At 68.5% G+C, this 56311-nt stretch carries 48 protein-coding genes, 3 rRNA genes, 3 pseudogenes and 1 riboswitch (2 of these 55 cut by a window edge); of the genes and pseudogenes, 21 read left to right on the top strand and 33 right to left on the bottom strand.

Annotated features, from left to right (window positions below; translation table 11 throughout):
• On the top strand, window positions 1-37 hold the 3' end of the coding sequence (locus tag OG395_RS41705) for a pyridoxamine 5'-phosphate oxidase family protein (RefSeq protein WP_327247539.1). The gene continues 434 nt to the left of window position 1, outside the view; only the last 37 of its 471 coding nucleotides appear in the window; the start codon falls outside the window, past its left edge; it ends in the stop codon at window positions 35-37.
• A 24-nt stretch (window positions 38-61) separates the two neighbouring features.
• On the opposite strand, the gene OG395_RS41700 is transcribed toward OG395_RS41705, so the two are convergent.
• A complete protein-coding gene (locus OG395_RS41700) occupies window positions 62-991 on the bottom strand; it encodes a LysR family transcriptional regulator (protein ID WP_327247538.1) in 930 nt (309 codons plus the stop codon).
• Between the two features lie 74 nt (window positions 992-1065).
• Between OG395_RS41700 and OG395_RS41695 the strand changes: the two genes are divergently transcribed.
• Complete coding sequence (locus OG395_RS41695; RefSeq protein WP_327247537.1) at window positions 1066-2073, top strand: DMT family transporter; 1008 nt, start codon at window positions 1066-1068, stop codon at window positions 2071-2073.
• Here OG395_RS41695 and OG395_RS41690 read toward each other — a convergent pair.
• Window positions 2064-3395, bottom strand: a complete 1332-nt coding sequence (locus OG395_RS41690; RefSeq protein WP_327247536.1) for an aminotransferase class I/II-fold pyridoxal phosphate-dependent enzyme — start codon at window positions 3393-3395, stop codon at window positions 2064-2066. The two genes, OG395_RS41695 and OG395_RS41690, sit on opposite strands and share 10 nt — an antisense overlap.
• Window positions 3396-3430: 35 nt before the next feature.
• Here OG395_RS41690 and OG395_RS41685 point away from each other — a divergent pair, with 35 nt between their 5' ends.
• Window positions 3431-4126 (top strand): pyridoxamine 5'-phosphate oxidase family protein, encoded by a 696-nt coding sequence (locus OG395_RS41685; RefSeq protein ID WP_327247535.1) that lies wholly within the window; start codon window positions 3431-3433, stop codon window positions 4124-4126.
• A 46-nt stretch (window positions 4127-4172) separates the two neighbouring features.
• Here the strand turns inward: OG395_RS41685 and OG395_RS41680 are convergent, their stop codons facing one another.
• Together OG395_RS41680 and OG395_RS41675 are read right to left on the bottom strand one after the other, a co-directional pair.
• Window positions 4173-5129 carry a DMT family transporter gene (locus OG395_RS41680; RefSeq protein WP_327247534.1) on the bottom strand — a complete coding sequence of 319 codons (957 nt, stop codon included), beginning with the start codon at window positions 5127-5129 and terminating at the stop codon, window positions 4173-4175.
• 158 nt (window positions 5130-5287) lie between these two features.
• On the bottom strand, window positions 5288-6295 hold the full coding sequence (locus OG395_RS41675; RefSeq protein WP_327247533.1) for an EamA family transporter: 1008 nt from the start codon (window positions 6293-6295) through the stop codon (window positions 5288-5290).
• A gap of 9 nt (window positions 6296-6304) precedes the next feature.
• Between OG395_RS41675 and OG395_RS41670 the strand changes: the two are divergent.
• Window positions 6305-6520 (top strand): annotated as a pseudogene (locus tag OG395_RS41670) (hypothetical protein); the annotation flags it as partial.
• 59 nt (window positions 6521-6579) lie between these two features.
• On the opposite strand, the gene OG395_RS41665 reads toward OG395_RS41670, so the two are convergent.
• Window positions 6580-7131: a Clp protease N-terminal domain-containing protein gene (locus OG395_RS41665; RefSeq protein ID WP_327247532.1), complete on the bottom strand. Its 552-nt coding sequence runs from the start codon at window positions 7129-7131 to the stop codon at window positions 6580-6582.
• 245 nt (window positions 7132-7376) lie between these two features.
• Between OG395_RS41665 and OG395_RS41660 the strand changes: the two are divergent.
• Window positions 7377-7570, top strand: a pseudogene (locus OG395_RS41660) (hypothetical protein).
• Between the two features lie 78 nt (window positions 7571-7648).
• Window positions 7649-8080: a type II toxin-antitoxin system Rv0910 family toxin gene (locus OG395_RS41655; protein ID WP_327247531.1), complete on the top strand. Its 432-nt coding sequence runs from the start codon at window positions 7649-7651 to the stop codon at window positions 8078-8080.
• Window positions 8081-8159: 79 nt separating this feature from the next.
• Here OG395_RS41655 and OG395_RS41650 read toward each other — a convergent pair whose 3' ends face one another.
• Window positions 8160-8768: a PadR family transcriptional regulator gene (locus OG395_RS41650; protein ID WP_327247530.1), complete on the bottom strand. Its 609-nt coding sequence runs from the start codon at window positions 8766-8768 to the stop codon at window positions 8160-8162.
• Between the two features lie 130 nt (window positions 8769-8898).
• On the opposite strand from OG395_RS41650, the gene OG395_RS41645 reads away from it, so the two are divergent.
• Together OG395_RS41645 and OG395_RS41640 are read left to right on the top strand one after the other, a co-directional pair.
• A complete protein-coding gene (locus tag OG395_RS41645; RefSeq protein WP_327247529.1) occupies window positions 8899-9702 on the top strand; it encodes a class I SAM-dependent methyltransferase in 804 nt (267 codons plus the stop codon).
• Window positions 9703-9788: 86 nt separating this feature from the next.
• Entirely contained in the window at window positions 9789-10610 is an 822-nt protein-coding gene (locus tag OG395_RS41640; protein ID WP_327247528.1) for a PhzF family phenazine biosynthesis protein, read from the top strand.
• A 64-nt stretch (window positions 10611-10674) separates the two neighbouring features.
• Here OG395_RS41640 and OG395_RS41635 read toward each other — a convergent pair whose 3' ends face one another.
• Both OG395_RS41635 and OG395_RS41630 read right to left on the bottom strand, forming a co-directional pair.
• Complete coding sequence (locus OG395_RS41635; protein ID WP_442818647.1) at window positions 10675-11397, bottom strand: CPBP family intramembrane glutamic endopeptidase; 723 nt, start codon at window positions 11395-11397, stop codon at window positions 10675-10677.
• 267 nt (window positions 11398-11664) lie between these two features.
• Complete coding sequence (locus OG395_RS41630) at window positions 11665-11889, bottom strand: hypothetical protein (RefSeq protein WP_327247526.1); 225 nt, start codon at window positions 11887-11889, stop codon at window positions 11665-11667.
• A gap of 35 nt (window positions 11890-11924) precedes the next feature.
• Between OG395_RS41630 and OG395_RS58540 the strand changes: the two are divergent.
• Window positions 11925-12149, top strand: a pseudogene (locus tag OG395_RS58540) (hypothetical protein); the annotation flags it as partial.
• 64 nt (window positions 12150-12213) lie between these two features.
• Here the strand turns inward: OG395_RS58540 and OG395_RS41625 are convergent.
• Entirely contained in the window at window positions 12214-13719 is a 1506-nt protein-coding gene (locus tag OG395_RS41625; protein WP_327247525.1) for a glutamate-cysteine ligase family protein, read from the bottom strand.
• Window positions 13720-14202: 483 nt separating this feature from the next.
• On the opposite strand from OG395_RS41625, the gene OG395_RS41620 reads away from it, so the two are divergent.
• Window positions 14203-14796 carry a hypothetical protein gene (locus tag OG395_RS41620; RefSeq protein ID WP_327247524.1) on the top strand — a complete coding sequence of 198 codons (594 nt, stop codon included), beginning with the start codon at window positions 14203-14205 and terminating at the stop codon, window positions 14794-14796.
• 341 nt (window positions 14797-15137) lie between these two features.
• Complete coding sequence (locus OG395_RS41615; RefSeq protein WP_323135913.1) at window positions 15138-15344, top strand: DUF5999 family protein; 207 nt, start codon at window positions 15138-15140, stop codon at window positions 15342-15344.
• Between the two features lie 87 nt (window positions 15345-15431).
• Here OG395_RS41615 and gcvP read toward each other — a convergent pair whose 3' ends face one another.
• Window positions 15432-18317, bottom strand: a complete 2886-nt coding sequence (gene gcvP / locus OG395_RS41610; protein ID WP_327247523.1) for an aminomethyl-transferring glycine dehydrogenase — start codon at window positions 18315-18317, stop codon at window positions 15432-15434.
• 194 nt (window positions 18318-18511) lie between these two features.
• Window positions 18512-18609: riboswitch (glycine riboswitch) on the bottom strand.
• A 101-nt stretch (window positions 18610-18710) separates the two neighbouring features.
• On the opposite strand from gcvP, the gene OG395_RS41605 reads away from it, so the two are divergent.
• Complete coding sequence (locus tag OG395_RS41605) at window positions 18711-19091, top strand: PRC-barrel domain-containing protein (RefSeq protein WP_266988158.1); 381 nt, start codon at window positions 18711-18713, stop codon at window positions 19089-19091.
• Here OG395_RS41605 and OG395_RS41600 read toward each other — a convergent pair.
• The 13 genes from OG395_RS41600 to OG395_RS41540 all read right to left on the bottom strand — a co-directional run bounded on the left by OG395_RS41600 (window position 19016) and on the right by OG395_RS41540 (window position 34212).
• Window positions 19016-20470: a DNA polymerase IV gene (locus OG395_RS41600; protein WP_327247522.1), complete on the bottom strand. Its 1455-nt coding sequence runs from the start codon at window positions 20468-20470 to the stop codon at window positions 19016-19018. The genes OG395_RS41605 and OG395_RS41600 overlap by 76 nt on opposite strands.
• A 56-nt stretch (window positions 20471-20526) precedes the next feature.
• Window positions 20527-21144 carry a MerR family transcriptional regulator gene (locus OG395_RS41595; protein ID WP_327247521.1) on the bottom strand — a complete coding sequence of 206 codons (618 nt, stop codon included), beginning with the start codon at window positions 21142-21144 and terminating at the stop codon, window positions 20527-20529.
• 168 nt (window positions 21145-21312) lie between these two features.
• Window positions 21313-21786, bottom strand: coding sequence for a bifunctional nuclease family protein (locus OG395_RS41590; RefSeq protein WP_037690563.1), 474 nt, complete (start codon window positions 21784-21786; stop codon window positions 21313-21315).
• Window positions 21787-21840: 54 nt separating this feature from the next.
• The gene (gene ftsR, locus OG395_RS41585; RefSeq protein WP_327247520.1) at window positions 21841-22584 is read right to left on the bottom strand and encodes a transcriptional regulator FtsR; all 744 of its coding nucleotides are present in this window, start codon (window positions 22582-22584) and stop codon (window positions 21841-21843) included.
• Between the two features lie 17 nt (window positions 22585-22601).
• Entirely contained in the window at window positions 22602-23375 is a 774-nt protein-coding gene (locus OG395_RS41580; protein ID WP_327247519.1) for an FHA domain-containing protein, read from the bottom strand.
• 190 nt (window positions 23376-23565) lie between these two features.
• Window positions 23566-24354 (bottom strand): DUF881 domain-containing protein, encoded by a 789-nt coding sequence (locus tag OG395_RS41575; RefSeq protein WP_327247518.1) that lies wholly within the window; start codon window positions 24352-24354, stop codon window positions 23566-23568.
• 5 nt (window positions 24355-24359) lie between these two features.
• Window positions 24360-24692 carry a small basic family protein gene (locus OG395_RS41570; RefSeq protein ID WP_023543062.1) on the bottom strand — a complete coding sequence of 111 codons (333 nt, stop codon included), beginning with the start codon at window positions 24690-24692 and terminating at the stop codon, window positions 24360-24362.
• A complete protein-coding gene (locus OG395_RS41565) occupies window positions 24689-25609 on the bottom strand; it encodes a DUF881 domain-containing protein (protein ID WP_327247517.1) in 921 nt (306 codons plus the stop codon). Before OG395_RS41565 ends, OG395_RS41570 begins: the two co-directional genes overlap by 4 nt.
• Window positions 25610-25707: 98 nt before the next feature.
• Complete coding sequence (locus OG395_RS41560) at window positions 25708-28203, bottom strand: mannose-1-phosphate guanyltransferase (RefSeq protein WP_327247516.1); 2496 nt, start codon at window positions 28201-28203, stop codon at window positions 25708-25710.
• Between the two features lie 114 nt (window positions 28204-28317).
• The gene (locus OG395_RS41555; protein WP_327247515.1) at window positions 28318-28926 is read right to left on the bottom strand and encodes a CDP-alcohol phosphatidyltransferase family protein; all 609 of its coding nucleotides are present in this window, start codon (window positions 28924-28926) and stop codon (window positions 28318-28320) included.
• 142 nt (window positions 28927-29068) lie between these two features.
• Window positions 29069-29185 (bottom strand): 5S ribosomal RNA (gene rrf / locus OG395_RS41550).
• 79 nt (window positions 29186-29264) lie between these two features.
• Window positions 29265-32389 (bottom strand): 23S ribosomal RNA (locus OG395_RS41545).
• 297 nt (window positions 32390-32686) lie between these two features.
• Window positions 32687-34212, bottom strand: a 16S ribosomal RNA gene (locus OG395_RS41540).
• The 16S, 23S and 5S rRNA genes sit together here, the layout of an rRNA operon.
• Before the next feature lie 701 nt (window positions 34213-34913).
• On the opposite strand from OG395_RS41540, the gene OG395_RS41535 reads away from it, so the two are divergent.
• Complete coding sequence (locus OG395_RS41535) at window positions 34914-35363, top strand: PTS sugar transporter subunit IIA (RefSeq protein WP_327247514.1); 450 nt, start codon at window positions 34914-34916, stop codon at window positions 35361-35363.
• A gap of 75 nt (window positions 35364-35438) precedes the next feature.
• Window positions 35439-37109, top strand: coding sequence for a phosphoenolpyruvate--protein phosphotransferase (ptsP, locus tag OG395_RS41530; protein ID WP_327247513.1), 1671 nt, complete (start codon window positions 35439-35441; stop codon window positions 37107-37109).
• Window positions 37110-37171: 62 nt separating this feature from the next.
• On the opposite strand, the gene OG395_RS41525 is transcribed toward ptsP, so the two are convergent.
• Together OG395_RS41525 and OG395_RS41520 are read right to left on the bottom strand one after the other, a co-directional pair.
• Window positions 37172-38071 carry a hypothetical protein gene (locus OG395_RS41525; protein ID WP_327247512.1) on the bottom strand — a complete coding sequence of 300 codons (900 nt, stop codon included), beginning with the start codon at window positions 38069-38071 and terminating at the stop codon, window positions 37172-37174.
• A 67-nt stretch (window positions 38072-38138) separates the two neighbouring features.
• Window positions 38139-40115: an acetoacetate--CoA ligase gene (locus OG395_RS41520; protein ID WP_327247511.1), complete on the bottom strand. Its 1977-nt coding sequence runs from the start codon at window positions 40113-40115 to the stop codon at window positions 38139-38141.
• Between the two features lie 181 nt (window positions 40116-40296).
• Between OG395_RS41520 and OG395_RS41515 the strand changes: the two genes are divergently transcribed.
• Window positions 40297-42651, top strand: a complete 2355-nt coding sequence (locus OG395_RS41515; protein WP_327247510.1) for a glycoside hydrolase family 31 protein — start codon at window positions 40297-40299, stop codon at window positions 42649-42651.
• Window positions 42652-42656: 5 nt separating this feature from the next.
• Here OG395_RS41515 and OG395_RS41510 read toward each other — a convergent pair whose 3' ends face one another.
• Window positions 42657-43112 carry an NUDIX domain-containing protein gene (locus OG395_RS41510; protein ID WP_327249625.1) on the bottom strand — a complete coding sequence of 152 codons (456 nt, stop codon included), beginning with the start codon at window positions 43110-43112 and terminating at the stop codon, window positions 42657-42659.
• A 166-nt stretch (window positions 43113-43278) separates the two neighbouring features.
• On the opposite strand from OG395_RS41510, the gene OG395_RS41505 reads away from it, so the two are divergent.
• The 4 genes from OG395_RS41505 to OG395_RS41490 all read left to right on the top strand — a co-directional run bounded on the left by OG395_RS41505 (window position 43279) and on the right by OG395_RS41490 (window position 46150).
• Entirely contained in the window at window positions 43279-44085 is an 807-nt protein-coding gene (locus OG395_RS41505; protein WP_327247509.1) for a M15 family metallopeptidase, read from the top strand.
• A 125-nt stretch (window positions 44086-44210) separates the two neighbouring features.
• Entirely contained in the window at window positions 44211-44558 is a 348-nt protein-coding gene (locus tag OG395_RS41500) for a DUF962 domain-containing protein (RefSeq protein ID WP_327247508.1), read from the top strand.
• A gap of 49 nt (window positions 44559-44607) precedes the next feature.
• Window positions 44608-45012 carry a Zn-ribbon domain-containing OB-fold protein gene (locus OG395_RS41495; protein WP_327247507.1) on the top strand — a complete coding sequence of 135 codons (405 nt, stop codon included), beginning with the start codon at window positions 44608-44610 and terminating at the stop codon, window positions 45010-45012.
• Between the two features lie 376 nt (window positions 45013-45388).
• Window positions 45389-46150 carry an MIP/aquaporin family protein gene (locus tag OG395_RS41490; protein WP_327247506.1) on the top strand — a complete coding sequence of 254 codons (762 nt, stop codon included), beginning with the start codon at window positions 45389-45391 and terminating at the stop codon, window positions 46148-46150.
• Here the strand turns inward: OG395_RS41490 and OG395_RS41485 are convergent.
• Window positions 46147-47238, bottom strand: a complete 1092-nt coding sequence (locus OG395_RS41485) for an IS630 family transposase (protein ID WP_442818514.1) — start codon at window positions 47236-47238, stop codon at window positions 46147-46149. The two genes, OG395_RS41490 and OG395_RS41485, sit on opposite strands and share 4 nt — an antisense overlap.
• Window positions 47239-47583: 345 nt before the next feature.
• On the opposite strand from OG395_RS41485, the gene glpK reads away from it, so the two are divergent.
• Window positions 47584-49101, top strand: a complete 1518-nt coding sequence (gene glpK, locus OG395_RS41480) for a glycerol kinase GlpK (RefSeq protein ID WP_327247505.1) — start codon at window positions 47584-47586, stop codon at window positions 49099-49101.
• A gap of 155 nt (window positions 49102-49256) precedes the next feature.
• On the opposite strand, the gene OG395_RS41475 is transcribed toward glpK, so the two are convergent.
• The 5 genes from OG395_RS41475 to OG395_RS41455 all read right to left on the bottom strand — a co-directional run bounded on the left by OG395_RS41475 (window position 49257) and on the right by OG395_RS41455 (window position 54227).
• Window positions 49257-49862, bottom strand: a complete 606-nt coding sequence (locus OG395_RS41475; protein WP_327247504.1) for a GTP-binding protein — start codon at window positions 49860-49862, stop codon at window positions 49257-49259.
• Window positions 49843-50280, bottom strand: coding sequence for a DUF742 domain-containing protein (locus OG395_RS41470; RefSeq protein ID WP_327247503.1), 438 nt, complete (start codon window positions 50278-50280; stop codon window positions 49843-49845). The genes OG395_RS41475 and OG395_RS41470 overlap by 20 nt, the downstream gene beginning before the upstream one ends.
• Window positions 50281-50289: 9 nt before the next feature.
• Complete coding sequence (locus tag OG395_RS41465) at window positions 50290-50733, bottom strand: roadblock/LC7 domain-containing protein (RefSeq protein ID WP_327247502.1); 444 nt, start codon at window positions 50731-50733, stop codon at window positions 50290-50292.
• On the bottom strand, window positions 50730-53651 hold the full coding sequence (locus OG395_RS41460; protein ID WP_327247501.1) for a sensor histidine kinase: 2922 nt from the start codon (window positions 53649-53651) through the stop codon (window positions 50730-50732). The genes OG395_RS41465 and OG395_RS41460 overlap by 4 nt, the downstream gene beginning before the upstream one ends.
• A 267-nt stretch (window positions 53652-53918) precedes the next feature.
• The gene (locus tag OG395_RS41455; protein ID WP_327249774.1) at window positions 53919-54227 is read right to left on the bottom strand and encodes a hypothetical protein; all 309 of its coding nucleotides are present in this window, start codon (window positions 54225-54227) and stop codon (window positions 53919-53921) included.
• Between OG395_RS41455 and OG395_RS41450 the strand changes: the two genes are divergently transcribed.
• Entirely contained in the window at window positions 54166-54510 is a 345-nt protein-coding gene (locus OG395_RS41450; protein ID WP_442818646.1) for a hypothetical protein, read from the top strand. The two genes, OG395_RS41455 and OG395_RS41450, sit on opposite strands and share 62 nt — an antisense overlap.
• Before the next feature lie 33 nt (window positions 54511-54543).
• Here the strand turns inward: OG395_RS41450 and OG395_RS41445 are convergent, their stop codons facing one another.
• Window positions 54544-56311, bottom strand: the 3' portion of a protein-coding gene (locus tag OG395_RS41445) for a hypothetical protein (RefSeq protein WP_327247500.1). It continues 3125 nt past the right edge of the window; the window shows 1768 of its 4893 coding nt (coding positions 3126-4893); the start codon falls outside the window, past its right edge — the gene reads right to left on this strand; its stop codon occupies window positions 54544-54546.

Genomic DNA, 56311 nt, shown 5'->3' with positions numbered 1-56311 from the left:
CTCCTGGGACTTCCGGAAACTGGCAAACCCGGCCTGATTCCACCGCCCCACCGTCACGAGGTCAGGCCGCACCGTCCCCGTTCAACGGAGCGTCGAACTCCCGGCCCGCCGCATGCAGAGCCGCAACCGCTGCCCTGATCGACGGGCGACGGTCCGCGTCCGCCCGCCACACGGCGTGGACGTGCCGCCTCATCTTCTGCCGCACGGGCACGAGCCGCACCCCGTCCGGCACCGCCCCCCGCCCCAGCCGGGGCGCCACGCAGACGCCCACGCCGGCGGCGATCAGCGCGAGCTGGGTGTGGTGTTCGCCCGCGAGATGAGCGATGCGCGGCTCGATGCCCTTGGAGCGCAGCGTGAACATCAGCCAGTCGTGACAGAACTCGCCCTCCGGCCAGGAGATCCAGTCGTCGTCGGCGAAGTCCTCCAGATCCACTTCCGTCCGGTCCGCGAGCGGGTGACCGGCCGGCATCGCGATGTCCGGTGCGTCGTCGAGCAGTTCGGCCATGGCCAGACCGCCGGGGACCGGCAGCCTCTTGTTGCTCCAGTCGAGCACCACCGCCAGATCGATATCGCCCCGCATCACGGCACGGATGCCGACTTCCGGCTCCAACTCGGCGGTGCGCACCTTCAGTTCGGGGTGGTCCGCGCGCAGCGCGGCAAGCGTCGCCGGGAACAGTCCGCGCGCGGCTGTGGGAAACGCACCGAGCCGGACCTCGCCCACCACCTCTCCGCGCTGGGCCTCGATGTCTGACTGGGCGAGCTCGACCTGGGACAGGATCCTCGCGGCATGATCGGCGAGCAGCCGGCCCGCGTCGGTGAGCCGGACCCCGCGGCCGTTCCTGGCGAGAAGTTGCTGCCCCACTTCGCGCTCCAGTTTGGCGAGCTGCTGGGAGACTGCCGACGTGGTGACGTGCAGGCCCTCGGCCGCACCGCTCACCGAACCGAAGCGGGCGAGGGCGTCCAGGGTGCGCAGACGCTCCAGGTTCAACATGTAAGCAATGCTACGCGAAGGCTCCCAGAAAGTCTCACTTGTCCTACGCGGTTGAAGTTGTCATCGTTGTCCTCATGACCGCCCCCACCGCGACCGCCGCCCCCACCCGGGCGACCGGTGTCCCCGCTCCCTCCTCCGCATGCCGCCCCGCACTGGACTGGCGGATCCGCTTCGCGGCGCTCTCGCTCATCTGGGGCTTCAGCTTTCTCCTGATCAAGGTGGGCACCGAGGGGTACGCCCCGTTCCAGGTGACGCTCGGCCGGCTGCTGTCGGGGACGGCGGTACTGGCCGTCGCCATGGTGGTGCGCCGTGAGCGGCTGCCGCGCACCGCCCGCACCTGGGGCCATCTCGCCGTTGCCGCGTTCTTCCTCAACGCGCTGCCGTTCTCGCTCTTCGCCTACTCCGAACTGACCATCCCGTCGACGCTGGCCGGCATCTGCAACGCCACCTCGCCGCTGTGGGGCATGGCACTGTCCCTCGTCGCACTGTCCGAGGACCGGCCGACCCGTCGCCGCGTGGCGGGACTCGGCCTCGGCTTCCTCGGTGTGCTGACGGTGCTGGGCGCCTGGCAGGGCTTCTCCGGGCTGGACTTCAGCGGCACGGCGATGGCGCTCCTCGCCTCCCTCAGCTACCCGGTCGGCTGGATCTACGTCCGCAGGACCCTGGCGGGCAGCGGGTCGTCCACCCTCGCCCTGACCGGCAGCCAGCTCTTCCTCGGCACCGTGCAGATCGCCCTGGTCACCCCTCTGTTCACGTCGGCACCGGACGGCTTCCCGCTGCTGCCGACGCTCGCCGTCGTCGCGCTGGGGGCGCTCGGTACGGGCCTTGCGGTGCTGATGCAGTACGGCCTGGTCCAGGAGGTCGGACCGACGACCGCACAGATGGTCACGTACTTCATTCCGGTCATCGCCACCGCGGCCGGGGTCGCCCTGCTCGGCGAACAGCTGACCTGGAACACCCCGGTCGGCGCCCTGATCGTCCTGGCGGGCGCCGCGCTGACCCAGAGCAGAGCCCGTAAGCCCAAGCCCGGACCGCTCGCCCCGTCCCGCCCGACCACCGAACGCCACCCGGCTCAGCCGTAATTCAACGGGCGGAGCGGTCCGGCCGCTGCCGCCACCGCATCCGCCAGCGGCTCGATGTCGGCCGCGGTGAGCGGTGACACGGTGAGCCGGACCCCCTGGGGTGCGGCGACCCGGAACCGCGCCCCGGGCGCCACCGCCCAGCCCGCGCCCAGCAGCCTGGCGACGGTCCCGGTCTCGTCGCTCACCGGCACCCACACATTCATACCGCTGCGGCCGTGCGCCTCGACACCGCGCTCGTTCAGCGCCCGGACGAGCGCGTCCCGCCGCTCCCCGTACGACCGGGCGACCGCGCCGGTGTCGACGGCGCCCGAGGTCAGCAGGTGCGCCACCGCCCGCTGCAGCAGCCTGCTGACCCAGCCGGGCCCCAGCCCCTGGCGCCCCAGGACCCGGTCGACCGTGACCGGGTCCCCGGTCAGCACGGCAACCCGCAGATCGGGCCCGTACGCCTTGGCGACCGACCGCACGAACGCCCACCGGTCCGTAACACCCGCCAGCGGGTGCAGCGGCAGATCGACGATGGCGTGCCCGTGATCGTCCTCGATCAGCAGCACTCCGCGGTGACCGGCGAGAACGCGGCGCAAGTCCGCGGCGCGCGCCGCCCCGACAGCGGCACCTGTCGGGTTCTGTGCACGGTCGGTCACCACGAGCGCACGGGCACCGGCGCCCAGCGCCCCTTCGACGGCGTCGGGCAGTGGCCCCTCGTCGTCCACGGGGATCGGCACGGGACGCAGACCCAGCGCCGGTACGAGATCGAGCAGGGAACCCCAGCCGGGGTCCTCGACGGCGACCGCGTCACCGGGCTTGAGATGGGCGACCAGCACCCGCTCGATCGCGTCCAGGGATCCGGAGGTGACGGCCACGGGCCCGGCCGGCACCCCGTCCGCGTCGAGGGCGGCGCGCGCCAGAGCGGCGAACTCCGGGTCCACCGGCACTTCTCCGTACATCCCCGGCCGCTCCGCATACGCCCGCGTGGCCGCCGCGAACGCCTCGTCCAGTGGTGGCAGCAACGCCGGATCAGGGTTCCCCTCTCCCAGATCACGCGCCCCGGGCGGCGCCTCGACCCGGAGCGAGCCACGCGCCGTACTGGCGGGGCGCGGACGCACCCGGCTCCCCCGGCGACCGGCCGTCTCGATCACCCCGCGCTCGCGAAGGGTGCGGTAGGCGGCCGCGACCGTATTCGGATTGACCTCCAGCCGGGCCGCCAACTCCCGCATGGGCGGCAGCACTTGCCCGGGCGCGAGCTCGCCCGACCCGACCGCTCGCTCGACACTCGCGGCAATCTCCGATGCACGCCGCCCGACGATCCGATACTCTTCTAGCACAAACACGATTATGCACTAGTGCAATGGAGTTGGCCATGCCGGACACCGCACCGCCGCAGACCACGGGCCCGGAGGCAGCAGCCCCGTACGAACCGACCGAGCGGACCGTCCCGACCCGCTCCCGGGAGCGGGCCTCGTACGACCGGGAGCTGGTCCACTCGATACTCGACGAGGCCTACCTCTGCCATCTCGGCTTCGTCCGCGACGGCGCACCGGTCGTCCTGCCCACACTCTTCGGCCGGATCGGTGAGCGGCTGTACGTACACGGCTCCACCGGCTCGCGGCCGCTTAGGCAGGCCGGCGAGACGGATCCCGGCCTGCCCGTCTGCCTCACGGTGACGCATGTCGACGGGCTGGTGCTGGCCCGCTCCGCCTTCCACCACTCGATCAACTACCGCTCCGCGGTGGTGCACGGCATCGCCCGCACGGTGACCGATCCGGAGGAGCGGCGTACCGCGCTCGACGCGATCGTCGACCACGTCGTCCCGGGCCGGACCGCGGACTCCCGCCCGGCGAACGCCAAGGAGCTCGCCGCGACGGCCGTGATCCGACTGGACCTCGACGAGGTCTCCGCGAAGGTGCGCACCGGCGGCCCGAACGACGATCCGGACGATCTCGCGCTGCCGCACTGGGCGGGCGTGGTTCCGCTGGCCCGCGGCTACCGTGCGCCCCAGCCGTCGGACGACCTCGATCCGGCCATCGCCGTGCCCGACTATCTGACCGTTCTCTGATGCCCCCGGGGGGCGGCCACCCCCCGGTGGCCGCCCCCCGGCGCAGTCAGGCGGTAACGGCCGCCCGGCGGCGGGTGCTCGCCGCACTGCGCGTCTCGGCGACCGCGAGCCCCGCCACCGCCGTGAGGAGCAGCAGCGTGCCGACCACCGTGGCCGCGGTGAGCTGCTCCCCGAGCACGACGACGGCGATGACCGCGGCGCTCACCGGTTCCAGCAGCATGATCACGGACACCGTAGCGGCCCGCACCACCGCGGCGCCCGCGAAGTAGAGCGCGTAGGCGAGCGCGGTGGGGACGGCCGCCACGTACACCAGCAGCCACACCACCTGGGCGGCGTCCGCGGTGTGCGGCACAAGCCCTTCCGCAGCCGCCATCGGCAGCAGCCCGAGCGCCCCGATCCCGAAGGCCCACGCGCTGGTGGCGAGCGGGTCCGAGCCGCCGCCGTCGCGACCGAGCCACCGGGTCAGCAGGGTGATGGCGGCGTATCCGGAGGCGGAGAGCAGCGCCAGCGCGACCCCGGCAGGACGCACCGCGGCGCCCTCGCCACCGAGCACCAGCACAGCGAGCCCCGCGAGCGCACCCAGCACCGCGGCAAGCCCTCCGCCACCGAGCCGCTCCCCCATGGTCAGCCGCGCGCCGACGGCGATGAGCACGGGCCCGGCCCCGAGCGTGACGACGGTCCCGACCGCGAGACCTGTCGCCTCGACGGCCGCGAAGTACGCGCTCTGGAACACGGTGAGGCCGACGCCGGTCCCGAGGATGCGCAGCAGGCGGCGCCGCCGCGACTCGGCGGGGACGGCTGCGCGTCGCGGCCGCAGCACGAGCGCGGCGAGCAGCAGCACGAGACCGCCGACGCAGCGCCAGAACGAGAGGGCGAGAGGACCGAGATCGCTGACCCGGAAGATCAGCGAGGCAGCAGCCCCTGCGGTCCCCCAGGCCACCCCGGCGACGATCAGATAGAACAGGCTCCGCCCGACGGGCAGGCGGGAAGCAGGATTCGACACGTGCACTTCTCCTGAGGAAGACAGATGGTGGTCGCTCGGCTCGGCACGCGGGCAGCGACGATCCGCTCGGGGACTTCCCGAGCCCGGTCTTCGTCAGGAGTGGCGGCCCGCGCTAGGCGGCAGGCGGCGGAAGCACGGTGAGATGCATGATCGGCACCTTACGTGGCGGCGCCGCGGGCGGACAACTCACCCTCGACGGCATCCCGGCCGCCACCCCCGCCCAGCCCCGACGCGACGGGCCCGGAGGGGGCCTTGGGGGTCGACGACTGGGCGATGAACGCACCGATCAGCACCATGGCGCCGCCGATGAGCTGCGGCACTGCGAGATGTTCCCCGAGCAGCACCCAGGCGAGCACGGTGGCGATGACCGCCTCCAGACAGGCGACGACACCCGCCACCGCCGGAGACAGCAGCCGCACCGAGATCACGCCAGTGACATAGGCGATCACGGTGGCGAGCAGCACGATCCAGCCGAGCAGCAACCAGGCGGGAACCTCCGTGCCGTTCATGCCGGTGCTGCCGCCGAGGACCGACCAGTCCATCCCCCAGGGCCGCGCCACCACCGTGAGGACGGCCGCACCGATCAGCAGTCCGTACGCGATGACGCCGACCGGATGCGGAGGCTCCACGCCCGCCGTGTCCCCGCTCCCCGGGTCGGAGAGGACGAAGTAGCCGACCTGGCAGCAGGCGGCACCGAGGGCAAGCAGCAGCCCGACGGCATCGAAGCTCAGCCCGGACCACACCTCGACCACGCAGGCAAGACCGCCGACCGCGAGAACGACGCCGACCGCGGCGGCCCGGGTGACGGGACGGCGCTGCACGAACCGGACCCAGCCGAGGACGAGCGCGGGCGCCAGATATTCGACGAGCAGCGCGACACCGACGGGGATGCGGGAGATCGCGGCGAAATAGCAGGCCTGGACGCCCGCGACGGCGAGCAGCCCGAAGCCCAGGAGCAGCACGGGACGGCTGCGTACGAGATCCCGGTGGCGCCACGCCACGGGAAGCATGACGAGGGCGGCGCCCGTCACCCGTAGCCACACCACATGGAGCGGGTCGAGCCCTGCCTCGATCAGCGGCTTGGCCGCCACCCCGGAACCACCGAATGCGAACGCCGAGGCCAGGGCTAGTCCCAGGCCGGCGCTTCTCCCCTGAGACGCGTGCATCGGCACATCATGACAGCTGCCGTCATGAGCGTCACCCCGGTGACCACTGTCGCACGTAACACTCCGATACCACCTTGGCCCCTGACCACCGTGACCGCCCCTCGCACCTCGCGCGCCGGCCGCCGCCGAGCCACCGAGACGCGCATCCTCACCGGCGCCCGGGAGCTGTTCGCGGAGAGACGCTTCGAGTGCACGACCATCCGGGCCGTGGCGGCTGCGGCGGGCGTCGACCCGGCTCTGGCCATGCGTCCGCCGCACCGAGGCGCCCGCGCGACGAAAAGCCGTCAGTCCCCGCCCGGCACATCGATAATCCGACCGGCGAGCTGCACCGCATCGACACCCGCCCGCTCCAGCACCTCGACAGCCCTGCACTCCGGGTCGGCGGCCAGTGCCGCGAGCAGATCGAGTCCGCCGGCCCGCACGTCCCCGCGCAGCTCCGCGCGCGCCCTGGCACCGGCCATCGCCGACAGAGCCGAGGGCGACCAGCCCTCCACCCCCGCGTCCCCTGCCTCGGCAACCACCCCAGTGACCACCGGAATCGCGCCGGAGTCCTCCACGGTGCCCTGCCAGCGAAGCCCGTAACCGATGGAGCGCTGCACGAGGTAGCCGAGCACCTTCGCGAGCTGCGGTCCACCCTCGAAGGCAGTGCGGACCTCGGGATCCGACTCGATGAGGGAATGCAGCAGATGAGCCGTGTCGATCTGCCGGTCGCCGTCGCGCAGCGCGCGCCTGCGGGCACCCGTCACCACCGAGGCCAGCTCATCGGTGAGTCTGGCTCCGAGTTCAGCACGGTTCGGTGCGGGCTGCTGAGGAATCCGCGGCGTCCGGTTTTGCACACCTCTCACCCCATCAGTCCCGGGGCGCCCGAGCATCCCCGGAGGGGCCCATTTACGCATCCCACCGAAGTTGGGGACACCAGAGCGGTTTCTCCTCCTTACGGATGAGATCTCGCCATGCGCGGACCCGATTGCCGGAAACGGCGCGCGCCGCCTTGCCCTGCGCTACCCGCACAACCGCAAGCCGTCCCGCACGCGTCCCCACGCCACACCACGTGCAGGGCGGCCTGGAGAGAGCAACAGAGGTGAGCTGGTCGGTCGCCCTGCCGGCGATCGACGGACGTGAGTACGTCCACCGGGCCCTCGCTCCCCGTGCCCCCTGCCCGCCGACCTGTTCCGGGCGGCGTTCCACTGCCACGACGACGGCCCGCACCCCCGCACCCGCGACCGGTTCGACGCGGCGCCGATCTGGCGCACAGAACTGACCGATCAGATCTGACAGTTCATCAGTATTGAATGTTTTCGCCACTGCGGCTACGTTCCGCGACACCGTAACCCGACGAGAAGGGGTGGTCGCATGGCCGAAGTCAGTGCCGAAGCGCGTATCGAAGCGCCGGCCGAGAAGGTCTGGGCCCAGCTGACGGACTTCACCGCGTACGGCCAGTGGAACGCCACCCACACCAGCTTCCCCAAGGGCGGCCCGGCCACACTCGAACTCGCGGCCACCTACGAGGAGAACATGAAGCTCATGGGCTTTCCCGCCGAGGTGACCTGGACCGTGGCGGAGCTGGAGACCGCCCGGCTGCTGACCACCAGGGGCAAGGGGCCGATGGGCGTCAATCTGGCGATGCGCTACTCACTGACACCCGACGGCGACGCCACCACGGTCCGGATCGACGGAGAGTTCACCGGAGCCGCGGTCTCCCTGATGGCGGGCAAACTCAAGGACTCGGCGACCGCGGCACTCGTCGAGTCGCTGCGCAAACTGGGCGGCCTGGTCGCCGCCTGACCACCACCGGACGAACGAAGGGCCCCGCGACTCAGCCACAGGGCCCTTCGCACCACACTCGTCGGGACCACCCCGTGGGTCAGTGCTCGTCGGCAAGGATCAGATAGAGCTTCTTCCGCGCGTCATTGATCACCGACAGCGCCTTCTGGCGCTGATCGGCCGAGCCGGTCTTCCAGACCTGGCCGAACGCCTCCATCAGACCGAAGCCGGCTTGCCGGATCTCGTTGACGCTCTCCCAGTCGACCCCGCGCCCGGCCTCTTCCCAGGGCGCGTCGGGCCCGGATTCCGCCTCGGTGCGGCCGGTGTCGGTGAGCGTGAACAGCTTCTTGCCGCCCTCACTCGCGCTGACGATCAGCCCCTCGTCCTCCAGCAGTTGGAGGGTCGGGTAGACCGAGCCGGGGCTGGGCCGCCAGGCCCCGCCGCTGCGCTCGCCGATCTCCTGGATCATCTCGTACCCATGCATCGACCGGTCCTTCAGCAACGCCAGGATCGAAGCGCGTACGTCACCGCGCCGCGCCCTCCCCCGGCCGCCGCCGCGACCGCGCCCCCCGCCGAAGGGGCCACCACCGAACGGACCACCCCCGAACGGCGGACCGAACTGCCCGAATGCGGCACGGCGGCCCTCGAAGTCGCCCCGACCGTGATGACCGGGCCCGCAGTGCCCATGCTCGTGTCCATGTGAACGCATCGCTACGCTCCTTCCATCGTTGATCTGTCGCGATGCGTCAACGATATATCGGAACTGGTCTTACGACAATCGCTTTGGAAGCCTTGCTTGCATACTTGCCCCGAGACGCACAGGACGAAGGCGATGCGACATGACTGCACCCGGCCCGGACCACGGCTACCTGCTCGACAACCGGCAGTCCGAGGCGGGCATCCGCTTCGGCGCCCTCGCCGAACTCTTCGACCCGGTGACCTTCCGGCATGTCGACCGGCTCGGCATCACCACGGGCATGCGCTGCTGGGAGGTCGGAGCCGGCGGCCCCTCCGTTCCCGCCGGCCTGGCCGCGCGAGTCGGTCCGACCGGCGCGGTGGTCGCGACGGACATCGATGTGTCGTGGGCGCAGGGCGCCGCGGACGACGTCGTCGAGGTACTGCGCCACGATGTCGCCGTCGATCCCCCGCCTCCCGGTGGCTTCGACCTGGTCCATGCCCGGCTGGTCCTGGTGCACGTCACCGACCGTGCCGAGGCACTGCGCCGCATGATTCAGGCGCTGCGGCCCGGCGGTGCACTCCTCCTGGAGGACGCCGACCCCCGGTTGCAGCCGCTCCTGTGCCCGGACGAGTCGGGCCCCGAACAGCGCCTCGCCAATCGCCTCCGGTCAGGCTTCCGCGAACTCATGGCGGCCCGCGGCGCAGACCTCGCCTACGGCCGGACCCTGCCCCGGCTGCTGCGCGAGGCGGGACTGGACGATGTGCAGGCCGATGCGTACTTCCCGATCACCTCACCGGCGTGCACCGTCCTCGAGGCCGCCACCGTGCGCCAGATCCGCGACCGGCTCGTGACGTCGGGGCTCGCCACCGACGAGGAGATCGACCGGCACCTGGAGAACGTCGCCACCGGACGCCTCGATCTGGCCACCGCTCCGCTCGTCTCCGCGTGGGGACGCCGGCCGTAACGTCCCGGGGAGGCTCTCGGAATCCCGGGCCGGCGGCCTGGAATTGGCCTTGGTCCGCCGCTCTGCAGAACCTCTACGGTCGTCCCATGAGGATTCGCATCGTCGACGCGTTCACCGACCGCGCCTTCACCGGCAACCCCGCAGCCGTCCTGCTCCTGGACTCCGAAGCATTCCCCGAAGCCGACCGCCTCCAGGAGATCGCCCTGGAGATGAACCTTTCCGAGACCGCCTTCGCCCATCCCCTGCCGCCGGGCGGTACGGCCGACTGGGCGCTGCGCTGGTTCACCCCGGCCACCGAGGTCGACATGTGCGGGCACGCCACGCTCGCCACCGCCCACGTCCTGCACACCACGGGTACGGCGAGCGGCACGGTGCGCTTCGCGGCGCGCTGCGGGATCCTCTCGGCCACCGCCCACGCGGACGGCTCGCTCACGCTCGACTTCCCCACGGCCCCACTGACCCCCGCCACCGCCCCGTCCGGGCTGGCCGCCGCCCTGGGCGCCGAGCCCCTGTCCGTGCTGGACACCGGCGAACACATCGGCGACCTCCTCGTGGAACTGGCCGACGAGACCTCCGTACGCGAACTGACGCCGGATTTCGCCGCGCTGGCCTCATGCTCGCGGCGCGGCATCATCGCCACGGCCCCCGCCGAGGACCCGGCCCGCGGCTACGACTTCGTCTCCCGCGGCTTCTTCCCCCGGGTCGGCATCGACGAGGACCCGGTCACCGGCAGCGCCCACACGGCACTGGCCCCCTTCTGGTCCGCCCGGCTCGGCCGTGACGAACTGACCGGGCTGCAGGTCTCAGCGCGGACCGGCCTGGTCCACACCTCGCTGCGCGGCGACCGCACCCTGCTGACGGGCAACGCGGTGACGGTCCTCGACGGCGAACTGCTGACCGGGTTCTGACAGCCGGGAAGGGCGTACGGGCTGCCGCGCACGCGAGGGATCCGTACGCCCTTCTCCCGCCCTCTCACAAAGTGGGCAGCCACCCCACCTTTCCGGCCAGCAGCGCGTATCCGACGAAGGCTCCGATGTCGAGCAGCGCATGCGCCGCGACCAGGGGCCCGACGCGCCCCCAACGCCGGTACAGCAGCACGAAGACGACGCCCATCACCATGTTGCCGATGAACCCGCCGATCCCCTGATACAGGTGGTACGAGCCGCGCAGCACCGAACTCGCCACCAGGGCGGCCATGGGCGTCCACCCCAACTGCCCGAGTCTGCGCAGGAGATACCCGACGACGATCACTTCCTCCAGCACGGCGTTCTGAAGTGCGGAGAGGATCAGCACCGGGAACTTCCACCACACGTCGGGCAGCGACTCCGGAACCACCGTGAGATTGAAACCGGCGGCCCGCGCCACCAGATAGAAGGCCAGTCCGGCGCTGCCGATGCCCGCCGCGATCACCGTGCCGCGCCCCAGGTCCGACCCTGGTCGGGTCCGGTCGAAGCCGATGGCCCGGAGGCCCACGCCCTCCCTGATCAGCAGATGCGCCACCAGCGCCACGGGGACCAGGGCCGTGGCGATACCGAAGAGCTGCCAGGCGAGATCCAGCCATGGCCGCCCCGGGGCGTATGAACTGTTGAGCGTCGCGGCCTGATCCTTCAAACCCCCTGGTTTCGTCAGTGATCCGACAAAACTGATCAGGGCAGACACTCCGCTTGCGCCCAGCGAGAGAGCCAGCACCAGCATGGTTTCGGACCGCAGAATCCGCCGTGACACGGCCTCTTGGGGACAAGAATCAGCCACGCGCCCCTCCGTCACCTGTACACCTGCCTTCAGTTGTGCATTCGCATCTCATCCCGCCCCCCGTCCCGCCAGGGTCTCGAATGCAGGTACGAAAATCATGCGCGACCGGCCGGGGGACGACCACCAATGGTGATGGTGTGGTCCCCTTTTTCCTTGTTCATCCTCAAGGAGGGGCACCACCGACATGGGACGTCACAGCTTGCCCGACGACTACGCGACGGATGGCAGCGGGGACGGTGCTCCGCCGCGCCGCCGCCGCACCGTGGTCATCGCCACCATGCTCGTCCGCGCCGTGGCGGCAGGTACGACAGTCGCGGTGCAGGGTGGCGTGCTGTCGTTCTCGAAGTCGTGCGAGGACTCCGCGGTACGGCTCACGGTGATGGCCTCGCCCGACATCGCCCCCGCCGTGCGTGCCGCCGCCGACAAGGCACGCACGGACGAAACAAAGTCCGACGGGCATTGCCTCCACTTCCCGCAGCGGGCTGATCGCGGAGCTCAAGCGGATCACCGACCCCGAGCGCCCGGTACCGCTCCTCGCCATCGCGGTCGGCCCCGATGCCGACCGCGAAGAGGTGGAGGAGATAGCCAAGGTGACCGGTGGCGGCGGGTACCAGGTCAACGACCCTGCCGAGATCCAGGCGGTGATTCTGCAGGCGGTGATGACGGCCGGGCAGGCCGGCCGCGCAGCCCAGGAACAGCCCTGCCAGGGCCGGCACCGGCCGGGGACGGCAGAGGGCGCGCTGAGGCACACCCACCGGGCTACGACACAGGGAGACCCACCGGCCAGCTGTGCACCGGTTCGCCGGCGTGCATCAACTCGGCGTACCGGCGGGTGGTGGCCGCGAGCGCCGCGTCCCGGCCGAGCCCGGCGTCCAACCCCCGGTGGTACGTGTCCGCCTGCCAGGACGCCCCGTTCACCCGCCGTTTGCAGCGCTCCTCGATGACCCCGAGGTAGTGGTCGCGGTCCGCGGGCTCGATGTTCCAGGCGTCGAGTCCCGCCGCGGCGAGCGGCAGCAGTTCGTCCCGTACAAGAGTGACGGCCGCCACCCGCGTCAGCCCGCCCGACCGCCCCGGCCGGGGCCAGACCAGCTCGGCGTCGATGCCTCGGCGGCAGGCGGTGTCGAAGTTCTCGGCCGCCGCGGCGAACGGCAGCCTGGTCCACACCGGGCGGGACTCCTCGGCGAGCGCCCGCACCAGGCCGTAGTAGAGCGCGGCGTTGGCGATCACGTCGGTGACGGTCGGCCCGGCGGGCAGGACACGGTTCTCGACACGGAGATGGGGTACGCCGTCGGCCAGGCCGTACACCGGCCGGTTCCAGCGGTAGACCGTACCGTTGTGCAGCACGAGTTCCTGGAGCCCCGGCACCCCGCCCTCGTCGAGCACCCGCAGCGGGTCCTCCTCGTCGCAGATCGGGAGCAGCGGCGGGAAGTAGCGCAGATTCTCCTCGAAGAGCTCGTACGCCGAGCTGATCCATCGCTCGCCGAACCAGGTCCTCGGACGCACCCCCTGGTTCTGCAGTTCGGGCGGCCTGGTGTCGGTGGCCTGCTGGAAGAGCGGGGGCCGCGACTCCCGCCACAGCTCCCTGCCGAACAGAAAGGGCGAGTTGGCGCCGAGGGCGATCTGAACGGCGGCGACGGCCTGGGCGGCGTTCCACACGTCCGCGAAACGCGCCGGGGTGACCTGCAGATGCAGCTGGACCGACGTGCAGGCCGCTTCGGGTGTGATCGAGGTGGAGGTGCAGACCAATCGCTCCACGCCTTCGATATCGAGGGCGAAATCCTCGCCGCGCGCCGCCACTATCTGCTCGTTGAGCAGCGTGTAGCGGTCCACGTCCGAGAGGTTCGCCGCGACCAGGTCCGCGCGGCCGAGAGTCGGCAGCATTCCGATCATCATGATCCCGGCAGCGACCTCGCCCGCCTTCCGATGCGCATATCCGAGACCGGTCCTGAGCTCCTCGGCGAGCTGATCGAAAACACGACCGTCCAGGTGATGCGGAACTATGTTCACTTCCAGATTGAACATCCCCAGTTCGGTCTGGAAATCACGGCTCGCGATCCGCTCGAGCACCTCCGCATTCATCATCCGGGGCAGGCCGTCCGAACCCGCCAGATTGAGTTCGATCTCCATGCCCATGAGGTTGCGGGGGCGGTCGAACCTCTGCTCCGCCAGGAGCCTCCCCAGCCCCTCCAGGCACAGGTGAAGTTTCCTCCGGTACCTCTGCCGATCGGACAGGTCAAAGGCGCCCGCCACGACCTTCTCCCCCATCGAAGAGTCCCTCCGCAAGTGGGCAGCCCGCGGCCCAGGCCGCTCGCGTCACGATCGATAATGCCCAGGGGAGATGATCCATAACGCCCCCGTGGACAGCGCGGACCCATTAATCTGATGGCGGTCGTCCCGGGCACATTCCGACGGCATGTAGCACGGTGCAGTTTCCGCCGGCCGGCGGGTGGTGAAAACGCCGACGCGATTCGGCCTACCGCGGCTGCGGAAAAACACCAGGCGGGAGCTGCGCGGCTCACCCCGAATCAGCAGAATCTCCGCATAATAAAGTCTCGATACCGCCTTGTCGGCAATACCTGCGACGGCTAGTGGAAACACCGCGTGAACACGTGTCGTATAAACTCCGCGGACGAGGCAGAGAGTTGACGCACCGGCCCAGTCACCGGCCTCCTCTGGCCCCGCACGCCGACAGCGCCGTCTGCACCCGCCCACGCATCACCGTGTCTCCGAAGTGAGAGGCGACCCACTATGCCGCTGCATGTTCCCCCGGCTCCCGCGCCTGCCCTGCGCAGCGTCCTCACGGCACTCGGTTCACCCACCGCAGTCCTCGAGGCCCGCACCCCGGCTCTCCGGTCCGTCCAGGGACCTCTGAGCCCCGAACTCCCGCTCCCCGTCCATCTACTGGACCGGATCGGCCCGAGCGGGCTCGCGCCACGCACCCGGCTGACCGCGTGGCGCTTCCAGATCCGCAGCTCTGAGCGGGCCGTCGCCGCAGCCGACACCATGCTCACCCCGGACGGCTGGGCCTTCTCGCACTTCTTCGAGGGCCCCTACATCGCCTCGACCGAACTCGCCCTGCGCCAGACGGAGACGCTGACACCCCACTACCAGCCCCGCCTGCTGTCGATCCCGGAGCTCTACATGCTGACGCTGTGGCTGCACGAGGACGTCGAGGCCGACCCGTCCGGGGGCACCCTCGCCCCCACCGATCTTCTGGTACCGCTGGCTCCCGCCCCACCGGGTATCGCGGCACACCGCCCGCACCGGGTCTCCGATCTGCTCCCCGTGATGACCCTGCGCATCACGCCCGGCCCCGGCCCCCTGCTCGGTTCACCGGTCTGACCCCGTCCCGCCTCCGGCACGCCGTACTGTGCCCCGTCGCCGTTTCCGGTGGCGGGGCACAATGCTGCGGGACACGCGGGGCGGGACGGCGGGGGCGCCCCCGGTCCCATCCGGACTAGTCCGGTCCGGCCACCCCGAACCACCCGAAGGGACAGTGCAGTTGTGTTGAACCGTCCGGCCGGGTGATGCGTCATGAGAGTAGGAGCAGCGCTGCCGCGAAATCCCTGCGGATTGGCGCCCGTAGGGCAACACTGGAACCGGACCGATTGATACGGGGGGCGGCCATGAACACCTCATCAAGCCGCAGGACACTCACTACAACGCAGCGAAAGAACCCAGCCATGTGCCAGCACAAGCCACCCTGCCCGACCGCCGACTCAGCCGACCGGGAAGCCGCACGCCTGATGGCACACCACCCGGAACAGGGCTGGAGCCTGCTGTGCAACGGCGTCCTGCTCTTCGAGGACACCGGTGAGCTGCTCCCGGACGGGCAGATCATCGCTCCGCACCGGCCGCTGGACGCCGGCCGGGTGATGAAGGCCGCCTGACCGCGGCCCGTAAGAAACGGGGGCCGGCCCGGAGAAGATCTCCGAACCGGCCCCGACGCATGTCCGCGTCACACCCGAACAGGTGAGTCAGTTGTCGTACTCGTCCAGCGGCGGGCAGGAGCAGACGAGGTTGCGGTCACCGAACGCACCGTCGATCCGGCGCACCGGCGGCCAGTACTTGTCGGCGGCCGAGACGCCGGCCGGGAAAACGGCCGTCTCACGGCTGTACGCGTGCGTCCACTCCCCGCCGAGCATGGCGGCGGTGTGCGGGGCGTTGGTCAGCGGGTTGTCGTCCACGCTCCACTCGCCGGAGGCCACCTTCTCGACCTCCTCGCGGATGGCGATCATCGTGTCGCAGAACCGGTCGAGCTCGGCGAGGTTCTCGCTCTCGGTCGGCTCGATCATCAGCGTGCCCGCCACCGGGAACGACATGGTCGGCGAGTGGAAGCCGTAGTCGATCAGACGCTTGGCGATGTCATCGACACTGACCCCGGTCGCCTTGGAGATCGGCCGCAGATCGACGATGCACTCGTGCGCGACCAGACCGGCCGGGCCGGTGTACAGGATCGGGTAGTGCGGTTCCAGACGCTTGGCGATGTAGTTGGCCGCGAGTACGGCGACCTGCGTCGCGTGCTTGAGGCCCTCCCCGCCCATCAGGCGTACGTACGCCCAGGAGATCGGGAGAATACCGGCCGAGCCCCACGGCGCGGCCGAGATCGGGCCGACACCGGTCTCGGGGCCCGCGGCGGGCTGCAGCGGGTGGTTCGGCAGGTACGGCGCCAGGTGGGCGCGCACGCCGACCGGGCCGACACCGGGGCCACCGCCGCCGTGGGGGATGCAGAAGGTCTTGTGCAGGTTCAGGTGCGAGACGTCGCCGCCGAACCGGCCAGGCTTGGCGAGTCCGACCAGTGCGTTGAGGTTGGCGCCGTCGACGTACACCTGGCCGCCGGCGTCGTGCACCTCGGCACAGATGTCGGCGACGTGCTCCTCGAACACACCGTGCGTCGACGGGTACGTGATCATGAGCACGGCGAGTTCGTCGCGGTGCTTCTCGATCTTGGCGCGGAGGTCCTCGACGTCGACCTCACCGTCGTCGGCGGTCTTCACCACGACGACCTTCATGCCCGCCATCACGGCGCTCGCGGCGTTGGTGCCGTGCGCGGAGGACGGAATGAGGCAGACGGTCCGCTGCTCGTCGCCGTTGGCCCGGTGGTACGCACGCACGGCCAGCAGGCCCGCGAACTCGCCCTGCGAGCCCGCGTTCGGCTGGATGGAGACCGCGTCGTAGCCGGTGACCTCGGCGAGCCGCTCCTCCAGCTCACGGATCAGCGTGAGGTAACCCTCCGCCTGCTCGGCCGGCGCGAACGGGTGCAGCGCGCCGAACTCGGGCCAGGTGATCGACTCCATCTCGGTGGTCGCGTTCAGCTTCATGGTGCAGGAGCCGAGCGGGATCATGCCGCGGTCCAGCGCGTAGTCACGGTCGGCGAGCTTGCGCAGGTAGCGCAGCATCGCGGTCTCGGAGCGGTGCTGGTGGAAGACCGGGTGGGTGAGGATCGCGTCGGTACGCAGCAGGGATTCGGGCAGTGCGTCGGCGGCAGCGGCGTCCAGCGCCTCGATGTCACCGTCGGCGCCGAAGGCGGCCCAGACGGCGGCGAGCTGCGCACGCGTGGTGGTCTCGTCGCAGGCGAGGGAGACCCGGTCGGCATCGACAAGACGCAGGTTGACCCCGCGGTCGCGGGCGTCGGCCACGACATCCGCCGCCTTGCCGGGGACACGCACGGTGAGCGTGTCGAAGTAGACGCCGGTCTCGACGTCGGCCCCGGCCGCGCGCAGTCCCTCGGCCAGGATCGTGGCGTAGCGGTGAGTGCGCTGCGCGATCGTCCGCAAGCCGTCGGGACCGTGGTAGACCGCGTACATCCCGGCCATCACGGCGAGCAGCACCTGCGCGGTACAGATGTTGCTGGTGGCCTTCTCGCGACGGATGTGCTGCTCGCGGGTCTGCAGGGCGAGGCGGTACGCCTTGTTGCCGTCCACGTCGACGGAGACACCGACGAGGCGGCCGGGCAGGCTGCGGGCGAACTTCTCGCGTACGGCCATGAAGCCGGCGTGCGGTCCGCCGAAGCCCATCGGCACACCGAAGCGCTGCGTGGTGCCGACGGCGATGTCCGCGCCGAGGTCGCCGGGCGAGGTCAGCAAGGTCAGGGCGAGCAGGTCGGCGGCAACGGTGACGATCGCGCCGAGCTCGTGGGCCTGCTCGATGACGGGCTTGATGTCGCGGACGGCGCCGGAGGCACCCGGGTACTGGAGCAGTACACCGAAGACACCGCGCTCGGCGATCTCGGCGGGGATACCCGCGGCGAGATCGGCGACGACGACCTCGACACCGGTCGGCTCGGCGCGGGTCTCGATCACGGCGATGGTCTGGGGCAGGGTGTCGGAGTCGACCAGGAAGACGCCGTCCTTGACCTTGCCGACACGTCGGGCGAGCGCCATGGCCTCGGCGGCGGCGGTGCCCTCGTCGAGCAGCGAGGCGCCGGAGGTGGGCAGCCCGGTCAGCTCGGCAACCATCGTCTGGAAGTTGAGGAGCGCCTCCAGGCGGCCCTGCGAGATCTCCGGCTGGTACGGCGTGTAGGCCGTGTACCAGGCGGGATTCTCCATGACGTTGCGGAGGATCACCGGCGGCGTGAACGTGCCGTAGTAGCCGAGCCCGATCATCGGGGCGAGCACCTGGTTGCGGTCGGCAAGGGTGCGCAGCTCGGCCAGGACCTCGGCCTCGGTACGGGCCGACGGCAGGTGCAGCGCCTCCGCACTCTTGATCACATCAGGCACTGCGGCCGCGGTGAGGTCGTCGAGCGAGCCGTAACCGACCTGGGCGAGCATCTTCGCCTGCGCCTCGGCATCGGGGCCGATGTGGCGCTGCTCGAAGGGGATGCCCTGCTCCAGTTGGGAGAGCGGAGTGCGACGGGGGGTCATGGTGGAGGCCTCCTGGTCTGTCACGACCTGCGAGGGGCACCACGGCGCGGGTGCCCGGACGGCCTCCCCCTCTGTCATCTCAACCTGAGAGCTTCACCGGTGCGCCCTGAGGCGTACCGGCTTTCACCGTCGGTGAGGGAGGGATCCGTCCCGGCTGCTGCCGCAACGAAACCCGCCCTGCTTTCCAGAGTGACCTCGTCCGTGCGGTACGGGGGCCTGAGAGATTCCGGGGAGGATTTGCTCCTTCGGCGCCTGCCGGATGTGCTCCGGAAGACTCTCCCGCACGGGGTCAGCAGCCATCACCAGCCTACCAGCGGGGCTCGCGACGGAATTCTCAAGTGGCCGACAGCCCGAATCTGCACTTTCGTAGACCCTGTGGAGTAGCCGCGACCAATGGGAGGGACCGTGCAGACCGACATCGATCCGCGCAACCTGATCGGGCGCAAGGCATTCGACCGCAAGGGCACCAAGATCGGAACTGTGGACGAGGTGTATCTCGACGACGCGACCGGCATACCCGAGTGGGCGGCCGTGCGTACCGGACTGTTCAGCAGGGACGCCTTCGTGCCGCTTGAGCCCAGCGAATTCGTCGACGACGTGCTTCGGATCCCCTTCGACCGTGCGCTGATCAAGGACGCACCCGACTTCGGCGTGGGCCGCCATCTCTCGCCGGAACAGGAGCTTCAGCTCTACCGGCACTACGGCCTGGACTCACCGCCCGACGAGCCGGGCCCGGACCGGGATTTCGGCAGCCTGGCCGGCCAGGACGAGTAATCCACCGGATCACGCACCAGCGGGAGCGGATCGGCCGGCTGCAGCTCCGGATCGTCGACACGGAACGTCCGCACCCGGCCGGGCGGTGACTCGGGTTCCTCGAACCGCACGGTCACCCGGCCCACCCCACTGCCCTGCACCCAGCCGTGGCCGTAGGTGTCATGGCATACGTCGTGCCCGGCGGGCCAGCGCCGGGCCGCGAGCTGTTCGGCGGTCTCCTGCTCCTGCGCCCCGTCCGTCGGCTCGTCCCCGTGGCCGCCCGCGTCCTGTTCCTCACGGGCCGGGACCTCGGGCGCGGCCTGCTCACCGGCTGCCTGGGCGAAGAGATCCTCCTGCGTGTAGTCGGCGAGCCCCGTGACGCCCACCCCGAGCAGCCGCACCCCTCCGGTGGTGTCCACAGCCTCCAGGAGCCGTGCAGCGGCCTCTCTGACCACTGTGGGGTCGTCCGTCGGCCCCCGGAGCGTCTCGGACCGCGTGAGCGTCGAGAAGTCGTATCTGCGCACCTTCAGCACCACGGTGCGTCCCGAGCGCTCCGCGGCCCGCAGCCGCTGGACACAACGGTCCGCCAGGCGCTCGACCTCCGTCCTGACCCGGACCCGGTCGTGCAGATCCATGTCGAAGGTGTCCTCGACCGACACCGACTTGGCGTCGCGCTCGGCCACGACGGGGCGGTCGTCGTACCCGAGAGCCATGCGATGGAGCGCGACGCCGTGCGCCTTCCCCAGCAGTCGTACGAGCTCCGCCTCGCCGGCCGTGGCCAGGTCGTCGACCGTGGTCATCCCGGCCCGCCGCAGATGGTCCCCGGTGGCGGGGCCCACGCCGGGCAGGATCCGTACGGACATCGGGGCGAGCAGATCCCGCTCAGTGCCCGGCTCGATGACCAGCAGCCCGTTCGGTTTCGCCTCCTCCGAGGCGATCTTGGCCAGCATCTTGGAACCCGCGAGGCCCACCGAGCCGGTGAGCCCGGTGACGGCTCTGATGGCGTCGCGCAGCTGCTCGCCGATGGCCCGCGCCGAGGCGGTGTCGTCGGCAGTCCCACCGGCCTCCAGATCGACGAACGCCTCGTCCAGGCTGAGCGGCTCCACCAGTGGTGACAGCTGCCCCAGCAACCCCATCACCTGGTCGCTCACCGTCCGGTACAGGGTGAAGCGGGGCACCAGGTAGGCGGCATTGGGCGCCAGCCGCCGGGCCTGCGCGGTCGGCATCGCCGAGTGCACCCCGAAGCGCCGCGCCTCGTAGGACGCGGTGGCGACGACCCCGCGGGGGCCCAGCCCGCCGACCACGACCGGTTTGCCGCGCAGGCTCGGTTTCGCCGCCTGCTCGGCCGAGGCGTAGAAGGCATCCATGTCCAGATGCAGGATGGTGGGCGCGGCTCTCACATCAACCGATGCTGCCCTACGGCACTGACAATCGCCGCGCCCCGCTCCGCGGCCCGTCAGACGGCGCGGTTGCGCCGCCGCGCGAGCTCGTCGGTGGGGTTGTGGCCGATCAGCGTCTCGCCCGTGTCCACTCGCTCGCCGTGCAACTGCGACAGGGCGGCGTCGACATCCCTCCAGACCACGCCGACGGCGATGCCGAAGACCCCTTGGCCCCCCTGGAGCAGATCCACGACCTCGTCGGGCGAGGAGCACTCGTAGACGGTCGCGCCGTCGCTCATGAGCGTCATCCGCTCAAGATCCTGGAACCCCCGGGCCCGCAGATGCTGGACCGTGGTGCGGATGTTCTGCAGGGCGACGCCCGTGTCGAGGAAGCGCTTCACGATCTTCAGCAGGACAACGTCCCTGAAGCTGTAGAGGCGCTGCGTGCCCGATCCGTAGGCCGGCCGCACGCTCGGCTCGACGAGCCCGGTGCGCGCCCAGTAGTCGAGCTGCCGATAGGTGATCCCCGCCGCCGCGCACGCCGTCGGCCCGCGATAGCCGATGTCGCCGACCGCTGCCGCCCCGTCCCCCGCCATCGCCGCCGGTTGAACCGGTTGCCTGATGGTGTGGTCGGCTGTACTTCCGTGCTGCCGGTAGGGCCCACCCGCTGCCGTACCGTCGCCGCTGCTTCTCACGCCGACCTCCGTCCTTGACCTGCCATCTCGAAGGTAGGCAGTCGCTCGGGGTGCGTCAACGATCGCCACACTCGGCACGCCGAGTGATAATCACCCTGAGGGTGGTTTGCCGTGTCCCGTTCCCGGGAAAGGCTTGTCGAATGCGCTGACGGCGACCCTGCTGGACGGTCACTGACTGTTGGTACCGAAGTCCTCCGGCGAGATCTGGTCGAGGAACTCCCGGAACTTCTCGACCTCGTCCTCCTGCTCGTCGGGGATGGAGATCCCCGCGTCGTCGAGCACCCCGTCACTGCCGTAGATCGGCGTGCCGGTGCGCAGCGCGAGCGCTATGGCGTCGGACGGCCGCGCGCTCACCTCGACCCCGCCGGCGAAGACCAGCTCCGCGTAGAAGACCCCTTCCCTGAGGTCCGTGATGCGGACCTCGGTGAGTTCCTGGCCCAGGGCCTCGAGCACATCCTTGAAGAGATCATGGGTCAGTGGCCTGGCCGGAGCCATGCCCTGCTGGGCAAAGGCGATCGCGGTCGCCTCACCAGGACCGATCCAAATGGGGAGGTACCGGTCGCCTCCCACTTCACGCAGGAGAACGATCGGTTGGTTGGAGGGCATTTCCACCCGGACACCCACAACGTCGAGCTCGTTCACACAGCAACCCTAGGACGTGCTCGGCAGGTTTGGGTAGTCGGGCTCCCACGCGACTCAGTGGAGCCGGATCCGCAGAGCGGTCTGCACAAGGGCCGAATGAAGCCGTACGGAGAGCTCCGCGAGCTCCTTCGCCTTGGCCTCCGCATGGGCTCTGGTCTGCGGATTCCGATGTCGGCGCAAGGGCGCGACCACCTGCTCGATCAGACCGGCCTCGCGTTCCGCAGCCCCGCGCATCGCCCGCAGATGACGCGGTTCCAGACCGAATCGACCCAGATCCGCCACAAGTTTGGCAACGGTCACCGTCTCGGCGTCGTAGCCACCCTCCGTCGTCGGAGCGATCAGCCCGTACGCCTCCCACTCCTCGAGCTCGCTCTCGGTGACCTCGGCGGCGGCCAGGAGCTCCGCACGCCCGATCCGGGCCGCGGTGGCCCGCCAGGACTCGCCGTCCCAGGAACCGTCGGTCAGGTCCCGCGGACCGCCCGCGGCCGGCAGGGACACCTGCTCGCCGCGGGCCAGGGCGTCCAGGTGCTCGCGGATGACCTTGAGCGGAAGATAGTGGTCCCGCTGCATCCGCAGCACCTGCGCCAGCCGCTCAACGTCTTCGGGGCGGAATTTGCGGTAGCCGGAGGGGGTCCGCTGCGGCTCGACGAGCCCCTCGGCCTCCAGGAAGCGAATCTTGGAGATGGTGACTTCGGGAAATTCGTCCCGCAGCTGCAGGAGCACCGTGCCGATGCTCATGGCCCGGTCGTCGGCGGTGGCGGTGCCGTGACCGGCACCGCCCGTCGGTGTTCTCAGCATGGACCTTCCCTGACGGGTCAGATGCCCCGCTGGCTTGCGTAGAAGACCAGCCGGTACTTCCCGATCTGCACTTCGTCGCCGTTGGACAGCGCGACGGAGTCGATGCGCTCACGATTGACGTACGTGCCGTTGAGGCTGCCGACATCCCCGACCGTGAAGCTGCCGTCGGAGTTCCGGCGGAACTCCACGTGACGGCGGGAGACCGTCACGTCATCGAGGAAGATGTCGCTCTGCGGGTGGCGGCCGGCCGTGGTCAGCTCGCTGTCCAGCAGGAAGCGGCTGCCGGAGTTCGGACCGCGGCGCACCACCAGGAGCGCCGAGCCGAGCGGCAGGGCGTCGACGGCGGCCTGGGCCTCCGGTGAGAGGTAGGGCACGGACGTCTGGCCCGTCGCCTCCGCCTCGTACGCCTCAAGACCGGAGATGGAGATGGTCGACGTCGTCTCCGAAGGACGCTCCGCAGACGCGCCTCCACGCAGCGGCGCACCACAGTTGGAACAGAAACGACTGGCCTCGGCGTTGCGATGGCCGCACCTCGTACAGACCGGCATGGACCCAAACCCTCCACCCGTACTTGAGGTTGATGGATCCCCGAAACCTATGCGGCCCGGACCGGCAGGGTCAACAGACGACGCGCCGGTTTCACCCGAAATGTCACCGCCCGGACCCGACACCTCGTCACGGAAGAGCGGGCGATCAGTGCCCTGCTCCTCGGCCTGGCCATGGCGCGGTGCGCGATGACGGGCCGCGTCATCGCGGGCGCTCTTGCCGAACAACTTCGCAAACAACTTCACGGGCGATTCCCCTTGACCGAAACAGACCCGCCCGTGGGGCAGGACGAACCCTGACTGAACACACCTGCCGACCCGGACATCTTCACAACGTCCGTATCCACTCGACAGTTTCCACCACACGCCACCATTACGATGCGGCGACCCCCCGCAACCACTTGCCCGTGTCCTTCGAGCCCCGTGTCCTGCGCCCTCACTGGGATGACGACCGAGCGTAGTCAGGCTGCTCCGCAGGTCGCAAGGCGTCCACGACGATGTCGTCGGCCTGCGCCACATGCACGGTCGCCTGCTCCTTCTCCAGCGTCTGCACGACACCACCGGGGATGTTCAGCGCCGGCTCCAGATCCTGCGGTTTGCCGATCACCTTGAAGACGTACGGCGCGGAGATGGACCGGTCGTCGACCTTGATGGCGCCACCGTCGCCGGAGAAGTACGTATTGGCCACCACCCTCACCCCGTTGACCTCGATCGCCTCCGCCCCGGCCGCTCGCAGCTCCTGGAGGGCGTCGAGCAGCATGTCCGCCTGCACCGCGTCCCCCGGATCGTTGATCGTGAGCGTGATCCCGGGCCCGTGTGCCGCCACGGTGCCCGCGAGGACACCGAGTTGCCGTTCCTTCTCCACGGTCTGCTTACGGGCCTCCTCCGCCTGGTCCGAGCTGTTCTCCAGCTCCGTACGCTGATCGTCCAGACGCTGCTTCTCATCCTCAAGACGCTGCGTACGGTCATCGAGTTCATCGAGAATGCGGACCAGATCCTCCTGGCGGGCACCGCGCAGTGAGCTGTTGTCACTGTTCGACCGCACCTGGATCGCCAGACCCAGCCCCAGGACGAACAGCAGCAGCGCCACGATGAGTTGCGCGCGGGTGACCCGGGGCGGCCACAGCCCGGCGATCAGCCGCTGGCGCCCCGTGAGCTGCTCGGGCATGTCGGCCTGCCGCTCGCCGGTGCGCTCCTGGTCACGGGGAAGCTCTTCGTTGCTCATCGGCCTCAGGCCCGGAAGACGTGCCGGCGGATAGCCGCGGCGTTGGAGAAGATGCGGATACCGAAGACGACGACCACACCGGTGGAGAGCTGCGCTCCGACACCCAGTTTGTCGCCCAGGAACACAATCAGTGCGGCGACGACGACGTTCGAGAGGAACGACACCACGAAGACCTTGTCGACGAAGATGCCGTCGAGCATGGCCCGCAGACCGCCGAAGACTGCATCGAGAGCAGCCACGACAGCGATCGGGAGATAGGGCTCGACCACCGCCGGTACCTCGGGCCGGACCAACAGTCCGACCACGACTCCCACGACGAGGCCCAGTACGGCGATCACGATGTGCCCTTCCCTGTGTCTGCCGCACCACTGCCGGTGTCTGCGGCCTTCGGCTCTGCTGTTCGTACGATGAGGCTGGGCGCAGCCGGGAGGCGCACCTCGTCCTGGACGGACATGCTGGTCCGGATGTCGAAGGTGTCCTTCAGCGCCCTCAGGTACTGGCCGTCGGCACTGTCCTCGAAAGCGGTGCTGAGCCGCTTCCCGTCCCCCACCGCAAGCACCGTGTACGGCGGCACGAGCGGTTTGTTGTCGACCAGTATGGCGTCGCCCGCGGCGCGGATCGCCGACAGGGCCGTCAGCCGCTGCCCGTTGATGGAGATGGCCTCCGCGCCGGACTGCCAGAGGCCGTTGACGACCCGTTGCATGTCCCGGTCGCGCACCCGCCCCGTGTCGGTGAAACCGCTGGTCTCACGCGGTCCGCCGCCGCCCTGGTCGGTGTCCTTGGCATCGTCGACGACGAGTTTCACACCGGGCCCCTTGACGGCGGTCGCCCCGGCGAGCAACGCCACGAGCTGCCCCTGGTCCCCGCCATGCTTTTCCAACGCTTTACGTTGCCGCTCGCCCACGTCGTCACGGGCTTTGTCGACCTGGGACTCGAGCTTGTCGGCCGCCGACGTCTCCTTGTCGATACGTTCGATGAGCTCCTCGCGCTCCTTGGCGAGGACCGGCGCCGATACACGCGCCTCCGCGGCGCCCAGGGTGACGACGAGAGCAGCCAGCACGAGGCCCGCCGCGAGGCCCAGTTTCGCCTTCAGTGTGCGGGGCATGGCCGCACCCCCGTCGGCCTTGCGCTTGGCCGTGGCCTCGGCGTAGCCGTCGTCCAGGCTGTGGTCCATCACATTGGTCAGCAGCGACATGGACGCGTCAGGGCGCGCGGGCGGCGAGGCGGTACTCCGATCGGGGGGCTGCTGCGACATGCCGCACATCGTCGCACGCCGCGACTGCTACCGCCGAATGGCCCCACCCGTGCGCCGGGAGGCGTCTGCACGACACCTCCCGGCGCACCGGCGGCAGGTCACTGACCTGCGCTGTCCACGATCGCCGACCATTCGTCGAGCAGTTCCTGGGCCGAGGCGTCGTCGGGGCCCTCCGCCCACAGATGGGTGACGGCCTCGGCCGGGTCGGGAAGCACCATCACCCAGCGCCCGTCCGCCTCGACGACCCGCACGCCGTCGGTGGTGTCGACGTCACGGTCCCCGGCGGCTTCCACCACGCGACGCATGACCAGTCCCTTGACGGCCCAGGGCGTGGCCAGGTCGCGGCGCAACACGTGCGCCAGGGGAATCCGGGCATCGATCTGGCTGAGCGTGAGCTGCGTCCGCGCAACGAGCCCGAGAAGCCGCACGAAGGCTGCCGAACCGTCGAAGACGCTGCTGAATTCGGGAACGATGAAACCGCCCCGCCCGTCGCCGCCGAAGATGGTGCCTTCCTCGCGTCCCACGCGCGTCAGGTCGTCCGGCGACGTCGTCGTCCATTCCACCTGTGTGCCGTGGTAGGCGGCGACCTGCTCGGCGACCCGCGTCGTGGTCACCGGCAACGCCACCCGGCCGCTGCGCCGCTCCGCGGCCACCAGATCGAGCAGGACCAGAAGGGCTCGATCGTCCTCAACGATCCGGCCCCGCTCGTCGACCAGGGAGAGCCGCTCCCCGACCGGGTCGAAGCGCACTCCGAACGCGGCCCGTGCCGAGGACACGATCTCCCCGAGCCGCACGAGCCCGGAGCGCCGGGTGTCGGCGGACTCCGTGGGCCGTGATTCGTCGAGCCCGGGGTTGATGGTCAGCGCGTCCACGCCGAGCCGCCCGAGCAGACTAGGCAGAACAAGCCCGGCGCTGCCGTTGGACGCATCGACGACAACCTTGAGACCGGCAGCAGAGATCCCTGTGGTGTCCACATTGCGCAGCAGTGCCCCGGTGTAGGAGTCGAAGACGCTGGACGGAAAGTGCAGATCCCCGATCTCGCCCGGGAAGGCCCGGCGGTACTCCTGGCGGGCGTAGACCCGGTCCAGCTTCCGCTGCCCCGCCTGGGAGAGGTCTGCCCCCCGCTCGTCGATGAACATGATGTCCACCGAATCAGGCACCCCCGGCGACGTACGGATCATGATCCCGCCCGCGCTGCCTCGAGCGGTCTGCTGACGCGCGACCGGAAGCGGCACGTTCTCCAGGTCCCGTACGTCGATGGCGCTGGCCTGCAACGCCGAGATCACGGCCCTCTTCAGCGCACGGGCGCCACGGGAGTGGTCACGGGCGGTGGTGACGGTCGAACCCTTCTTGAGGGTGGTGGCGTACGCACCGGCGAGCCGGACGGCGAGCTCCGGCGTGATCTCCACGTTCAGGATTCCTGAGACACCTCGGGCGCCGAAGAGATGTGCCTGGCCCCGCGACTCCCAGATCACCGAGGTGTTGACGAAGGCGCCGGCCTCGATGGTCTTGAACGGGTAGACCCGGACATTGCCCTGAATGATCGATTCCTCACCGACCAGGCACTCGTCCCCGATGACCGCACCGTCCTCGATGCGGGCAGCCCGCATGATGTCGGTGTTCTTACCGATCACGCAGCCGCGCAGATTGCAGTGCTGACCGATGTAGACGTTGTCGTGGATCACGGCCCTGTGCAGGAACGCCCCGGTCTTGACGACAACGTTCGAACCGACGACCGTGTGCTCGCGGATCTCGACACCGGCCTCGATCTTCGCGTAGTCCCCGATGTAGACGGGTCCGCGGAGCACTGCGTCAGGATGGACGTCGGCGCCTTCCGCAACCCATACACCGGGCGAGATCTCGAAGCCGTCGATCTCGACGTCGACCTTGCGCTCCAGGACGTCGGCCTGGGCCTTCACATAGCTTTCATGCGTGCCCACGTCCTCCCAGTAGCCTTCGGCGACATAGCCGTAGATGGGCTTGCCTTCCTTCATGAGCTGCGGGAAGACATCACCGGACCAGTCCACCGAGACGTCGGCTTGGACATAGTCGAAGACCTCGGGTTCCATGACATAGATGCCCGTGTTGACGGTGTCCGAGAAGACCTGGCCCCAGGTGGGCTTCTCCAGGAATCGCTCGACCTGGCCCGCCTCGTCGACAATCGTGATTCCGAATTCCAATGGATTCGGAACTCGGGTCAGGCACACGGTGACCAGTCCGCCCTTTTCCTTGTGGAAGGCGATGAGGTCGGTGAGGTCGAAGTCCGTGAGCGCATCACCGGAAATGACGAGGAAGGTATCGTCCTTGAGCGCTTCCTCGGCGTTCTTTACGCTGCCGGCTGTCCCGAGAGGTTTCTCCTCGTTGGCATAGGTGAGCTCCATTCCGAGCTCTTCGCCATCGCCGAAGTAGTTCTTGACGAGGGAGGCGAGAAACTGGACGGTCACGACGGTCTCATTGAGCCCATGCCGTTTCAGCAGCCTCAGCACATGCTCCATGATCGGCCGATTGGCGACGGGCAGGAGCGGCTTGGGCATGCTGGAAGTCATGGGGCGAAGGCGTGTGCCTTCACCACCAGCCATCACGACGGCCTTCATGTCGGAAACGTCCTCCTTGAAGAGACGACGGTTTAGCCGACTTCGCCCGTCAGGGCAACATCTCAGAGTTCAGCCGCGGACCGGCCACACTGCGCGGCACCGCATCAAACGAGCTCAATCGGCTACTGCATCCGCCTTGACGAGTCGGCGGACCTGAACCACGTAGAGGATCCCTGCCCACCAATAGAGCGTTGTACCCCATCCTGCGAACGCCCATCCGAAAACAGCGGCGAGCGATCCAAGCCAACCACTTGAGTCGCTGAGCAGCAACAAGGGGAAGGCGTACATCAGGTTGAACGTAGCCGCCTTCCCCAGGAAGTTCACCTGGGGTGGTGGATAGCCGTGGCGTCGCAGGATTCCGACCATCACGAGAAGCATCAGTTCACGGGCCAGGAGTGCCGCCGTGAGCCAGAGTGGAAGGATCTCCCGCCAGGTCAGTCCGACAAGGGTCGAAAGGATGTAGAGGCGATCAGCGGCCGGGTCCAGGAGCCGCCCGAGGCTGCTGATCTGGTTCCATCGGCGGGCGAGTTTACCGTCGAGGTAGTCGCTGATGCCGCTGAGCATCAGCACGAGCAGCGCCCAGCCATCGCTCTTGGGTCCGCCGAACTCCGGGCGAAGAATCAGCCACAGGAAGAGCGGTACCCCGACAAGGCGCGCCATGCTGAGGATGTTGGGGATGGTGAGGACCCGGTCCGTCTGAACCCGAGTCTCCTGGACCTCCACCCGGGGGCCTCCTGTGAACGTGCCAATGATGCCCCCTGACCCTACCCTCAGCCTTCGCCGGCACATGCACGGGGGTGACAAAGGGGCCCCGTGAACGCAGAAAAGCCCCGCACCAGAGGTGCGGGGCTTTCCCGGAATAATTGTTCGGCGGCGTCCTACTCTCCCACAGGGTCCCCCCTGCAGTACCATCGGCGCTGAAAGGCTTAGCTTCCGGGTTCGGAATGTAACCGGGCGTTTCCCTAACGCAATGACCACCGAAACACTATGAAATTAACCAACACCGGGCAACAACACGGCCGTTCGTTATTTCAGAACTAACACAGTGGACGCGAGCAACTGAGGACAAGCCCTCGGCCTATTAGTACCAGTCAGCTCCACCCGTTGCCGGGCTTCCACATCTGGCCTATCAACCCAGTCGTCTACTGGGAGCCTTAACCCCTCAAAGGGGGTGGGAATACTCATCTCGAAGCAGGCTTCCCGCTTAGATGCTTTCAGCGGTTATCCTTTCCGAACGTAGCCAACCAGCCATGCCCTTGGCAGGACAACTGGCACACCAGAGGTTCGTCCGTCCCGGTCCTCTCGTACTAGGGACAGCCCTTCTCAATATTCCTACGCGCGCAGCGGATAGGGACCGAACTGTCTCACGACGTTCTAAACCCAGCTCGCGTACCGCTTTAATGGGCGAACAGCCCAACCCTTGGGACCGACTCCAGCCCCAGGATGCGACGAGCCGACATCGAGGTGCCAAACCATCCCGTCGATATGGACTCTTGGGGAAGATCAGCCTGTTATCCCCGGGGTACCTTTTATCCGTTGAGCGACAGCGCTTCCACAAGCCACTGCCGGATCACTAGTCCCGACTTTCGTCCCTGCTCGACCCGTCGGTCTCACAGTCAAGCTCCCTTGTGCACTTACACTCAACACCTGATTGCCAACCAGGCTGAGGGAACCTTTGGGCGCCTCCGTTACTCTTTAGGAGGCAACCGCCCCAGTTAAACTACCCATCAGACACTGTCCCTGATCCGGATCACGGACCCAGGTTAGACATCCAGCACGACCAGAGTGGTATTTCAACGGCGACTCCACAACCACTGGCGTGGCTGCTTCAAAGTCTCCCACCTATCCTACACAAGCCGAACCGAACACCAATATCAAACTGTAGTAAAGGTCCCGGGGTCTTTCCGTCCTGCTGCGCGAAACGAGCATCTTTACTCGTAGTGCAATTTCACCGGGCCTATGGTTGAGACAGTCGAGAAGTCGTTACGCCATTCGTGCAGGTCGGAACTTACCCGACAAGGAATTTCGCTACCTTAGGATGGTTATAGTTACCACCGCCGTTTACTGGCGCTTAAGTTCTCAGCTTCGCCGACCCGAAAGTCAGCTAACCGGTCCCCTTAACGTTCCAGCACCGGGCAGGCGTCAGTCCGTATACATCGCCTTACGGCTTCGCACGGACCTGTGTTTTTAGTAAACAGTCGCTTCTCGCTGGTCTCTGCGGCCACCCCCAGCTCACCGAGTAAATCGGATCACCAGTGATGGCCCCCCTTCTCCCGAAGTTACGGGGGCATTTTGCCGAGTTCCTTAACCATAGTTCACCCGAACGCCTCGGTATTCTCTACCTGACCACCTGAGTCGGTTTAGGGTACGGGCCGCCATGAAACTCGCTAGAGGCTTTTCTCGACAGCATAGGATCATCCACTTCACCACAATCGGCTCGGCATCAGGTCTCAGGCTCATGTGTGACGGATTTGCCTATCACACGCCCTACACCCTTACCCCGGGACTACCACCGCCCGGGCTGGACTACCTTCCTGCGTCACCCCATCGCTTACCTAGTACAAGTCTGGTTCGTCGGCTCCACCACTACCCTCAACTCCGAAGAGATCGGGCCGGCTTCACGGACTTAGCATCGCCTGATTCAGTATTGGGCGTTTCAAAGCGGGTACCGGAATATCAACCGGTTGTCCATCGACTACGCCTGTCGGCCTCGCCTTAGGTCCCGACTTACCCTGGGCAGATCAGCTTGACCCAGGAACCCTTAGTCAATCGGCGCACACGTTTCTCACGTGTGTATCGCTACTCATGCCTGCATTCTCACTCGTGAACCGTCCACAACTCGCTTCCGCGGCTGCTTCACCCGGCACACGACGCTCCCCTACCCATCCGTACTCCCGTTGGGGATACATGTACGAATGACACGACTTCGGCGGTACGCTTGAGCCCCGCTACATTGTCGGCGCGGAATCACTTGACCAGTGAGCTATTACGCACTCTTTCAAGGGTGGCTGCTTCTAAGCCAACCTCCTGGTTGTCTCTGCGACTCCACATCCTTTCCCACTTAGCGTACGCTTAGGGGCCTTAGTCGATGCTCTGGGCTGTTTCCCTCTCGACCATGGAGCTTATCCCCCACAGTCTCACTGCCGTGCTCTCACTTACCGGCATTCGGAGTTTGGCTAAGGTCAGTAACCCGGTAGGGCCCATCGCCTATCCAGTGCTCTACCTCCGGCAAGAAACACACGACGCTGCACCTAAATGCATTTCGGGGAGAACCAGCTATCACGGAGTTTGATTGGCCTTTCACCCCTAACCACAGGTCATCCCCCAGGTTTTCAACCCTGGTGGGTTCGGTCCTCCACGAAGTCTTACCTCCGCTTCAACCTGCCCATGGCTAGATCACTCCGCTTCGGGTCTTGAGCGTGCTACTGAAACGCCCTGTTCGGACTCGCTTTCGCTACGGCTTCCCCACACGGGTTAACCTCGCAACACACCGCAAACTCGCAGGCTCATTCTTCAAAAGGCACGCAGTCACGACTATTGCTCCGAAGAACAACAGCGACGCTCCCACGGCTTGTAGGCACACGGTTTCAGGTACTATTTCACTCCGCTCCCGCGGTACTTTTCACCATTCCCTCACGGTACTATCCGCTATCGGTCACCAGGGAATATTTAGGCTTAGCGGGTGGTCCCGCCAGATTCACACGGGATTTCTCGGGCCCCGTGCTACTTGGGTGTCTCTTAAACGAGCCGTCAATGTTTCAGCTACGGGGGTCTTACCCTCTACGCCGGACCTTTCGCATGTCCTTCGCCTACATCAACGGTTTCTGACTCGTCTCACAGCCGGCAGACCGTGAAAAAGAGATCCCACAACCCCGCATGCGCAACCCCTGCCGGGTATCACACGCATACGGTTTGGCCTCATCCAGTTTCGCTCGCCACTACTCCCGGAATCACGGTTGTTTTCTCTTCCTGAGGGTACTGAGATGTTTCACTTCCCCTCGTTCCCTCCACACTGCCTATGTGTTCAGCAGCGGGTGACAGCCCATGACGACTGCCGGGTTTCCCCATTCGGACACCCCCGGATCAAAGCTCGGTTGACAGCTCCCCGGGGCCTATCGTGGCCTCCCACGTCCTTCATCGGTTCCTGGTGCCAAGGCATCCACCGTGCGCCCTTAAAAACTTGGCCACAGATGCTCGCGTCCACTGTGCAGTTCTCAAACAACGACCAGCCACCCATCACCCCACCCGAAAAGGGCGAGTTCACTGGGGCCGGCAACTGAAGGCGACCATACGGCCGTACCCTCAGACACCCAACAACGTGCCCGACACAACCGATCCCTTCCCACGTTCCACGCCGAAGCAGTACTAGTGAAAAACAACCTGTCGTGCCGAATAGTCAACGTTCCACCCATGAGCTGACCACCGTCGAACATTTGCCGACGTAGTGGCTCTGGATTCCTTGCGGAATCTAGATGCTCCTTAGAAAGGAGGTGATCCAGCCGCACCTTCCGGTACGGCTACCTTGTTACGACTTCGTCCCAATCGCCAGTCCCACCTTCGACAGCTCCCTCCCACAAGGGGTTGGGCCACCGGCTTCGGGTGTTACCGACTTTCGTGACGTGACGGGCGGTGTGTACAAGGCCCGGGAACGTATTCACCGCAGCAATGCTGATCTGCGATTACTAGCAACTCCGACTTCATGGGGTCGAGTTGCAGACCCCAATCCGAACTGAGACCGGCTTTTTGAGATTCGCTCCGCCTCGCGGCATCGCAGCTCATTGTACCGGCCATTGTAGCACGTGTGCAGCCCAAGACATAAGGGGCATGATGACTTGACGTCGTCCCCACCTTCCTCCGAGTTGACCCCGGCAGTCTCCTGTGAGTCCCCATCACCCCGAAGGGCATGCTGGCAACACAGAACAAGGGTTGCGCTCGTTGCGGGACTTAACCCAACATCTCACGACACGAGCTGACGACAGCCATGCACCACCTGTATACCGACCACAAGGGGGGCACCATCTCTGATGCTTTCCGGTATATGTCAAGCCTTGGTAAGGTTCTTCGCGTTGCGTCGAATTAAGCCACATGCTCCGCTGCTTGTGCGGGCCCCCGTCAATTCCTTTGAGTTTTAGCCTTGCGGCCGTACTCCCCAGGCGGGGAACTTAATGCGTTAGCTGCGGCACCGACGACGTGGAATGTCGCCAACACCTAGTTCCCAACGTTTACGGCGTGGACTACCAGGGTATCTAATCCTGTTCGCTCCCCACGCTTTCGCTCCTCAGCGTCAGTAATGGCCCAGAGATCCGCCTTCGCCACCGGTGTTCCTCCTGATATCTGCGCATTTCACCGCTACACCAGGAATTCCGATCTCCCCTACCACACTCTAGCCTGCCCGTATCGACTGCAGACCCGGGGTTAAGCCCCGGGCTTTCACAACCGACGCAACAAGCCGCCTACGAGCTCTTTACGCCCAATAATTCCGGACAACGCTTGCGCCCTACGTATTACCGCGGCTGCTGGCACGTAGTTAGCCGGCGCTTCTTCTGCAGGTACCGTCACTTTCGCTTCTTCCCTGCTGAAAGAGGTTTACAACCCGAAGGCCGTCATCCCTCACGCGGCGTCGCTGCATCAGGCTTTCGCCCATTGTGCAATATTCCCCACTGCTGCCTCCCGTAGGAGTCTGGGCCGTGTCTCAGTCCCAGTGTGGCCGGTCGCCCTCTCAGGCCGGCTACCCGTCGTCGCCTTGGTAGGCCATCACCCCACCAACAAGCTGATAGGCCGCGGGCTCATCCTTCACCGCCGGAGCTTTTAACCCCGTCCCATGCGGGACAGAGTGTTATCCGGTATTAGACCCCGTTTCCAGGGCTTGTCCCAGAGTGAAGGGCAGATTGCCCACGTGTTACTCACCCGTTCGCCACTAATCCACCCCGAAGGGCTTCATCGTTCGACTTGCATGTGTTAAGCACGCCGCCAGCGTTCGTCCTGAGCCAGGATCAAACTCTCCGTGAATGTTCTCCCGTGATCGGGATGACACACACGAGAGCGGAACGACCGGTCGGAATAGGACCGATCGTTCACAGCGTCCTCGCTGTGTAATTGCCTACCGGAACCGTGAGGCCCGGCAGGACTTTCAAAGGAACCTCGAACCTGCCGAAGCAGGCCGGGGTATCAACATATCTGGCGTTGACTTTTGGCACGCTGTTGAGTTCTCAAGGAACGGACGCTTCCTTTGTACTCACCCTCTCGGGCTTTCCTCCGGGCTTTCCCTTCGGTCTTGCGTTTCCGACTCTATCAGACTCTTTCGTGTCCGATTCCCGGTCGAAGCGGGCCTCCTGCGAAGCAGAAGATTTATTACTGCGCCTTTCAGGTTTTCGCTTTCGCTTTTCCCTTTCCGGCGATTCCGACTCTATCAGGCCTTTTCCGTTTCCTTGACCAGCTGCCTGCAGGCATGCAGGTGCCGAATCCGGGTTAAAGTCTGGGCTTGATGGTCGCCGCCGACCCCCGACTCAAAGTCGCGTTGGGGCCAGGCAGGAGTACGACAGTACAGGTCGCAGGTAGTCGAGGCAAATCGTTTCCGGTGCCCCCTAGGTCCGTGAAGCCGCAGGACTCGGGCGGAACCGGGACTTCTTATGACTTACGCTGCTGAACAGTACGCCGCCCCCTACAGGCCGCGGCGGCGCCAAATGAAGCTTCACCCTGGGAGGCTCCCTATGACCACTGTGACGTCCCCTCTTGCCGGACGCGCCATCGGACTCGCGGCGGTACCCGACCCGGTCTTCTCCGGCGCGATGGTGGGGCCCGGAACTGCCGTTGATCCTGTGCGCGAGCCGTCGGAGGCCGTTTCGCCCGTGGACGGAATCATTGTCTCCCTGCACCCGCACGCGTTCGTCGTCGTGGACGAGCAGGGGCATGGGGTGCTGACCCACCTGGGCATCGACACCGTGCAGCTCAATGGCGAGGGCTTCGAGCTGCTCGTCAACAAGGGCGACACCGTCACGCGCGGTCAGGGCATCGTGCGCTGGAACCCGGTCGCGGTGGAAGAGGCCGGCAAGTCCCCGATCTGCCCGATCGTCGCGCTGGAGGCCACTGTCGAGTCGCTCTCCGACGTCCGTGAGGACGGGGATGTGAAGGTCGGCGAGGCGCTGTTCGGTTGGCAGTGACGCACTCGGCGCAGTAACAGGCAGTCGGTACACATCGCGGTGGCACGGGATCGCCGCACAATCGGAGACGGTGAAATGGAGACAACGCTGCGAGGCGTCGGCGTGAGCCACGGTGTGGCGATCGGCGAGGTTCGGCACATGGGTACGGCCGTGCTGGAGCCGCCGGCCAAACAGATACCGGCGGAGGAGGCCGAGCGCGAGCAGGGGCGTGCTCGCCAGGCTGTGGACGCTGTCGCGGCCGACCTGATTGCGCGTGGCAATCTGGCCGGCGGCGAGGCACAGGCCGTGCTCGAGGCGCAGGCCCTGATGGCTCAGGACCCCGAGCTGATGGCCGATGTGGACCGTCGGATCGCCGTCGGGAGCAGTGCCGAGCGTGCGGTGTACGACGCCTTCGCCGCCTACCGGGCTCTGCTCGCCGGTGCCGGAGAGTACCTGGCGGGACGGGTCGCGGACCTCGACGACGTGCGCAACCGGATCGTGGCGCGGTTGCTCGGTGTGCCGATGCCAGGTGTGCCGGACAGCGACGAGCCGTATGTACTGATCGCACGGGATCTGGCGCCTGCCGATACGGCGCTGCTCGACCCCACGCTGGTGCTCGGCTTCGTCACCGAGGAGGGCGGACCGACGAGTCACAGTGCGATTCTCGCGCGGGCGCTCGGTGTGCCGGCCGTAGTGGCTCTCCCCGGGGCCGGTGAGCTGGCCGAGGGCACCGTGATCGCGGTCGACGGCAGCACCGGCGAGATCTTCGTCGAGCCGAGCGACGAGAAGCGTGCCGAGATGGAGAGCGCTGCGGTTGCGCGCAAGGCCGCGCTGTCCGCGTCGACCGGTCCGGGTACGACGTCCGACGGTCACAAGGTGCCGCTGCTCGCCAATGTGGGCGGGCCCGGCGACGTGCCGGCGGCGGTCGAGGCCGGCGCCGAGGGTGTGGGGCTGTTCCGTACGGAGTTCCTGTTCCTGGACGACAGCAAGCAGGCGCCGTCCGAGGAGAAGCAGGTCGCGGCGTACCGGGCGGTGCTGGAGGCGTTCCCCGAGGGGCGTGTCGTGGTGCGGGTGCTGGATGCCGGCGCGGACAAGCCGCTCGACTTCCTGACGCCCGCGGACGAGCCGAACCCGGCGCTGGGTGTGCGGGGGCTCCGCACTCTGCTGGACCACCCGGAGGTGCTGCGGAGCCAGCTGACCTCGCTGGCGAAGGCCGCCGAGGGACTTCCCGTCCATCTGGAGGTCATGGCGCCGATGGTGGCGGACCGTACGGATGCGAAGGCGTTCGCCGACGCGTGCCGGGCGGCCGGGCTGGAGGCGAAGTTCGGCGCGATGGTGGAGATTCCGTCCGCCGCTCTTCGGGCCCGCTCGATCCTGCAGGAGGTGGAGTTCCTGTCGCTGGGCACCAATGACCTGGCGCAGTACACCTTCGCCGCCGACCGTCAGGTGGGTGCGGTGTCGCGGCTGCAGGATCCGTGGCAGCCCGCGCTGCTGGACCTCGTGGCACTGTCGGCCGATGCGGCCAAGGCCGAGGGCAAGAGCTGCGGTGTCTGTGGTGAGGCCGCCGCCGATCCGCTGCTCGCCTGTGTGCTGACCGGTCTGGGTGTCACCTCCCTGTCGATGGGTGCCGCGTCCATTCCTTATGTCCGGGCCACGCTGGCGAAGCACACGCTCGCGCAGTGCGAGCGTGCCGCTGCTGCCGCGCGCGCCTCGGATTCCGCCGATGAGGCGCGGCTCGCGGCTCAAGCGGTGCTGTCGGGCGAGTAGGTCCGCGCGGCCGGTCGCGAAGGGGCTCCCCGCCACAGGTGGCGGGGAGCCCCTTTCTTCTCTCAGTGGTGGGCTTCCGGTTCGTCGGCGCCGATGTCGAAGCCGGCGCAGTACTCCACTCCCGACTCCGGCGAGACCGGGTCGCCGGTGTCCGCGTCGGTGCAGTAGGCACTGAAGACCTCGCCGGCGGTGAGCGGTACGAGGTTGCCCCGGGTCAGTCGCCAGCCGTGGACCCGGTCCGGGGTCCCGGGGTTGCTCGTACGGAGGACGAGTCCGCCGTGGCTTTCGAGGGCGACGCCGACGGCGAGGACGGTGACGAACTCTGCTCCCTCTCCGGATTCGAGTCGGGCCGGCCCCGTCGCGCCGCGCTCGGTGTGAAGGACGGCGAGCAGCTGCTCGTTCTCCGTGGGGGTGCTGCAGACGAGGTGATGGGTGCCCGGGCCCGCCGTTTCCAGGGTGCGCATCAGAAGGTGGGAGGCCCGGTCGAAGGCGGCGCGGCCGATGTCCTGGCCGCAGTCGGCACATTCACCGAGGTCGGCCAGGAGCACCGTGGCGTACTCCCAGGTGGCCTGGCGGACCGCTCGGGAGACGAGGAGCGGGATCAGGGTGTCGATGGGTTGCCCGGTGTAGGCGACGGTGGCTCCGGTGGCCGCGACTTCGGCGGTGAAACGGCTGCGGCTGGCCGGGGCATCTGGCGAGAGCCCGGATTCGGCGCAGTATTCCGCGTATTCCTCGGGGTCGAAGAGGGCGACCGTGGTGTGCATGCCCTGGGCCGCGAGGATTTTCAGCAGGCCCTCGACCTGCTGCAGATAGACGGTGTGGTCGTCGAAAGTGAAGGTGCGGTAGCGCCGCATGGCCGCGAAGTCCCGCTCGTCGGTCAGGAGGCCGATGGTGCTCGGTGCTTCGCGGCGCAGCGTGCGTCGCATGGACGTGGTGTTCCTGGTGTTCCCGGTGTGCGCCATGACTCCCCCGGTGCGCTGTCGAACATTGCTCACTCAGAGTAATCGCGGGCACTGACAGTGCGGACTGTCAGTGGCGCTTGCGGGCCAGGTCCTCGTAGAAATGGAGCAGTTCGAGGTTGTCGATCGAGCCGGGGTTGACGGCCTTGGCCAGCTCCGTTCCCTGGAGGAGGCGCTTGACCGGAACCTCGATGCGCTTGCCGGTGAGGGTGTGCGGAATGCCGGGTACCTCGATGACCTCGTCCGGGACGTGGCGCGGCGAGAGGTTGTCGCGGATGGTCTGTTTGATCCGGTCGCGCAGGCCGTCGTCGAGGGCGGAACCGTCGGCGAGGTGGACGAAGAGCGGCATCCAGTACCCCCCGTCGGGCTCCTCGATGCCGATGACCAGGGATTCTCGGATCTCGGGGAGGCGTTCGACCGCTTCATAGATGTCGGCGGAGCCCATCCGTACCCCCTGCCGGTTGAGGGTGGAGTCGGAGCGTCCATGGATGACGACCGAGCCGTGGTCGGTGAGGGTGATCCAGTCGCCGTGGCGCCAGACGCCCGGGTACATCTCGAAGTAGCTGTCGCGGTAGCGGCTGCCGTCCGGATCGTTCCAGAAGTGGATGGGCATCGAGGGCAGCGGGTTGGTGACGACCAGTTCGCCGACCTCGCCGAAGAGCGGTTTGCCTGCCGGGTCCCAGGACTGGAGGTCCGTACCGAGGCAGGGCGCCTGGAGCTCGCCGATGTGTACGGGCAGGGTGGGGACCGCGCCGGCGAAACAGCTGCAGACGTCCGTGCCGCCGCTGACGGAGGCGATCCAGAGGTTGTCCGCGACCTCGTCGTGGAGCCAGCGGAAGCCGTCGGGCGGAAGCGGGGAGCCGGTGGTGGCCACGCACTGGATGCGCGAGAGGTCGAAGTCGCGGCCCGGGTGGATGTCGGCCTTGCGGCACGCCATGACGTAGGCGGCGGAGGTGCCGAAGAGGGTGGCGCCGGTCTGTTCGGCGACGCGCCACTGGGCGCTGACGTCCGGGTAGCCGGGGCTTCCGTCGTACAGCACGACGGTGGTGCCTGTGAGCAGGCCGGAGACGAGGAAGTTCCACATCATCCAGCCGGTGGAGGTGTACCAGAAGAAGCGGTCGTCGGGCCCGAGGTCGCAATGCAGTCCGAGCTGCTTGAAGTGCTCGATGAGGATGCCGCCCTGGGACTGGACGATCGCTTTGGGGAGCCCGGTGGTGCCGGAGGAGTACAGCACCCACAGCGGGTGGTCGAAGGGGACCTGCTCGAAGACGGGTTCGGTGTCCGCGGAGGTGAGTGCGGACCATTCGAGGGCGCCTTCGGGGGCGGGGGTGCCGAGCAGCGGGATGTGGACGACGGCGCGCAGGGTGGGGAGTTCGCGGCGCAGTTCGGCGACCGTCTCGGAGCGGTCGTGTTCCTTGCCGCCGTAGCGGTAGCCGTCGACGGTGAAGAGGACGACGGGTTCGACCTGCTGGAACCGGTCGAGGACGCTGCGGGCACCGAAATCCGGGGCGCACGAGGTCCAGACACCGCCGACGGCCGCGGTGGCGAGAAGCGCGACGACCGACTGCGGAATATTGGGGAGGTAGCCGCTGACGCGGTCGCCGGGGCGAACCCCCAGGGCACGGAGTTCGGCGGCGAGGGAGCCGACCTGACGGCGGAGTTCGGACCAGCTGACCGGGAGCTGGGTGTGGGTCTCGTCGACATGGAGGAGGGCCGGTGCGTCGGCGCGGAGGGGGTCCTCGGCCGTGCGCAGGGCGTGTTCCGCGTAGTTGAGGGTGGCGCCGGGGAACCACTGGGCGCCGGGCATGGTGCGGTCGCCGATGACGGTCTCGTACGGGGTGGAGAACCGGATGTCGAACCAGTCGGCGACGGCCTGCCAGAAGGTGTCCAGTTCGTCGACGGACCAGCGGTGCAGCTCCGAATAGCCGCCTTCGGCCGGTGCTCCGTACCGCTCGGCCGCCCAGCTCTGGAAGCGGGTGACCGCCGCGGCGGCGCTGCGCTCGGGGTCGGGCTGCCAGAGGGTGGCTTCGTTTGCTGCTGAGGTCATGGGGCGGCTCCCTGGCTGTACGGGTACGCGGGGTGGGCGTGTCACGGACGATGCCACGTGATCGTCTTCCGCACCAGGGTTCCCCACCCATGGTTACTTGTCCGGCTATGTGGTCCGGCCACGGGTGAACGGAAGTTGAACGGAGCCCGCTGACGCCTCGTCGGGTGGCAGGGTGAGCTGCATGAACGGTCGTGACCTGGTGCGCTCGGTGAAAATGGTGGGTTCGGTGCGGGGGATGCGCACGGTGCGCTCGGCCTGGCGGCGGCAACGTGCGGATGCGCGGGCGCTGTCGCCCCGCGGCCCGGAGCGGGCCAGGGTGCCCGGTCTGCTGGCGGGGGCTGAGCCCGGGCCCGGTGGTGGTGTGGTCAGGTTCGCCCGTTCGGAGCTGTGTATCCGGGTTTCGGCGGGCGGTGCGGTGTTCTGGGCGTGGGACGGGGCGGAGCCGCTGCCGTCGTACGCGCTGCCCGGTCCGGCGCCGGAGCCGGATCCGCGTGCCCTGCTGGAGCCGGACAAGGACGGTGGCTGGCAGGTGGTGTCGGAGCGGCTGACCGTGGTGGTGTCGCGGCACGGGGCGGTGGAACTGCGCACGCCCGGCGGTGTGGTGCTCCGGCGGGAGCTGCCACCGCGATGGTGGGAGCCGGTGGCGGGGGGTGCCTCCCGGTGGGTGCAGCGGTCCGAGCTGCCGGCGGACGCCCGGTTCTTCGGGCTGGGCGGGCGGGGGGCGGGGCCTCGGCTGCGGGACGGTTCGTACGCGCTGTGGAACACCGATCCGGGCGGGCGCTTCGGACCCGGTGACGATCCGCTGTATCTGACGATGCCGGTGCAGGTGGTGGTCTCGGACGCGGGGACGCATCTGGTGTTCCACGACAACACCTGGGCGGGGCGGGTGACGCTCAGCGAGGGCGAGGAGGGCGCGGGGTCCGGGCATGACCGTCCGGGGATGTGCGAGGTGCGGATGGACGGGGGGCCGCTGCGCTGCTGGGCGTTGGCGGGGACGCCTGCCCGGGTGCTTCAGGGCTGGACGGCTCTGACGGGTGCGCCGGCGCTGCCGCCGTCCTGGGCGCTCGGTCCGCAGCACGCCCGCTGGGGGTTCGGGAGCGAGCGGGAGGTGCGGCGGGTGGTCGCCGGGTACCGGGAGCGGGGGCTGCCGCTGTCCGTGCTGCATCTGGACATCGACCATTACGACGGCCATCGGGTGTTCACCGTCGACCGTGAGCGGTTCCCCGATCTGGCGGGGCTGGCGGAGGAACTGCGGGAGGAGGACGGGGTGCGGCTGGTGTCGATCGTCGATCCGGCGGTGAAGGCGGAGCCGGGGAACGCGGTGTTCGATGCCGGTTCGGCGGTCGGCGGTGCCGGGGCGTTCGTGCGGGACGCGCGGGGGCGGGCGGTGCACGGGGAGGTATGGCCCGGGGAGTGCGTGTACCCGGACTTCACCGATCCGCAGGTGCGGGAGTGGTGGGGCGGTCTGTACGAGGAGCGGCTGGCGCAGGGGTTCTCCGGGGTGTGGCACGACATGAACGAGCCGGTGTCGTTCACGGCGTTCGGTGAGCCGACGCTGCCGCGGTCGGCGCGGCACTGTCTGGAGGGCCTCGGGGGCGATCACCGGGAGGCCCACAATGTGTACGGGCTGGCGATGGCGCGGGCCGGGTACGAGGGGCTCCGCCGGCTGCGTCCGGACGAGCGGCCGTTCCTGTTCTCGCGTTCCGGCTGGGCGGGGATACAGCGGTACGGGGGTACCTGGTCCGGTGATGTGGAGTCGAGCTGGCCGGGCTTGCGCGCCTCGCTGGCGCTGGTGCTGGGGCTCGGCCTGTGCGGGGTGCCGTATTCGGGCCCTGATGTGGGGGGCTTCGACGGGTCGCCGTCCCCCGAGCTGTATCTGCGGTGGTTCCAGCTGGGTGCTTTTCTGCCGTTGTTCCGTACGCACTCGGCGATGGACGCGGGGCGACGGGAGCCGTGGGAGTTCGGGCCGGAGGTGCTGCAGCACGCGAGGGCGGCGCTGGAGGAGCGGGAGCGGCTGCGTCCGTACTTTGTGACGCTGGCGCAGCTGGCCCGGCTGACGGGTGCGCCGTATGTGCGGCCGCTGTGGTGGGGGGCGCACGGGGACCGGGCGCTGCGGGACTGCGAGGACGCGTTTCTGCTCGGCGACGCACTGCTGGTGGCGCCAGTGCTGCAGCGGGGCACGGACCGGCGGGCGGTACGGCTGCCGCGGGGACGGTGGTACGACACGGCGACCGGCGAGGTGCACGAGGGGCCGGGGCAGGTCCTCGTCGATGCGCCGTTGTCCCGGGTGCCGGTGCTGGCCCGGGCGGGTGCGGTGATTCCGGTGCGCGGCGCGGACGGAGGGCTGGAACTGGAGGTGTGGGCTCCGGCTCCTGGGCGTACCGGGGGCGGACTGGTGGTCCGCGACGCGGGTGACGGATGGGAGCAGGCGGAGGTCGAGCGGTACACGTCACGGCTGTCGGGCGGCCAGGTCGTGGTGGAACGGGACGGTGGGGACGGTGAGGTGACCTGCCCCGTGCGGGTGCGCGGGGTGTGATGCCGTCAGCGGTAGCGATAGCGCCCTTCGAACCAGGCGCGGGCGACCTGGGTGTGCAGGGGGAAGGCCAGTTCGGCGGGGGCCCTGAGCAGGCTGTGGCCGGCTGTCTCGTCGGTGGGGACGGACGGCGGGAACTCGGCGGCCGGGCGTTGCGGGAGGAGGCCGAAGAGGAGCAGGTGACCGTCCGGCGCGCTGAGGGCGTCGGCGAGGCGGACATCCTGCTGGTCGGCCTCGATGCCGGTCTCCTCGCGGAGTTCACGGACAATTGCGTGTTGCCAGTCCTCGGCGTGGTCGATGAAGCCGCCGGGCAGGGCGAGGCCGCCGAGCCGGGGCTCGATGGCGCGGGTGATGACGACGAGCGCGGTGCCCTGCCGGTCGGTGACGGGGAGCAGGGCGACGGCGACCGGGAGGGGGTTGCGGTAGGCGATATCGCCGCAGACGGTACAGGTGCGGGGCCACATCGCGGATGCGGGCGAGGGATACGGCGCTCCGCAGCTGCTGCAGTGGGAGCCCTTCGTCGGTTGCTCCACCTGTTTCCTCCGCTCGGTCTTCTTTTCTGGCGCGGACACGCGCGGACTGTATCCGATCGTGCTTCCGGGACCCCCATGAGTCATGGATGATGCGCTCATGACAGGTATCGCTTCCGCTTTCCGTGTCCTGGCAGCCACTGCCGCCGCCCTGCTCGCCGTCACCGCCGCCACCCCCGCGGCGCAGGCGAAGGCCGAGCCGAAGGCGCCCGAGGAGTTCGTCGCACTCCGTTCGGTGGACCCCACGATCATCCAGGAGATGCGCTATCCCACCGGCCACAACTTCCTGGGCGAGCCGGTCGACGGGTACCGGCAGCCGCTCTGCATCCTCACCCGGCCCGCGGCCCAGGCCCTGCACCGGGCACAGACGCAGCTGCTGCGCCGGGGCTACTCGCTGAAGGTGTACGACTGCTACCGGCCGCAACGGGCCGTCGATCACTTCGTACGCTGGGCCGAGGATCTCGACGACGAGGCGATGAAGAGCGAGTTCTACCCCCGGGTCGACAAGACGCGACTGTTCACGGACGGTTACATCGCCGAGAAGTCCGGACACAGCCGCGGCAGCACGGTGGACCTGACGTTGGTGAGGCTGCCCGCCGTGCCGACCAGGCCGTACCGGCCGGGCGAACAACTGGTGCCCTGTTACGCGCCGCAGGCCGAGCGGTTCCCGGACAACTCGGTCGACATGGGCACGGGATTCGACTGCTTCGACACGCTGTCGCACACCGACGACCCGCGGATCCAGGGTGTGCAGCGAGCCAACCGGCAGTTCCTGAAGACGACGCTCACGGATGCCGGCTTCGTGAATCTGGCCGAGGAGTGGTGGCACTACACCTTCAAGCCTGAGCTGTTCCCGGACACCTACTTCGACTTCCCCGTGGCGCGGCGGTCCGTCGCAGGGCACTGAAGCCCGCGGCGCGCGGTGGGACAACGAGTGGCCGGGACCACCCCCGTGGGTTCCGGCCACTCGTCCCTCCTCTCGGACGTGGACCGGCCGTATCCGGTTGCGCTCCCAGCCATTACGGTGCCCGCATGTCACAGCAGACGTTCCTTTCGTACGAAGAGTTCTGGCCCTACTACGTGGCGATGCACTCCAGGGCGGCGACCCGGTGGGTCCATCTGACGGGGACCCTGACCGGGCTCGCGGTCACCGCCTACGGCCTGGCCCGTGGCCGGAAGCGGTATGCCGCGGCGCTGCCCCTGATCGGGTACGGCACGGCCTGGCCCGCGCACTTCTTGATCGAGAAGAACAATCCGGCCACCTTCGGGCACCCCGCGTGGTCGCTGCGCGGCGATGTGCAGATGATCCGGATGATGCTGGCGGGGCGCGACGGGGAGCTGGCGGAGATCGCTGCCAAGTGGCTCGCCGATAACCGCTGACCGTGGCGCACCACTGACATTTCGTCACATCCGCTGTCGGGGAGGGTGTTTGCCGCATTCGCACATACCCGTGGTGACCGGATGGTTCACCGAGGACAGCACCGAGGGGGACTTCCGGCTGCTGGGCACCCGGTGCTCGGCCTGCTCGTCGGTCTTCTTCCCGCGCCAGGACGCGTTCTGCCGCAATCCGGGCTACGCGGGCGGCGAGCTGGTCGAGACGTCGCTCTCCAAGCGGGGCACCGTCTGGTCGTACACCGACGGCCGCTACCGGCCCCCCGCCCCGTACGTCTCCGACCCGGACGTGCCCTGGGGGCCGTACACCCTGGTCGCCGTCGAGCTCGTGCGCGAGGGGGCGACAGCGCTCGGCGGCCGCATCCCGGTCAATCCGAGCGGCGGGCTCGCTTCGTTCGCGAAGCGGTACCGGCGCGGGCCATCGCCCAGGTCTGCGAGCTGACGTGGCAGCTGCGCGGCGGAGCGGCGGAGCGGCAGATTCCGGGGGCGCGCGCCGGAATCATCGCCAATCAGGGGCTGTTCGGGCACGGATCGGCGGTCGTCGCGGTCCGCTGAGATCTCCCACGTCCATCCACAACGCGCGGAAGCATCCGATCCGTGCATCGTGAACTGGGTTTGTTGTCAGCGTTCTTGACGGCCGATCAGCACCGGTGAACACTGCTTGCTCAGTCGCTGCCGCCGCTCCCGCTCTGCGGCAGTCCGACATGGTCACCACGCTCGTCACGGACAGCCGGGCGGGGCAGCGGGCCTGCCTTCCCTCGGCCACCGTAGCCATGGAAGCGACCGGCGAGACCCGCCGGACAACCCCCAGGAGCGCCATGAGCAATGGAGACATTTTCGTCGGGGAAGTCATCGGTACGGCGATCCTCATCCTGTTCGGCGCGGGTGTGTGCGCCGCCGTCACCCTCCACCACTCCAAGGCGAGAGCCGCTGGATGGGTGGTGATCGCCTTCGGCTGGGGCTTCGGTGTGCTGGCCGGTGCGTACACCGCGGCCCCGCTGTCCGGGGGGCATCTCAATCCGGCGGTCACGGTCGGCATCGCCGTCGACACCGGGAAGTGGGACAAGGTCCCCCTCTACATCCTGGGGCAGATGGTGGGCGCGATCATCGGTGCGCTGCTGGCCTGGCTCACGTACTACGCGCAGTTCCGCGCCAACGCGGACGAGAAGACGGCCGTGCCGACGCTGGGGATCTTCTCGACCGCTCCGGAGATCCGCAGTCCGGTTGCCAACCTCGGCACCGAGATCATCGCGACAACCGGTCTGGTGCTCCCGATCCTGGCCTTCGGGAAGAACGCCGGGATCGGGATCGGGCCGGTGGCGGGGGCAGGGGCTGGGGTCTACGGCTCCGGAATCTCCGTACTCCTGGTGTCCCTGCTGGTGGTGGGCATCGGACTGTCGCTCGGCGGACCCACCGGGTACGCGATCAATCCGGCCCGTGACCTCGGTCCGCGGCTGGTGCACGCACTGCTGCCGATACCGAACAAGGGAACCTCCGACTGGAGTTACTCCTGGATCCCGGTGGCGGGACCACTGGTGGGCGGGCTCCTGGCGGGTGTCGTCTTCCATGCCGCGTTCTAGTGTCCTGCGCCGGGAATTCGATCAAGATATGAGGCGAGGCGTTCGAGGATCTCGTCGGCGCTCTTCGTCCAGGCGAAGGGGCGGGGGTTGTCGTTCCAGGTCTTGATCCAGTTTCGGATGTCCTTCTCCAGCGCGTGGAGGGATTTGTGGGTGCCGCGCCGTATCTGCTTGTCTGTCAGGAGTCCGAACCAGCGCTCGACCTGGTTGAGCCAGGAGGAGTAGGTGGGGGTGAAGTGCATGTGGAACCGAGGGTGGGCCTCCAGCCATTTCCTGACCGCCGGCGACTTGTGGGTGCTGTAGTTGTCGCAAATCAGGTGGACGTCCAGGCCGGCAGGGACCTCCTTGTCGAGCTTGGTGAGGAACTTCTTGAACTCGACGGTCCGGTGGCGGCGGTGGATGGAGCCGATGATCTCGCCGGTGGCCACGTCCAGGGCGGCGAACAGGGTGGTGACGCCGTGACGGATGTAGTCGTGGGTGCGGCGTTCTGGCATACCCGGCATCATCGGCAGCACCGGGGCGGACCGGTCCAGTGCCTGGATCTGGGACTTCTCATCCACACACAGGACCAGGGCACGCTCGGGCGGGTCGAGGTAGAGGCCGACCACGTCGCGGACCTTCTCGATGAACTGCGGGTCGTTGGACAGCTTGAACGTGTCCACCTGGTGCGGCTTGAGGCCGAATGCCTTCCAGATCCGGCCGACCGTGGACTTCGACAGTCCGCTCTCAGCCGCCATCGAAGCCCTCGACCAGTGGGTGGCGTCCTTCGGGGACCTCTCGAGCGTGGCGACGACTACATCCTCGACCCGCTCATCGGTGATCTTCCTCGGACCGCCGGGCCGGGGCTCGTCCACCAGCCCCTCCATCCGCAGTTCCAGGAAGCGCCGCCGCCACTTGCCCACGGTCTGCGGCCAGATACCCAACTCGTCGGCAACCTGCCGGTTCGTCTTCCCGTCCGCGCACCCCAGCACGATCCGGCACCGCTGAGCCAACGCCTGCGAAGACTTCGCCCGCCGCGACCAGCGCACCAACGTCGCCCGTTCGTCCTCGGACAACACCAGCTCGGCCATCGGCCGTCCCATCTTCGCCATGAAAGCAGTCTACTTATTCAACGAATTCCCGGCGCAGGACACTAGGTGCCGTGACCGGCAATGTTTGCGCCATGAGGAGCGTCGTCCCGTGCGTGCGATCGCAAGGCGGACAGAAGTCCTCGGATGGTGTCTCCCCTGCTCGAACGGAGTGGAGAGCTTGGGGAAGGAGCCACCAGGGCCTTTGGCCGACGCGGAAGGGGGTCCCCCTGGCCCTCAAAACCTTGGGGGAGGGCGTGCCGGACGGTGCGACGGGGCACAGCGTGCCGGGAGGGGCACTGGCCATCCGGGTTCCGGTCATCCAGGTTCTTTCACTTCGAATTCTCGACCTTGCGACAAGGGGACGTCATGACGGGCAGTTTTGTCGCCGCCATCGATCAGGGCACCACATCAAGCCGCTGCATCATCTTCGACCAGGGCGGCGCGATTGTCGCCGTCGACCAGCGCGAGCACCGCCAGATCTTCCCGAAACCCGGCTGGGTGGAGCACGATGCCACCGAGATCTGGACCACGGTCCAGGCCGTGGTGGCAGGTGCGCTCGCCCATGCCGGGCTACGGGCGCAGCAGCTCAGCGCGCTCGGCATCACCAACCAGCGCGAGACGACCGTGCTCTGGGACCGGGCGACCGGGCAGCCCGTCCACAACGCCATCGTCTGGCAGGACACCCGTACGGCCGCTCTCTGCCACGAGCTCGGCGGCGCGGACGGTCAGGACCGCTTCCGGGACATCACCGGGCTTCCGCTGGCCAGTTACTTCTCCGGTCCCAAGGCCGCCTGGCTGCTGGACCACGTACCGGGGCTGCGGAGCCGAGCCGAGCGGGGCGAGATCGCCTTCGGCACCATGGACTCCTGGCTGATCTGGAACCTCACCGGCGGCACGGACGGCGGAGTCCATGTCACGGACGTGACCAATGCGTCGCGCACGATGCTGATGAATCTGGAGACGCTGGAGTGGGATCCGTCGATCCTCACGGCGATGAACGTCCCGGCGGCGGTGCTTCCGGAGATCCGGTCGTCGGCGGAGGTGTACGGGACCGCGGTCGGCGCGGTCGCCGGGGTGCCGGTGGCCTCCGCGCTCGGCGACCAGCAGGCGGCGGTCTTCGGGCAGGCCTGTTACGAGCCGGGTACCGCCAAGAACACGTACGGCACCGGGAGTTTCCTGCTCCTCAACACCGGGAACAGGCCCGTGCCGTCGAAGAGCGGGCTGATCACCACGCTCGGCTACAAGATCGGCGACCAGGCCCCCGTCTACTGTCTGGAGGGCTCGATCGCGATCACCGGGGCCCTGGTCCAGTGGTTCCGCGACCAGCTCGGGATCATCCGGAGCGCCGAGGAGATCGAGACGCTGGCGGCGAGCGTCGACGACAACGGCGGGGCGTACATCGTTCCTGCCTTCTCCGGGCTGTTCGCCCCCTACTGGCGTTCGGACGCCCGGGGGGTCATCACGGGGCTCACCGGTTACGTCACCAAGGCGCATCTGGCCCGCGCCGTTCTGGAGGCGACCAGCTGGCAGACGCGTGAGGTCGTCGACGCGATGTACCAGGACTCGGGGGTGCCGATCACGACGCTCAAGGTGGACGGCGGGATGACGGCGAACCGGCTGCTCATGCAGCACCAGGCGGATGTTCTGGGGGTTCCGGTGATCCGACCGAAGATCTCCGAGACGACGTGTCTGGGCGCGGCGTACGCGGCGGGGCTTGCGACCGGCGTGTGGTCGGGGCTCGACGAGCTCAAGACGCACTGGCAGCGCGATGTGGAGTGGGAACCGCGTCTGGAGCCGGAGATCCGTGAGCGCGAGTACGACAACTGGCGCAAGGCGGTGGAGCGGAGCCTGGGCTGGGAGGAGGAGGGCGCGGGCAGCAGGTAGAGGCTCCGTTCCCGGTCCCGGAGGCGGTTGCGGACACGGTCCCGTGCCCGGTTACGGAGTACGCGGTTCCCTCCGCGATCCCGCATCCGGTGGCCCAACGACGCGCGGCCCGTACCCCGGTCGGCGGGGGTACGGGCCGCGTTCAGCCGCTGTGCTCAGGTGGTGGCCGGCTCGCGGAACCGGTCCGCGCGGGCGAGTGCGTGCTCGACGACCGCCACCAGCACGTCCCGTACCGAGGACCGGTCGCGCGCATCGCACACGAGCACCGGTACCTCGGGGTCGAGGTCCAGCGCCGCCTGCACCGTTTCCGTCGGGAACCGGTCGGCTCCCTCGAAGCAGTTGACGGCGACGGTGAACGGGATAGCGCGCTGCTCGAAGTAGTCGACGGCCGCGAAGCAGTCCTCCAGGCGCCGGGTGTCGGCGAGGACGACCGCGCCCAGGGCTCCCTGGGCCAGTTCGTCCCAGAGGAACCAGAACCGGTCCTGCCCCGGTGTGCCGAAGAGATACAGCACCAGGTCCTCGCGGAGCGTGATCCGCCCGAAGTCCATGGCCACCGTGGTGGTGGTCTTGGACTCGACTCCGGCCGTGTCGTCCACCGGGCGGCCGGCCTCGCTCAGCCGCTCCTCCGTACGTAGCGGTCTGATCTCGCTGACCGCGCCCACCAGCGTCGTCTTGCCCACGCCGAAGCCGCCCGCCACCAGGATTTTCAAGGTAACCGGCTCCACGGGCCGCCTGCTGCGGCTAGAGCGCCCGAAGGCCATTGATCACCTCGCGAAGAATGTTCACATCCGGCAGCTCGGCCGGCGGAACGGGACGGGTCACATGCACCAGCTCGTCCTCGACGAGATCGCCGACCAGCACCCGGACCACCCCGACGGGGAGATCCAGACCGGACGCCAGCTCGGCGATCGACTGGGGCATGTTGCTGCAGAGTTCGACGATCTCCACGTGTTCCGGGGAGAGCGTCTGGTCCCGGCCGGGGTCGTCGGCCGCCGGTTCGGGGACGACGATCGCGATCAGGTCGAGGCGGTGGCAGGACGCGCTGCTGGTACGGCCCCGGGTCATCGCGTACGGACGGACCACCGGCCCCGCATCGGCGTCGTACCACCGTGACGACTGCGGGTCGGTGGGAGCGGCCGGGGATCCGGGGGGTGTGCCCCAGGACGAGTCAGCGCTCATGCCCGCCCCTCACCCTCCGGCGGGCAGACCGGGCGTCCGTGGGGCGTTGGCCAGGTGTGCCCCCACACGCTTGACCATCAGTGTCATCTCGTACGCCACCTGCCCCACGTCGGAGTCCGAGTCGGCCAGCACGGCGAGACAGCTGCCGTCACCGGCGGCCGTGACGAAGAGGAACGCCTCGTCGAGTTCGACGACGGTCTGACGGACACGGCCCGCGTCGAAATGGCGCCCGACGCCCTTGGCGAGGCTGTGGAATCCGGAGGCGACGGCCGCCAGGTGCTCACTGTCCTCCCGGGTCAGGTCCTTGGACGTGCCGGTGGGGAGGCCGTCGCTGGAGAGCACCAGCGCCTTACGGATACTGCCGACCCGCTCGACGAGTTCGTCGAGCAGCCAGTTGAGTTCGCCGGATCCCTGGCGTGTGGCGTTGGATGCTGCGGCGTTCGGTGCGGTCATCGACCGTCCCCTCCCGGAGTGATTCCTTGTGCTGTCTCACCGGGCCCGGTCGCTTCCTCGGCGTTCTGCCGACGGCCGCGCTGCCAGCCTCGCTGCAGCGATGCCATTCGGCTGCGTACCTCGTCCGCGTCCCGCTCGATGTCCTCGGCCGGTTCCGCGCGGGCCGGCTCGGAAGCACGTCCGCCGGATGTTTCGCGGAGCTGCGGGGCGAGGTTGGCCTGCCGGATCCGGCGGGGCAGTCCGCCCACGGTTCCCGGGTGCGATGAGGGTGCGGGCGGTGGTGTCGCTTCAGGGGGTGCCGACGCGGGTGCGGCGGGCTCGGTGGATGTCCGGAAGCCGGTGGGCTGCCGGGGTTCGGTGGGCCGCCCGGTGACGGCGACGGAGGCCCAGGCGTCGCTGGTGGACTGCCCGGGTGCGGAGGAGGAGCGGTCGTTGTCGTACGAGGGCGCGCCGCTGCCCCTTCCGGTGGCCGCGGGCTCGTGGGCGGTGGTCGTCGGGTGCGTGCGACCGGCATCGTCGATGCGGCGCCCCCGGTCGGTGACCAGCGTCGGCGACTTGCGGCGGGGCAGCGGCACCGGGCCGCCGGAGCGCATCGCCCGGACATCGGCCGTGGATCCGGAGATCTGGTCGGACGCCTGCTGGTGCTGTTCGCGGTCGGCGTCACGCCGGAGGTCGCGGGCGCGGAAGATGCCACCGCGTTCGCTTTCGGTGTCTTCGATGTCGGACACTCCGTCGAGAACCGGGCCGAGTACGGAATCGAGTACGGGATCCGGCATGAAGCCGAGTGCGTCGACCGGCCCTTCGAGTTCGACCGGTCCGTCCAGGACGGTCGGGTCCGCGAGCCCGCTGGGGACCGGAGCGAGTACGCCGGGCCTGGACTCGCCCGGGCGATCGGCTGTCCGCCCGTCCGATGCGCCGTCCCTGCGGTTCTTGTCCCTGCGCGGCCCCTCCTTGCCGGTCCTGCCACTGCCGATCGCCTTCTCGGCCCGCCGGTCGAGGCGGAATCCCGAGCCGTGCGTATCGGCGGCGTCGGTGAGCAGGGCCGCCGGAATGAAGACGACGGCGGTCGTGCCTCCGTACGGGGAGGTCTGCAGGGAGACCCGGACGTTCTGTCGCTGGGCCAGTCGGCTCACCACGAAGAGGCCGAGCCGGTCGGTGTCGGAGAGCTCGAACTCGGGCGTCTCGGCGAGCCGCAGATTGGCGTCCAGAAGGACCTCGGGCGGCATGCCGAGGCCACGGTCGTGGATCTCGAGGGTGAAGCCGTTGGCGACGCGTTCGCCGTGCACCTGGACCGCGGTGTGCGGGGGCGAGAACACGGTGGCGTTCTCCAGGAGTTCGGCGATCAGGTGGGTGAGGTCGGCGACGGCGGGCCCGCCCACGCCGAGGCGCGGCAGCCGGCGGACCTCGACGCGCTCGTAGTCCTCGACCTCGGCGACGGCCGCGCGCACCACGTCCATCAGCTGGATCGGCTTGCGCCACTGGCGGGACGGCGCGGCGCCGGAGAGGATCACGAGGCCCTCGGCGTGCCGCCTCATGCGGGTGGTGAGGTGGTCCAGGCGGAAGAGATCCGCGAGTTCGTCGGTGTTCTCGGTGCGGCGCTCCATGGCGTCCAGCAGCGTCAACTGGCGGTGCAGCAGCACCTGGTTGCGGCGGGCGAGGTTGACGAAGACCTCGGAGACACCGCGGCGCATGTCGGCCTGCTTGACCGCGGCCTCGACGGCGGCGCGTTGCAGGGTGTTGAGTGCCTGGCCGACCTGGCCGATCTCGTCCTTCTCGTACCTCAGATGCGGGGCCTCGGTCTCGACGTCGACGTGCTCGCCCGCGGCGAGGCGGCGCATCACGCTCGGCAGCCGTACGCCGGAGACCTCGTGGGCGTCCTTGCGGAGCCGGGAGAGGTCCCGGACGAGCTCACGGCCGATGCGTACGGAGACGAAGACGGATACGAGCAGGGCGAGGAAGCCGAGAACGCCCGCGACACCGGCCTTGATCAGAACGCTGTATCCGGCGGGCCTGCCGCGGTCCTGGAAGCGGTTGTTCATCTCGGTCGAGTCGTTGGCCAGCCGGTCCAGGACCGGCGGGGCCACTTCCTGCCAGCGTTCGGCGTCGACCGCGCGGGGGTCGTCGGTGGGGCCCGCGGCGACAATCTTGTTCTCCGCGGTGCGCAGCGGCTCGCTCTCCGGGCTCGCCCAGTACTGCTCCACCCGCCGCCGCTCCGCCGCCGGGAGGGCCTCGCTGTTGATCTCGACGAGCAGCTTGCGGTTGGCGACGAGGTCGGAGATCTGTCGGAGTTCAGGGGCGTCGAGCCGGCCCGCGACGAGCGCCGAGGCGACCAGCGCGTCCTCCCGCGACAGCAGTTCGCGGGCCCGTGAGACGCCGACCAGAGCACGTAGCTGCTTGTCGAGCACCACGTCTTCCATGGTGTGGAGACCGGTCAGGAAGCGGTAGCAGGGGTCGATGAGACCGTTGTAGAAATCGAGTGCCTGATTACGGTCGATGGTGCGCTTCTCGACCGAGTCGCGGAGCGCACCGAGACCTTCGACGGCGCTGAGGATCGAATTGAGCTGCGCTTCGGCGTCGGTGCTCAGGGCGTCGCGAACACTCTTCTGCTGTGCGCTCTTCTTGACGTCCGCCACGACGCGGTCGGTGGCGGCACGTTCGCGGCGCAGCAGGGGAAGGGCGTCGGAGGCGCGGGGGTCCGCGAGGAAGACGAGGGTCTGCCGGCGCTCTTTCTGGACCACCCGGACGGTGTCCTCCAGCGGGTGGCCGACCTTCTCCACGATCGTGCTCGCACCCATCAAATGGTTGGCCTCGCGGCCGGTCAGGTAGGTGGCGAAACCCCAGAGGGCGGTGAGGGAGATGAGCGGCACCAGCAGCAACGCCACGATCTTCCTGCGGATGGACTTTCCGCGAAAGCGCATGGCCTCCCCCAGCTCAGCCCCTCGTGCGGGGGCGGTGTTCCGTCAATAAACGGCGCGAGCCTACTACTGCCTCACAGACAACTCGAAGGCATGTCCGGACGATTTTCAGCCGGACTGGCAGGCGCTGGGCGCGAGTTGTCCTGGTATCCCGTGAGATGAAGTTCGCGAAAGCGGCAGAAGAGCCCCGCCAGAGCGCGACATTCCCCCGCGCGGCAGTTGGCTGGAAGTCTTCGTTCCGTGCTGGATCGAGGGAATCTTCACGACGATTCACTCGTCTGTCTGTACGAGCGTCGGCACGGGGTAGGGGATTACGGAGAGGGCGTACGGCAGGGCGATCCGGTCCGCCTGCGTAGAAACGCCGCATGCCGGGCAACAACCCTGAAGTCGGACATTGGTGGGGAGTTGAAAGTCCTTGGACACGGAAGAGCGTCGGAGCACCGGGGCGCCGACGGGGGGCGGGACACGGATCCCGCGGCAGCCGCTGTGGGTGGAGGAGCCTGCGGTACGGCGACGCATGCCGGATCCGGTGCGTACGTCGGCCGTGCGCGCCGTGCTCATCATGTCGCTGACGATCATCCAGGCGATGGTGGCGTTCCTGGCCACCGTGACGGGCTCGTGGCTGGCCTTCCCGATGATGCTGAGCAGCGTGGGCAGCACGGTGGTCGCCACCTGGTCGGTGCTGGACGTGTGGGTGACCCGCCAGGTCTGGAATCAGCGCCATGGCGTGGTGTCCATGCCCAGCAGCTCGGCACGGAAGCTGCGCCGGGAGCGGCGTGCGGCCCGTCGGGCGGCGAGGGCCGAGGACCGGGAGGCGGCTCGGATACGCCGCCGGGGCGCGGGCAGCCTGTCGCGGGCTTGACCACGCGTGCCCCGGCGGGACGCCGAAGTCGCGCTAGCCGGCCGGTGTCCCGGCACCCCTGGGTGGCTCGGGGGCCCGGGGTGCGTCGGAGGCTTCGGCTGCCACTGATGCGTCGGGCGTCGCCGGTGTGCGCTTGAACATGCGGGTCGCGGTGATCTCTCCGTGCACCGTCTCGCCGTTCGGATCCTGCTGCGGCAGGCCGGGGCGCAGATGCTCCTCCACGCTGATGTACTTCAGGCCCGCCCTCAGGTCCGCATCGTTGCGCAACCGGATGACCAGCGGGAATTCGGCGAGCGCCGTCGTGTCGAACAGTCCCGTGGTGTAGAGCAGTTGCACGCCGAGGGCGTCCGACACCGCGCGCTGGAGCTCCAGCAGATACGTGGCATTGGCACGGCCGATGGGATTGTCGAGGAAGAGCGTGCCCGCGTGGCGGTGCTGGTGCCGGTCGCGGCCCCGGTCATTGCTGCGCAGGGCGGCCATCGTGCAGTACAGGGCGATGGCGGCGGTCAGCAGCTGGCCGCCGGAGAAGACATCGCCCATCTGTCCGACCGGGACGCGTTCCGCGCGGAGCACCGCGTCCGGCTTGAGGATCTCCACGGCGATGCCCTTGGGCTCCAGCGCCGCCTGTACGCCGCGCAGCAGGAGGGACATGCCGTCCCGCCGCAGGTCGGAGTTCTTCTTGAGGGCGGCGCGAGTGGCCTCGTCGATGACGTCGCCGAGCCGCTCGGTGAGCGTCGCCTGGTCGGGCTCCTCGAATCGGATTCGCAGGAACTCCTGTCCGGACCACTCCCCCAGGCCCTCGGGGAGCTGGGAGAGCCGCTGGGCGGAACGGAGGGTGGTGAGTGCGGACTCCACGAGTCCGCGGAGCCGGTCGACGATGGAGTCGCGGTTGCGCTCCAGCTGGGCCAGCTCGTCGGTGAGGACGCGGAGCCGGGGCGCGAAGGCGGCGGCCCACTTCTCGGCGTGCTCCGGCAGTGCCGCGGCCGGGAGTTCCCGGATCTGCTGCCGGGCGGGGGTGCGGACCTGCTCGTAGCGGGTGGAGTTGGCGTGCCGAACGAGGACGTCGCTCGCCTCGCGTACGGCGCTTTCGGCGGCGGAGAGGTCGGCGGTGCAGGCGCGCAGCGAGCGACGGGCCTCGGCTGCGGACTGCCGGGCCTCGTCGAGGCTGCCGGGGTACGGCTCGGGGGCCTCCGGGTCGTCGTCGGCGCCGTGGTCCCTGAGAAGGTCGCGCAGCAGGGCGGCGGTCTCGTCGAAGTCTCCGGCGGATGCCTCGGCGGTGCGGTGGGCGTGGAGCAGTTCGGCGTGGGCGGCGCGAGCGGTGTCCAGGGCGCCGGTGGCAGTGCCGAGTTCGGCCGTGGCGGTACGCAGGAGGGTCTGGGCCTGCTCGGCATCGGCGGGGACCAGCTCGTCGGGGAGCTCGGTGTGGTGGGTCTCGCCGTCGACCGGGGCGAGGCGCTCGGCCTCGCCGCGCAGCCGGCCGAGCTGCTCGCTCGCGGCGGAGGCACGGGTCTCCAGGAGCTGGACCAGGGATTCGGCGCGCGCGGCGGCCGCCTGGCGCGACGGGCCGTCGGCTCCGTCGGTGCCCTCGAGGAGCTGGGCGGCGCGGCTGCGGACCTTGTTGGTGAGCCGGTCCAGTTCGGCGAGGGCGGCGCTCTCGTCGCTCTCGGCCCGAGCCTGTTCGGCGCGCAGGTCGGCGCCGACACCCACCTTCTCGTACAGTTGGGATGCGGCCCGGTAGGCCTCGCGCAGGGCGGGGAGGGCGGGGCGCGGGGCGTCGCCCTCGGGCTCAGGGAGGTTCTCC

Origin of the sequence: Streptomyces sp. NBC_01320 (assembly GCF_035974375.1) — a bacterium.
In the GTDB taxonomy this organism is placed as follows: Bacteria; Actinomycetota; Actinomycetes; order Streptomycetales; family Streptomycetaceae; genus Streptomyces; species Streptomyces yanii.
Note: the sequence above shows the minus strand (reverse complement) of the source record. Positions and strands in the feature narration are given on the sequence as shown.

What these genes read in the sequence shown, in the direction of transcription:
- OG395_RS41655 (WP_327247531.1), top strand. Translation starts at nt 7,649, where the DNA reads ATGGCCGAAGTCAGTGCCGAAGCGCGTATCGAAGCGCCGGCCGAGAAG.
- OG395_RS41605 (WP_266988158.1), top strand. Translation starts at nt 18,711, where the DNA reads ATGGGAGGGACCGTGCAGACCGACATCGATCCGCGCAACCTGATCGGG.
- OG395_RS41645 (WP_327247529.1), top strand. Translation starts at nt 8,899, where the DNA reads ATGACTGCACCCGGCCCGGACCACGGCTACCTGCTCGACAACCGGCAG.
- OG395_RS41675 (WP_327247533.1), bottom strand. Translation starts at nt 6,295, where the DNA reads ATGCACGCGTCTCAGGGGAGAAGCGCCGGCCTGGGACTAGCCCTGGCC.
- OG395_RS41535 (WP_327247514.1), top strand. Translation starts at nt 34,914, where the DNA reads ATGACCACTGTGACGTCCCCTCTTGCCGGACGCGCCATCGGACTCGCG.
- OG395_RS41465 (WP_327247502.1), bottom strand. Translation starts at nt 50,733, where the DNA reads ATGACCGCACCGAACGCCGCAGCATCCAACGCCACACGCCAGGGATCC.
- OG395_RS41475 (WP_327247504.1), bottom strand. Translation starts at nt 49,862, where the DNA reads ATGGCCTTCGGGCGCTCTAGCCGCAGCAGGCGGCCCGTGGAGCCGGTT.
- OG395_RS41565 (WP_327247517.1), bottom strand. Translation starts at nt 25,609, where the DNA reads ATGTCGCAGCAGCCCCCCGATCGGAGTACCGCCTCGCCGCCCGCGCGC.
- OG395_RS41695 (WP_327247537.1), top strand. Translation starts at nt 1,066, where the DNA reads ATGACCGCCCCCACCGCGACCGCCGCCCCCACCCGGGCGACCGGTGTC.
- OG395_RS41620 (WP_327247524.1), top strand. Translation starts at nt 14,203, where the DNA reads ATGCCGCTGCATGTTCCCCCGGCTCCCGCGCCTGCCCTGCGCAGCGTC.
- OG395_RS41650 (WP_327247530.1), bottom strand. Translation starts at nt 8,768, where the DNA reads ATGCGTTCACATGGACACGAGCATGGGCACTGCGGGCCCGGTCATCAC.
- OG395_RS41510 (WP_327249625.1), bottom strand. Translation starts at nt 43,112, where the DNA reads ATGTGGCCCCGCACCTGTACCGTCTGCGGCGATATCGCCTACCGCAAC.
- OG395_RS41490 (WP_327247506.1), top strand. Translation starts at nt 45,389, where the DNA reads ATGAGCAATGGAGACATTTTCGTCGGGGAAGTCATCGGTACGGCGATC.
- OG395_RS41635 (WP_442818647.1), bottom strand. Translation starts at nt 11,397, where the DNA reads ATGCTGGTGCTGGCTCTCTCGCTGGGCGCAAGCGGAGTGTCTGCCCTG.
- OG395_RS41500 (WP_327247508.1), top strand. Translation starts at nt 44,211, where the DNA reads ATGTCACAGCAGACGTTCCTTTCGTACGAAGAGTTCTGGCCCTACTAC.
- OG395_RS41460 (WP_327247501.1), bottom strand. Translation starts at nt 53,651, where the DNA reads ATGCGCTTTCGCGGAAAGTCCATCCGCAGGAAGATCGTGGCGTTGCTG.
- OG395_RS41700 (WP_327247538.1), bottom strand. Translation starts at nt 991, where the DNA reads ATGTTGAACCTGGAGCGTCTGCGCACCCTGGACGCCCTCGCCCGCTTC.
- glpK (WP_327247505.1), top strand. Translation starts at nt 47,584, where the DNA reads ATGACGGGCAGTTTTGTCGCCGCCATCGATCAGGGCACCACATCAAGC.
- OG395_RS41470 (WP_327247503.1), bottom strand. Translation starts at nt 50,280, where the DNA reads ATGAGCGCTGACTCGTCCTGGGGCACACCCCCCGGATCCCCGGCCGCT.
- OG395_RS41520 (WP_327247511.1), bottom strand. Translation starts at nt 40,115, where the DNA reads ATGACCTCAGCAGCAAACGAAGCCACCCTCTGGCAGCCCGACCCCGAG.
- OG395_RS41560 (WP_327247516.1), bottom strand. Translation starts at nt 28,203, where the DNA reads ATGAAGGCCGTCGTGATGGCTGGTGGTGAAGGCACACGCCTTCGCCCC.
- ptsP (WP_327247513.1), top strand. Translation starts at nt 35,439, where the DNA reads ATGGAGACAACGCTGCGAGGCGTCGGCGTGAGCCACGGTGTGGCGATC.
- OG395_RS41525 (WP_327247512.1), bottom strand. Translation starts at nt 38,071, where the DNA reads ATGGCGCACACCGGGAACACCAGGAACACCACGTCCATGCGACGCACG.
- OG395_RS41615 (WP_323135913.1), top strand. Translation starts at nt 15,138, where the DNA reads ATGTGCCAGCACAAGCCACCCTGCCCGACCGCCGACTCAGCCGACCGG.
- OG395_RS41685 (WP_327247535.1), top strand. Translation starts at nt 3,431, where the DNA reads ATGCCGGACACCGCACCGCCGCAGACCACGGGCCCGGAGGCAGCAGCC.
- OG395_RS41515 (WP_327247510.1), top strand. Translation starts at nt 40,297, where the DNA reads ATGAACGGTCGTGACCTGGTGCGCTCGGTGAAAATGGTGGGTTCGGTG.
- ftsR (WP_327247520.1), bottom strand. Translation starts at nt 22,584, where the DNA reads ATGCTGAGAACACCGACGGGCGGTGCCGGTCACGGCACCGCCACCGCC.
- OG395_RS41625 (WP_327247525.1), bottom strand. Translation starts at nt 13,719, where the DNA reads ATGGGGGAGAAGGTCGTGGCGGGCGCCTTTGACCTGTCCGATCGGCAG.
- OG395_RS41485 (WP_442818514.1), bottom strand. Translation starts at nt 47,238, where the DNA reads ATGGCGAAGATGGGACGGCCGATGGCCGAGCTGGTGTTGTCCGAGGAC.
- OG395_RS41450 (WP_442818646.1), top strand. Translation starts at nt 54,166, where the DNA reads ATGCCGGATCCGGTGCGTACGTCGGCCGTGCGCGCCGTGCTCATCATG.
- OG395_RS41640 (WP_327247528.1), top strand. Translation starts at nt 9,789, where the DNA reads ATGAGGATTCGCATCGTCGACGCGTTCACCGACCGCGCCTTCACCGGC.
- gcvP (WP_327247523.1), bottom strand. Translation starts at nt 18,317, where the DNA reads ATGACCCCCCGTCGCACTCCGCTCTCCCAACTGGAGCAGGGCATCCCC.
- OG395_RS41575 (WP_327247518.1), bottom strand. Translation starts at nt 24,354, where the DNA reads ATGAGCAACGAAGAGCTTCCCCGTGACCAGGAGCGCACCGGCGAGCGG.
- OG395_RS41455 (WP_327249774.1), bottom strand. Translation starts at nt 54,227, where the DNA reads ATGATCGTCAGCGACATGATGAGCACGGCGCGCACGGCCGACGTACGC.
- OG395_RS41505 (WP_327247509.1), top strand. Translation starts at nt 43,279, where the DNA reads ATGACAGGTATCGCTTCCGCTTTCCGTGTCCTGGCAGCCACTGCCGCC.